We start from the raw sequence: 56,027 nt of genomic DNA, 5'->3' as shown, positions 1-56,027 counted from the left end.
GTCAGCCCGTGCTGCCTTCAAGACTCACGCCGAGCAGCTTTTGTGCTTCGACGGCGAACTCCATGGGCAGCTCCTTGAGGACCTCCCTGCAAAAGCCGTTGACGATCATCGACACCGCTTCTTCCTCCGAAAGGCCTCGCTGTCGGCAGTAGAAGAGCTGGTCCTCGTCGATGCGCGACGTCGATGCCTCGTGCTCGACCTTCGCGGTGGGGTTTTTCACCTCGATATACGGAACCGTGAGTGCACTGCATCGATCGCCGAGCAGCAGCGAATCGCACTGCGTGTAGTTACGCGCGTCCTCCGCCGAGCGGGCAATTTTCACTAGCCCACGATAGGCGTTCCTGCCGTGGCCGGCGGAAATGCCCTTCGACAGGATCGTGCTGCGCGTATTGCGACCCAGATGCGTCATCTTCGTGCCGGTGTCAGCCTGCTGATAATTGTTGGTGAGCGCCACCGAATAGAATTCGCCGACTGAGTTGTCGCCTTGCAGGATCACGCTCGGGTATTTCCACGTGATGGCGGAGCCTGTTTCGACCTGCGTCCACGAAATCTTCGAGTCTGCTTCACGGCAATCGCCACGCTTGGTCACGAAGTTATAGATGCCGCCGCGGCCGTGCGCATCGCCCGGATACCAGTTCTGCACCGTCGAGTAGCGGATTTGCGCACCCTCCAGCGCGACCAGTTCCACCACGGCAGCATGCAACTGGTTCTCGTCGCGCATCGGCGCGGTACAACCCTCCAGGTAACTGACGTAGGCTCCCTTGTCCGCGATGATCAGCGTTCGCTCGAACTGTCCCGTGTTTTGCGCGTTGATGCGGAAGTACGTGGAAAGTTCGATCGGGCAACGCACGCCCGGCGGGATATAGCAGAACGAGCCGTCGCTAAAGACCGCGGAGTTCAGCGCAGCGAAAAAGTTGTCGGTATGCGGCACCACTGAGCCGAGGTATTGCCGCACCAGTTCAGGATGAGTCTGCACCGCTTCCGAAAACGGACAGAACACGATGCCTAGCGCGCCAAGCTTTTCGCGAAACGTCGTCGCGACCGACACGCTATCGAACACCGCATCCACCGCGACGCCCGCGAGCATCTCGCGCTCTTCGAGCGGAACGCCGAGTTTCTCGTACGTGCGCAGCAGTTCCGGATCGACATCCTGCAGACTCTTCGGGCGATCCTTCGGACCAATCGGCGCCGAATAATACGCAATGTCCTGATAGTCGATAGGTGGGTGCTCAACCGATGCCCAATGAGGCTCGTTCATGGTCAGCCAGTGCCGGTATGCCGAGAGGCGCCAGGCGAGCATGAAGTCGGGTTCACTCTTCTTTGCTGAAATCAGGCGGATGACATCTTCAGACACGCCGCGCGGCAACGTGTCCGACTTTACATCGGTCACGAATCCGTGGCGGTATTCGCTCCGGATCAGCTCGTCGATTCTCGATACACTTGAACTCATGCAGACCTCCGCTTTCAGCGTTGCGGCGGCCGGATCGCGCGCTTGGGGCGATCCCGGAAGTGTGCTTAGCGGCTTGCCGGCTGTCCTGATCGCTGCAATCGCGTCAAACAGCGTGATCCGTCTGGCGACTGCCGTAGCCAATAGTGGATACGAGTGCTTCGGCGAGTCGGCCAGTACTCTGCACGGTGTCCGGATCGCGTGCCAGGGTGATCGCGGTCACCGTGACATGGTCGGCAAGCTTGCTCATGCGCAACATGATTGAGCCTCCGCGAACCGTACCTGTTTGGTCTGGTTTCATATCCAACCCTAGCACCCCGTCGCCGCTGATAAAAGAAAGACATCACTGCGGGTGTACGTTCTCGCTGCTGTCGCCAATTCGGCCTTGTCGCAGCTTGCGCCGAGGTATGAGGATTGCTGAGCTTGAACTCTCGCGAAGGTGTCATAGACTCAACGAGCTGTCCATCGGCTCGACCGCAGGCGGTGTGACACATCTGCGCCCAGCTGGAGGAGCAAACCACCCTTTCAAGGTCCACTTACAGGAGACGCAACCATGGCCCAGCTCGTCGCGCTTTACAAGAAACCAATCGATACCAAGGCGTTCGATGACTATTACGCGTCGACCCACGCGCCACTGGCGAAGACCTTGCCGGGCCTGAAAAGTTACGAGATCAGTGCGGGGCCGGTGGTGTTGGCGCAAGGCGACTCGCCTTACCATCTCGTCGCCATGCTTCGTTTCGACTCGGTCGACGCCATCAAGTCGGCCTTTGACTCGCCCGCAGGACAGGCGACTGCGGCAGATCTCGGCAACTTCGCGCAGGCAGGTGTAGATCTTCTGATCTTTGACACCAGAGAAGCGTAGTGCGCGCGACCCTGGCGTAGTCGAATGCCGGTGCCGGACCGGATCACGCGTCGAGGCGAATTACCGTGAACAACGTTCCAAAGCAGCTACTGCTCTCTGGGTCGCTTCGACGATTTCCACGCACTCTGCGTGATAACGGGTGTGCTCGATCGTCGAACACTCACCGGCGCGGTTCACTTGCGCAAGATCGGCGCGAGCTTTTTCCAGCGCTGCCGACGGTGACCCATTGTCCGCAATCAGCTTCGCCAGATCGAAGACGGTGCCGGAAGACAGTTCCACGTATGCCGGGCAAGCCGCGCTGGCGGCGCCGCTGTACATCGAGAACCCGGCAATAGCGGATACGACGAGTCGTGCGACGCTTTTAGCCAAATTACTCATGGCAACATCCTGTTTGCCCCCTACCCGGGCCCAAGCCGATTCGTGTGTTGTTTGTATAACTCCAGCGTCCACGAAACGGCCCGCAAAAATAGCCCTGTCAGTGCCGAATTTCCCCGCAAGCTTGCGCCTCACTTCCATCCTGGCGCTGCGTGCCTGCCGCATCCTGCATTCCCGCTCCAAGTCTATGAGATGGAAGACAGGGCGCGAACGCATCGCAAACCCCCTATCAACGGACTAAAGCTTACTCGGACACAGGGTCGTGCAGGGGAATCGGGTCGCTGGAATGTTGCGATGACGCCCGACGTTCACGGCGTCTTCGGCTGCTTCGTCCCAGATGGCGACGGGAAAGCAGTCGAAACTTGCGTCGCGATGCTGGTAGGCGGTCGCGGACCCGGCAACGCGGGCAATCGCTCCCCGCAGCTGTAACGCCAGCGGCGATGACAGCGAAGGCGGACGCGACCGGCCAGTTCACTTTTTCGCTAGCAGCCAATTCCGCGCCTCCGAACCCTGGGGAATCTACCGAATACTTCGCGCTTGCGTTGTCAGGGTGCCTGATATCAAATACGGAACTATCACGACGGACGGAAGGGCGCGTCTTTCAGGACGCGCTTAATTTTGACCATAGTATCAGCCTACCTGATATTGGTTGCCGCGTTCATGCCGCTGCGCCGGCCCGAGCGAAAGACTGAGTCGTACCCAAGATCCACAACCGCAGTTCAACACAAAAAACAAACAACAGGTCCGGAGATATCACCATGCAATTGAAGTCGACTCACGTCCTCATGTTCGGTGCGCTCTGCGCGATGAGCGCAGGAGCCCTGGCGCAATCGAGCGTCACGTTGTACGGCATCGTTGACACAGGGATCGAGTATGTCTCGCACGCCAACGCGAACGGCGACAGTGTCGTTCGCATGCCGTCCGTTACCGGAGAGTTCCCGTCGCGCTGGGGGCTGCGTGGCAACGAAGATCTAGGCGGCGGCTACAGCGCTGTCTTCACACTCGAAAGCGGCTTCAACATGCGCGATGGCAGTTCTGGACAGGGCGGCCGTCTGTTTGGACGCCAGGCGTTCATCGGCGTGAAGAGCCCGTATGGGACGCTCGCGTTCGGCCGTCAGTACACGATGACCTATCTCGCGATTCAGGGCGCCGACATCATCGGTCCGGACATTTACGGCATGGGCTCGCTGGATGCCTATGTGCCCAACGCGCGCACCGACAACTCGATCACCTATCTCGGCTCGTACAAAGGCTTTACGTTGGGCGTGGGTTATTCATTCGGACGGGACGCGGCGGGTACCGGCAACTCGCCAGGACAAGGAACCTGTACCGGCTCCGTTCCAGGCCACGCCACGGAATGCCGCGACTGGTCCGCAATGCTCAAGTACGACTCGCAATATTTCGGCGCTGCCGCGTCGTACGAGGAGCAACGCGGCGGCGCGACCGCAGCCGCCAACTTCTTCGACGGTGTCCCGCCGACACCTCTGATCAACGCCGCGGACAAGGACGCCCGTACGCAACTGAGCGCCTATGCGCAATACGCAGGCGCGAAGATCGGCGCAGGCTGGATTGGACGCCGCGTAGTGACCCAGTCGCCGGCCGTACCCAATATCCGTTCGGACCTGTTCTTCCTCGGCGCTTCGTACATGGTCACGCCTGCATTCCTGCTCGATGGCGAAGTGTTTCGCATCATCAATAGCGACCACGATACTCGCGCCACGATGGGAACGTTACGCACCACCTATCTGCTGAGCAAGCGTTCGTCGGTCTACGCGCAGGCTGCGTATCTGGCGAATAGTGCGAAGGCGCGCTATTCGGTCAGTGGCGGCGGTAGCGGGACCACGCCGGGCGCGGGCATGGGTCAAACGGGCGTGATGGTCGGCATCAAACACATGTTCTGATACGGGTCGAAAATGAAACGAACTTCAATTGCTGTGTGCGTATCGGCCGTGTCCGCGATGCTGACGGCTTGCGGCGGCGGTTCCGACTCTCTATCCACCAGTGCGACGCAATTGCCTCGGCTCTCCGCCGCACAACCCGCGACGCTGTCGGGAGACTGCGCCGCGCTCGCCGCCAGGTTGACGTTTGCCAACGCGACCTTCACCTCCGTCGCCGACGTGCCGGCCGGAACGCTCGCGGTGGCGGGAAAGTCCGTCCCCGAACATTGCGTGATCGAAGGGAAAATGAATCAACGCACGAGCGCCGTTGACGGCCAGACTTATGCGATAGGTTTTGAAATGCGGCTGCCAATCGCGTGGAATGGACGCTTTTTCTATCAGGCCAACGGTGGTCTCGACGGCAATGTGACACCGGCGACGGGGGTGCTCAGTGGCGGGGGCCCGCTGAACAACGCGCTGAACATGGGCTTCGCCGTGATCAGTTCGGATGCAGGTCATTCCGGGTCGCAAAACCCGTTGTTCGGTCTCGATCCCCAGGCGCGTCTCGACTATGGCTATAACGCCGTCGCTACGCTCACGCCGATGGCCAAGCAGGTAATCAGGTTGGCCTATGGCAAGGGCCCCGACCGCAGCTACTTCGAAGGCTGCTCGAACGGCGGCCGACATGCGATGGTGGCCGCAGCCAGGTCTTTCGCGGATTACGACGGCATCATTGCCGGTGACCCCGGCTTTCATTTGCCCAAGGCGGCGATCGGAGAGTTGTGGAGCGCGCAACAGCTCGCTACCGTCGCGACCGCGACGACCTCGTCGGGCATTGCCGATATCACCACCGGCTTGACGACCACTGAAAGGCAACTGATCGCATCGAAGATCATCGCGAAGTGTGATGCGCTCGATGGCGTGGCGGACGGAATGGTCCAGGACATCAAAGCGTGCCAGGCGAATTTCAATCTGCTCACTGACGTACCGACGTGTTCGGGCAATGCGCGCGACGGCACCTGTCTTACGGCGGCTCAAAAGCAGGCCGTTGGAAATATTTTCTCTGGGGCGAAAAACAGCGCCGGGACGGCGCTCTATGCGAGCTTTCCGTACGACGTAGGTATCAACGGATCAGGCTGGGCCGCGTGGAAGCAAGGCAATTCCATCAGCCTCGATCCGGCCGCGGCAGCCTTCGTGTTTACGTCGCCGCCGCAAAGCGCTTCGGTCCTGGGTTCGATGGGCACCTACGGTCTGAACTTCAGCATGGACAGTGATGCGCCGAAGATCTTCGCCACGAGCGGGGTCTATTCCGAGTCTTCGTGGTCATTCATGACCCCGCCGAACGAGACCGATCTGAGCGGTCTGCGTAGCCGGGGCGCGAAATTGATCGTCTATCATGGAACGAGCGATCCGGTGTTCTCGTCGAACGATACGACCGACTGGTATCAGCGCCTCTCGACGGCTAGTGGCGGAGACGCAAGCAATTTCGCGCGGCTCTTTACGGTAGCAGGGATGAACCACTGCAGCGGCGGTCCGACGGCCGATCAGTTCGACATGCTGACGCCCATGGTGGCATGGGTCGAGCAAGGGCAAGCCCCGAACCGGGTCATCGCGACGGCTCGCGACACCAGCAACGCGATTCCGAATGCCGAAGTGCCAGCTAGCTGGGGTGCCGGGCGCACGCGTCCGCTCTGCGCGTATCCGAAGGTGGCCCGATACACCAGCGGCGACGTGAACTCGGCAAGCAGTTTCACTTGCAGCTAGGGCACTGACCGTGCGAGGGGAACCGGCGCACTCGGCTCCGGCCGATGCGTCGTCCCGTCCGTGCGGAACGCGCCATGCTGCTCCTCGCACATACCTCTGTCCGCGATCATCGGGCGTGCGTTTGCGCGCCCGCACCGGAGCGCTGCCATGAAAACGCGCGAGTACAAGATCGGTTCGCCGTGGTATCAGGCCATCGGCGCGACGCTACGCCGGGCCGTCCCATCGGGGCTGCTGTCCGGCTGTCTGTCGGCGGCGACGGCCTCGGCGGCATCCACGGACGCATCGGGCAGCCCGCTCGCACCGATCAATGCGGTCACCCACTGCATGTGGCCGCAACGCGCGCTGCGCGAACGCGGCTTCAGCATCCGCCATACGGTGACCGGCTTCGCGATCCATCAGGCGGCCGCCATCTTCTGGGCAATGCTGTTCGAGCAACTCGTTGACCGGATGGCCGGCCCTGTGCCGTCACGACGGCCGGGCGCCGCCGCGCTAGCCGCCGCCGCCACCGTGGCAAGCGCGTATGTGGTCGACTACAAGGTGGTGCCCAACCGGCTCACGCCTGGATTCGAGGCGCACCTGTCGCGTCGCTCGCTCGGCAACGTCTACCTGGTGCTCGGCGCCGGCCTGCTCGCGGCCGCGCTGCTGCGGCGACCGGATCGATGAAGACTGCGCGCGCAAAAAAAGCGACCAGCCTTTGACCGGCATGGTCGCTGCAAGCGCATTTGAGAACGCTGTCCCCACGAGTCCAAGCGGAGGACAAATCCAGTATAGGAAACACGTCCGACCCGCAGGCTGTCCGTAAGCCCTGCGCCGCGGACAGTCGTCTCCGCGAGACGCGTCTCGCACTATCGTCACGCCATCTGCTCCGCCGGCACCGCCACCGAACGGCCCGCGAGCCGCTCGAATTCGTCGACGTCGTGGCTGCAAAAAATCTTCAACGCGGGACTCGCGCGCTTCGCCAGATCGCGCAGTCGGCGCTGGTTGTACAGCCGTGCCGCGCGGTCCTTTTCGAGCATCCACTGATAGAAGCGTAAGCCGGGCGCGCAATGCGGACGCACCGGGTCGAGCTCGGCGTTGTCGAAATAGGCGTCGCCCGCGAGCAGCAACCAGCCGCCGTCGCCGTTCACCGCGACGCCCGCGTGACCATAGGTATGGCCTCGCAACGGCACGAGTGCGATCTCGCTCGCGAGCTCCTCGATCGGATGCACCTTCGCGAAGCCTTCCCAGCGCTCCGTGTACTGCGGCGAATGCACGCGCCACATGTTCTGATACGACCACTGCTGCGGCCTGAAGCGCTGCCGGTCGAGCCAGGTCTTTTGCTGCGCCGCGTACTGACGCTCGCTCGCGAGCATGTGCACCGTTGCGTGCGGAAAGTCGTCGAGACCGCCTGCGTGGTCGAAATCGAGGTGCGTCATCACGATGTGCCGCACGTCGGCCGGGTCGAAACCGAGCCGCTCGATCTGCCTGATCGCCGTCATTTCATTCCGGAACTCGGGCTTCAGCAGCCTCAGAAAGAATTTGCCGAGGCGCGAATACGGATCGGCGACATCGCGCAGACCGAAACCGGTATCGACGAGCACGAGCCCCGCCGGACTTTCGACGAGCAGACAATGGCAGGCCAGATGCCCGCGGCGGATCAACGATTCGGGTTGCCCGTTGAACAGCATGCCGCACAACGGGCAGGTCGAAATGCAGTTCAGATGGTGCACTTTCATGCCGCACTCCCCGTCTCGGTGACTGCATTCCTGCTTGTCGTTTCCGTGGCAGCCGTCGCGCGGCACTTTCGGTATGCGTCATTCAGCGAACAGATCTGGTCCGAATACCTCGTAGTGAATTTTCGACTCGTGAATGTCCAGGTTTTTCAATGCGTCGTGCTGCAGCCGCATGAAAGGAACCGGACCGCAGATGTAGTAGTCGGCGTCGGGCAACAGGATCTCGTCGCGCAGCTTGCTCAGGTCGATGAAACCGGCGTTGTCGTAGTCGCGGCCCTGCACGTCGGTATCGAGCGGCGCGTCGTAGAACACGATCGCGCGGAAGTTCGGCTGGGTGGCGGCGGTCTGCTGCAGACGGTCGCGCATCGCGTGCACCGCGCCGTTGCGTGCACCATGAATGAACACCACGCGCCGCTGCGGGTCCTGAATCGCGCGCTTCAACATGCTGACCATCGGCGTCAGACCGACGCCGCCGCTGATCAGTACGATCGGCGTCTTCGCATGGACATCGATGTAGAACGTACCGTACGGCGCCGCCAGCTTCACCTCGTCGCCGACGTTCACGTGATCGTGCAGCAGCGACGACACATAGCCCGCCGGCCGCCCGGCCTCGCCGCTCTCGCGCTTGACCGAGATCCGATAGCTATGGCCGTTCGGCACGTCGGACAGGCTGTATTGCCGGATCTGCTGCAGGCCGAGCGCGGGCACGTCGACCGCGATACCGATGTACTGTCCCGGCTCGAAGTTGGCGACCGGCTGTCCATCCTTCGGTTCGAGGATGAACGACGTGATCACGCTGCTCTCGGGCCGCTTCTCCTTGACGACGAAGGTGCGCCATCCGGTCCAGCCGCCTAGCTGCGCCGCGCGGGTTTCGCGTAATTCGGACTCCATGCCCATCAGCACGTCCGCGAGATTGCCGTATGCCTGCGCCCACGCGGAGATGATGTCGTCGGTCGCGGCGTCGCCGAGCACGTCCTTGATCGCGCCGAGCAGATGTTCGCCGACGATCGGATAGTGCTGCGCTTTCACGTCGAGGCTCGCGTGCTTGTTGGCGATATTGCGCAGCACCGCGGCGAGACTGCTGGGGTCCTCGATGTTCTCGGCATACGCGTACACCGCGCGCGCAAGCGCTTCCTGCTGCTGCCCCTTCTCCTGATGCGCCATGTTGAAAACGTTTTTCAGTTCGGGATGCGCTTCGAAGAGCCGTCTATAGAAACGTTGAATGATCGTATAGCCGTGCGCGGCCAGAACCGGGGCCGTCGCTTTTACGATGTCCCTGGTTTTCTGCGTCAGCATTTCTTTCCTCCTGCAGTAGGACGACTGGTTACCTCGCTCCTGCGCGCAGCTCGAAAAAGTGTCGATGCCGCAGCGCGCGTATAGGAGTCGAGTGCCTCGCTCACATGCAAGTTCCAGGGGCATTCGCCCGCTGCTTCAAGCCCATCCAGGCGACCATGCTGCTCCAACCGATGCCGGCTGTCCATATGCCGAAGGCCACGGACATGCCGATGACGATCAGCGCGCGGCATGAGATAGGCGCCATCGGCCACCGCGCACGCCATCGCGGGCCGGCCAACGACGCGCTGCGAGCCGGCCAGGAATGCGGCATGCGAGGCGATCCACGCGCCGCTCGCGACGAACGGCGCTCCGCATGCGTGGCACGGCGGATGGAAGACCCAAGTACCAACTCCAATGGAGGTCACGATGTTCATGCACAACAAACGCCTGCAATACACGGTTCGCGTCGGCACGACCAATCCCGGGCTCGCGAATCTGATGCTGGAGCAGTTCGGCGGTCCGCAAGGCGAACTGGCCGCCGCGATGCGCTACTTCACCCAGGCCGTTGCGGAAGAAGACCCCGGGCGCAAGGACATGCTGTTCGATATCGCCACCGAAGAGCTGAGCCATCTCGAGATCATCGGCTCGATCGTCGCGATGTTGAATCGCGGCGCGAAAGGGGAACTCGCCGAAGCGGTCGAGCAGCAAGCCGAGCTTTATCGCAAGCTCAACGGCGCGGGCAACGACAGTCACCTGACCCAGGTGCTATACGGCGGCGGACCGCCGCTGACGAACTCCGGCGGCGTCCCGTGGAGTGCCGCGTACATCGACACGATCGGCGAGCCGACCGCGGACCTGCGCTCGAACATCGCGGCCGAAGCGCGCGCGAAGATCATCTATGAACGGCTGATCAACGTCACCGACGATGCCGGCGTGCGCGAGGCGCTCGGCTTTCTGATGACCCGCGAAGTCGCGCATCAGAAGTCGTTCGAGAAGGCGCTGTATGCGATCACGCCGAGTTTCCCGCCGGGCAAGCTGCCGCCGAGACAGGAATTCGCGAGCGTCTACTACAAGATGTCGCACGACGGAGCGGTGATCAACACACCGTGGAACAGCGGCACCGGTCTCACGATACAGACCGGTGAACCCGCGGTGGATGGCGGCGACGGCAGTGCGTCGGTGGGCCTCGAAGCGCAACAGGAAACCGCGGTTACCGCGATGGCCAAGCGTCTGCGCTCCGACCCGTCGAGCGATCCGACGACCGGTGCCGAAATAGGCAGCGAAGTCCCGCGCAACCAATGAGGTCGTCTGATCGCTGGAAGGCGCTGCCGCGTGTTTCGTCGATGCGCGCGGCGCCGCGTCGCGGTTGGGATCGCGCCTCGCGGAGTTTTCCCGCGGCCGCGCATCGACGGCGCGAGGGCAGGCTCGTCGGACGTCAGGCATTTCGAACCGTCATTCACATTGAATAACGCCACGCGGAGTCGGTCGCGAACGGGCGCATTCGAATTCGCGCGAAGGCGCTAGCGCACCTCGCGGCGCGGCTGTCCGCAACGTCAGCGTTTCGGACACGCGCCTCGATGCACTTTTTTACGGACGCCAGCGTATGCTGTTTCCGGCGTTTTCCGACACGTCGACAGACCGGTACGACTTACCGCCGACAACGTCAAAACCGTCCGTTCCGTGAAAAATTGACCGCTCCAGGAAGGATCATGCTGAGCCCTCATGAATTTGCGGTGTTGATGCTGGTGAAGGCATCGCCGGAGTGCACCGATATAGAGCGCGAAGAATTCAACGCGGTGCTCGGGCGCCAACTGGTCGCTGATGCGAAAACGTTGAGGCGGTACAGGCCCCTGGAGCGAACGACGCGGTATGGTCGAAACGCTGACTCACGACAACGACTAACAACAAATCGGAGAGAACCTGTGCATGCCGCGCGCAACTATAACGACGCTGCCAACGAACTGAAGCACATCAGCACGATGGTGCAGCGCCTTGAACAACTCGTTCAACGCGACCGCGTCGACTGGCAGGGCACGGTAGTTGCGACGCCCGCTTACTGGCGCGCGCGCATCGAGGCCAATGCCGAACTGCCGCCGGCGCTGCAACCGCAAGCGCGCCTGCTGCTCGCGCGGCTCGCTACCCTCGAAGCACGCAGCGAGCGCCGTGGCCGTCGCGCATGATCGTCGCGCACCGGCGCGATCACACACTTACGCGACGAAGGACATGATGATGATGCGGACCTACGAATACCACGGGTTCACGATCGAGGTGACCGTCGAGGCGGATTTCACGTTGCGCCCCGCCGGGCGCGCGGCGGTACGCACGCGCTATGCGGCGGTGGTTCACATCTATCAGGCGGGTGCCGCGGTTGCCACGTTCTCGCCGCTGCGCTTCGACATTGCCGGCGGACGGCCGTTCGACACCGAAGCCGATGCGTTGATGGGCGGATATAGCGCGGCGCGCCGAATCGTCGACGACCTGTTCGCCCGTGCGGCGGATGCCGCGGACTCCGCGTTGAGCGCGCTCTCGAACAGCAAAGAACTCCGCTAGCGAGGCGCCGGCATCCGATTGACCGATTGTCGGGCATCGGGAATGGCGCATGCGGTATCCGCGAGCACCCTTTCAGTGGAGAAACGCCATGTCCAATGACGCCTCATCGTTGTCGCCGTCGATTACGTCGATGATCCGCCTCGACCATATGCACGTGCTCGCCGCTTCGCACCGATACCACGCGTCCACGCCATGGTGGCGAAAACGCGCGATCGTCAACGGCGTATGCGATGCGCTTGAAATCCACGCGCAACTGGAGGAAGAAATTTTCTACCCGGCGCTAGACCGCGCGATGGGCAACGACGAGACATTGACGAAAAGTCGTTCCGAGCACGACGAGATGCGCGCGACGATCGCGAAGCTGCGCGCAATGGGCCCCGAAAACGCCGCCTACGACGGGCTGTTTCTTCAACTGATCCGCGAAGTCGCCCATCACGTCGCCGACGAGGAAACCATCCTGCTGCCCGACGCCGAGCGCGTGCTGAAAAACGAACTGCAGTCGCTCGGCGCCGCGATGACGCGCCGCCGGATGCAGTTGCTCGGAGAGCGTCCGATGAACATTGCGATGAATGCGGCGGGCACGTTTCCGATCGCCACGCTGCTGCTGGGATCGACCTTATTGCTCGCGTTGCGGCGCAGCCTGCCGAGGTCGCGTCGCGCGGCACGGACGCAGCGTCAATATGACTAGCGGATGCGCGAACGACTGGCGCAAGCGGGCATCAACGATTCGCGCCGGGCGCCGCCGGCGTCCGCGCGCCCCGCTGTTTCGTCCTGTCGAGCGTGCCCGGCTCGACGAGCGTGGCGGCGACGCGGCGCGCATTCTCGGCCGCGATGTCCTGCGCGTCGCCCCATGACACGTGGCCACACGTGCCGCGTCGCTCGAAGACCGTGCCATGTCCGCCGCCGCGCTCGGTCACGAGCACGATCCATTGAAAGGCACCTTCAGAATCCCTGATGACGGTCCAGCTTACGAGGAAGTCGGCCATCTCTATCGCCTGCACACGCATGTTCGGCTCCTTCGGTCCGTTGCAACGGCCCGCTTTGACCGGAGATGCGCATAGCGCGTGCCTGGCGGGCAATGCGCGCGGGGCGCGTTGCAATCCCCGCCTCACTGCCGCTGCTGCGGATCGGCGTCGGATTGACGCGGGTCGGGCTCGTCGCGACTTTGCGGCGAGCCGGTCAACACCGCGGGCAGCGACGGATTCTCCGGTTGGGTATAGCGCGCGTGGATCGCCGCGCGGATGCGCGCGAGGCTTTGCGCCGCATCGAGTGCGCTGTCCTGCTCGATGCCGCGCGCTTCGTCGGCCAGGTCCGCGTCGCCGATCTGCTGTTCGAACCAGCGCGAATAGTCGCCACGCTGGCGATGAAACTGCCATGTCGCCGCATCGACACCCTCGGCAATCTCGACGAACAGCACGAGGTTGTGCGCGCGCAGGTTCAGCGCGTTGTGCTCGCCCCGAAAGTAAAAGCTGCGCTCGGGAATCAGCAGCCCCTCCGCGTACTTGCGACGATGCCGGCGCTTTTCCTTGCGACCGGGCTCGAGCCGCACGGGTTGCGGCGGCGCGGCGGCGCTGACGCGCCATAACAGCGCGTCGCCTCTGGCGAGTTGCGCCCCATCACCGCTCGACGCTGGCGGCTCGCGTCCACTTGCCGCGGCAAAGCGCTGCAAGGCCGCATGCGCGCCGTCGCCCATCGCGAGCACGGTGCCGACCTGCCGCAGCAACACCGGCGATAACTGCTCCGGCGACACGGTGACCGCGAGCGCCGTTTCGAGCGCATCCGGAATCGCCTGGTTCGCGCCGGCCCATTGCGCGGGAAACACGTGATGCGCCTCTTCGAACACGAGCCAGTGCGGCCGCCCGGTGCGCGTGCGCAGACGCTGCACCTGCAGCAGCAGATTCGCGCAGAACACCGGCCGATCCGACGGCGGCACCCGCAGCAGATTGAGCGCGATAGCCGGCCGCGCCGGACGGCGCAGCAACTGCATCGCCTCCTCGATCGACGGTGCATTGCTCGCATCGCCGAGCACGAGGGTCGCGTCGTCGTTGTCATAGTCGCCTTCAGGATCGACGATGCACATCTGGCAGCCGGCGTCCGCGAGCCGTTCGAGCAGGCCCGCCGTCGCGGTCGACTTGCCGCAGCCCGAGTCACCGACGAGCAGCACGACGCTGCCGTACGCGGACAACGACAGCGGCTCGCTGTCCGGCGCATCACAGCGCGGGCCGAGCACGATGCGATTGCGCGGCGACGCGTCGGCGGTGCTGCGCAAATCGTCGGCGACGAGTGCGTCGATCAGTTCCGCGACGCCCGCGCCCGCGACGCCGTCCGTCACGATATCGGCGTGCTTCTTCAACTCCGGCAACGCGTTCGCGACGGCCGCCGCGAGGCCGCACGCGTCGAGCAGCGCATGGTCGTTTTCCGCGTCGCCGATCCCGACCACGTTCAGCGGCGACAGTTCGAGATCGGCGAGCGCCGCGCTCAGACCGCTCGCCTTCGACACGCCCGGCGCCACGATCATCACCGCGTCGCCGTTGAAGATGATCCGCAACTCGAGCCCGAGGTCGCGAATCACATCGAGCGCGACATGCTCATGGGGCTTCATCGTCGCGACCAACGTTTGGCTGACGCTGAAAGCGTTGGGTGCGCGCCGCCGTAACTCCGCGACGAAATTCTCCGGCGGTGCGGGTGCGAGCAGACGGCGCGTGCCATCGGCCGGGCAATACAGCACGCCGCCGTTTTCCGCGACCACGCGCGAAAACAGCTCGATGCGCGGGCAGATCGCGAGCAGGTCGTCGAGTTCGCGTCCGCTGACGAGGATCGCGTGACGGCCCGACTCGCGCAGGCGTTCGAGTGCGGCCCACGTCGAATCGGCGACCCGGCCGTCGGTGGCGAGCGTGTTGTCGTAGTCGGTTGCGAGCGCGAAAAATCGCATGGTGCACGACTCCTTCGATCGATTCATGCGTGCGCTCAGCAAGCGCTATACCCCGGAACCCGCGCCCAACGGTATGGGGCTTGCTGCGGGTCGTGTCGAAGCGGCGGAGCGCCGCCGCTAGCCTGCCCCGAGGAACCCTGATGTCCATTCCCATCGATGCCGTGACCCTCGCGCGAATGCAATTCGGCTTCACGATTGCTTTCCACATCATCTTTCCGGCGCTGTCGATCGGTCTCGCGAGCTACCTCGCCGTGCTCGAAGGCGCGTTGCTCGTCACCCACAAGCCCGTGTATCTTGCCGTCTACCGCTACTGGCTGACGATCTTCGCGGTCGTGTTCGGCATCGGCGTCGTATCGGGGCTCGTGATGTCGTATCAGTTCGGCACCAACTGGGCGGGCTTCGCGTTTCGCGCGGGTCCGATCGTCGGGCCGCTGATGGGCTATGAAGTGTTGACCGCTTTCTTTCTCGAGTCGGGCTTTCTCGGCGTGATGCTGTTCGGCATGAAACGCGTCGGCCCGCGTCTGCACTTTCTCGCGACCGTGCTCGTCGCGACCGGCACGCTAATGAGCGCGTTCTGGATTCTCGCCGTCAATTCATGGATGCAGACGCCGCAGGGCTATGCGATCGTCGAAGGACGCTTCTTTCCGGCCGACTGGATGCGCATCATCTTCAATCCGTCATTTCCGTTCCGGCTCGTACACATGGTGCTGGCCGCGTATCTGAGCGTCGCGTTCGTCGTCGGCGCGGTCGGCGCCTGGCATCTGCTCGGCGATTCGCGCAACGTCTGCGCGCGCCTGATGGTGTCGATGGCGCTATGGATGGCCTGCATCGTCGCGCCGATCCAGATGGTGGTCGGCGACCAGCACGGTATCGACACACTCAAGCACCAGCCGGCGAAAATCGCCGCGCTCGAAGGCGACTGGCTCGCGCGTCCCGGTCAGCCGTTGATTCTGTTCGGGTTCCCGAACATGCGCACGGAGACGACCGACTATGCGCTCGAAATACCGCATCTCGGCGCGCTGATTCTGACGCACACCTGGGACGGCTCGATCGCAGGCCTCAAATCGTTCCCGCCGTCCGAGCGGCCGTTCTCGCCGGTCGTGTTCTGGGCGTTTCGCGTGATGGTCGGACTCGGCGTCCTGATGGCGCTGCTCGGACTGGGCAGTCTCGCGTTGCGCTACCGAAGGGCCCTGTACGAAGCGCGCTGGATGCATCGGATCATGGTCGCGATGGGGCCGGCTGGTCTGATCGCGTTGCTGTGCGGCTGGACCGTCACCGAAGTCGGCCGGCAGCCTTACACGGTGTACGGTCTGCTGCGTACCGCCGACAGCGTGTCACCGATCGCCGCGCCCGGCGTCGCGGTATCGCTCGCGAGCTTCGGCGTGGTGTACGCGATCGTATTCGGCGCGGCCGTGGTCTTTCTGTTCCGGCTGATGGCGGCGACGCCCACGCTCGACACGCCCGGCCCCGCAAAGGACAAGCCGCATCGCAGCGCCGGCATCACACCGGGCCCCGCGCAGGCACCGTCCGGCCCATCAACTCCGGGGAGTCACGCCGATGACGACAGGAACGTTTGATCTCGCTTTGGTATGGGCCGCGATCCTCGCGTTCGCGGTGCTCGCATACGTGCTGCTCGATGGCTTCGATCTCGGCGTCGGCATCCTGTTCGCGGTCGAGCACCAGCGCGACGACCGCGACGTAATGGTGAATTCGATCGCACCGGTGTGGGACGGCAACGAGACGTGGCTCGTGCTCGGCGGCGGCGGCTTGTTCGCGGTGTTTCCGCTTGCCTACGGGGTGATTCTGCCGGCGCTCTATCCGCCGATCATCGCGATGCTGCTCGCGCTGGTGTTCCGCGGCGTCGCTTTCGAATTCCGCTTTCGCGCGATAGGTCGCGGCCGCGCATGGTGGGACGCCGCGTTCTTCGGCGGCTCGGCGCTCGCGGCGCTGTGCCAGGGGCTCGTGCTCGGCGGCCTGCTGCAAGGTATCGAGGTCAAGGGGTTCTCGTATGTGGGCGGCTGGTGGGACTGGCTGACCGGCTTCACGATCCTGTGCGGTCTCGCGGTCATGGCCGGTTACACGCTGCTCGGCTCGTGCTGGCTGATCTGGCGCACCGAAGGTCCGTTGCACGAGCGTTGCCGGCGACACGCGCGCACGATGGCCGTCACCGTGCTCGCGCTGATCGTGGTGGTCACGCTATGGACGCCGATGCTGCCCAACTCGCTGACGGCGCGCTGGTTCCGCTGGCCGGACCTGCTGTTCACCGCCTGGGTACCGGTGCTGGTCGTTCTGCTGGCCTTCGGATTTTTCCGCAGCCTGTCTGCGCGCCGCCATCTGTTGCCGCTGCTGTTTGCGTACGGCATCTTCGTGCTGTGCTACGCGGGGCTCCTGATCAGTCTTTATCCGAACCTCGTGCCACCGTCGATTTCGTTCCGCGCGGCGGCAGCGCCGCATGCGAGCCTGCTGTTTCTGCTGGTCGGCGCCGCGATCACGGTGCCTATGATTCTCGGCTATACCGTGTATGCGTACTCGGTGTTCAAGGGCAAGATGCGCGCGGGCGAGGGGTACCACTGACATGTGGCGCCGCCTTGCGTGGTTCGCCGGCCTGTGGCTCGCCGGCGTCGTCGCGGTCGCGACGGTGGCGGGTGTGTTGAAGCTTTTGCTGCGCGCGGCCACGCATTGAGCGTGGCGCGCGCTTGCAGTGTGCGCCTGCAGTGTGATTACCGCGGCGCGACTACGGCAACGTATAGGCGACCACGGAGTCGCCCTGCTTCGTGCCTAGCGAGCCATGTCCGCCCGCGACCACCAGCACATACTGCTTGCCGTTGCTGTCGGCATAGGTCATCGGCGTGGCCTGGCCGCCGGCCGGCAGACGCGCTTGCCACAGCCGTGCGCCGGTGCGCACGTCATAGGCGCGCAGGTAGTAGTCGAGCGTGCCGGACAGGAACGCGACGCCGCCACCGGTGGTGATCATGCCGCCGAGGCTCGGCACGCCGAGCGGCATCGGAATCGGCAGCGGCGCGCTATCGCGGATCGTGCCGTTCTTGTGCTCCCAGACGATATGCCCCTGGCGCAGATCGACGGCGGCCACGTAGCCCCAGGGCGGCGATTGACACGGAATGCCGAGCGGCGAAAGGAACGCGTTCAGTTCGAAGCCGAATGGCGTGCCGAGCGCGAGCTTGATGCCACTCGTTTCGCTGCCCTTCTGTTCGCCGCTGTTCGAACCGATCTGTGCGCGCGGAACCAGCTTCGACGTGAACGCCATATAGCTCGGATTGACGATCAGCACCTGCCGCACCGGATCGACCGCCACACCGCCCCAGTCGAACACGCCGAAGTTGCCGGGGAACACGAGCGAGCCCTGCTCCGATGGCGGCGTGAACATGCCGTCGTAGCGCAACGACTTGAACTTGATGCGGCACCACAGCTGATCGAACGGATTGGTGCCCCACATATCGTGCTCGTGCACCATCGGCGGCGCGAAGTTCAGCGCCGAATAGGGCTGCGTCGGCGACGTGTGGTCACCCGGCGCCGCGCCGCCCGGCACCGGACGTTCGGTGATCGGAATGATCGGCTTGCCGGTCTGGCGGTTCAGCACGTAGATGCTGCCCTGCTTGGTCGATGCGATGATCGCCGGTTGCACGCCGCTCGCGGTTTGCAGATCGACGAGCGACGGCTGGCCGCCGACGTCCATGTCCCACAGGTCGTGGTGCGTGAACTGGTAGTTCCACACCATCCGGCCGGTCGCGAGATCGAGCGCGACGATGCCCGCCGCGACCTTCTCGGACGCCGGTGTGCGCAGGCCGCCCCACTGGTCCGGCGTCTGATTGCCGAGAGGCAGATAGACCATGCCGAGCTTCTCGTCGACCGAGAACACCGACCACATGTTCGGCGAGTTGCGCACGTAGATCTGGCCTGATGCTATCGGCTGCGTCTTGTCCGGATTGCCCGCGTCCCAGTTCCACACCAGGTGGCCATCGTGCACGTCGAACGCGCGCGTGACGCCGGACGGCTCGTTGGTCGATTCGTTGTCGGTCACGTGGCCGCTGATGATCACGAGGTCGCGCGTGACGGCCGGCGGCGACGTCGAGTAGTAGCCACCGGGCGTGAACGGCCCGATGTGCGTGCGCAGGTCCACTGCGCCGTTGTTGCCGAAGTGCGGGCACAGCGCGCCCGTGTCGGCGTTCAGCGCGATCAGGCGCGCATCCGCGGTCGGCAGGAAGATGCGGCGCGGGCACTCGCTCGCAGCTGCGGTCCGGTCTTGCGGCGTGTTCGGCACCGGCGTCGGCACCGTGCCCTGGCCCGCCGCCGCCGCGGCGCTCGCCGGACTCGCGGTGGCTGCGGCCGCGCTGTTGCGCGTGGCTTCGGCCGCGGCCGGCAGCGGCGGATAGAGCGCGTCGTCGTGATACGACACGCCGCGACAAGTCATATGCTCCCAGTGCTTGAAGCTGCCGACCGGGCTCTGGATGTGCGGGTCGTAACGCCACAGTTGGTGGCCGGTCGCGGGATCGAGCGCGATCACGATGCTGTGCGGCGTGCACACGTACACCTTGTTGTCGACCTTGATCGGCGTGTCTTCGTAGGTGGTTTCGGTCGGGTCGCCCGGACCGGCTTTGTCGCCGGTCTCGATGCGCCATGCCTCCTTCAGCTTGCCCGCGTTCTCCGGTGTGATCTGCGCAAGCGGCGAGTAGCGCTGGCCGAGCGGCGAGCCGCCGTAGTCGCTCCAGTCCGCCGGCTTGCGATTCGAGTCGCCGGCAAGCGGCGCGTCGGCAGGCGCGGCCGACGTCACTTCGAGCTGGCCGGGGTGATCGTACGGATGATTGAACGCGGTGACGACGCCGAGCAGCACCGCGAGCACGACCGCTCCCGCGAGCGGCAGCACGCCTTCGCGCGATACGGCGGGCGGCCCGAGCGCAAGCCGCTTGCTCACCGGTGGCAGTAGCAGCCAGATCGCGAGCACGACCCACACCCAAAGACGCGGCAGCAATTGCCAGAAATCGAAGCGCGCCTCGACCACCGCCCAGATCGTCGATGCGAACAGCACGATCGCGAACACGAACAGCGCGGCACGCCGGCGCAGCCACAGCAGTACGCCGGTCGCCGCGATCGCGATGCCGGCGAGCAGGTAGTACCACGAGCCGCCGAGCATCGCGAGCCGGATACCGCCGATCGCGAGCAGCACGCCAATGACGAAGAAGACGACGCCCGGCACCGCGAGCGCGGCCGAAAGCCGCGTTCCACGCGGGGACCGGGCCGCCGGTGAGCCCTGACCTGGCGGCGGCGGCGATGGAGTTTGCGGGCTATTCATTGCCGACGCCCTTCGAGACTTCGGCGGGGCTCTGATACTGCTGGTCGGGCAGATCCTGGAGCCGTTGCAGCACCTCGTCGTCGGCGCCATTGGCTTTCGCGGTTTCGATGAGGCTGTCCTTGTCGGCGGGATAGGAAGCGCCCTTCAGCGCTTTCTGCACGTCGATGAACGGGTTCAGCGGGCGCTCGCCCGTGGTCGAACGGGAGTCGGTCATTTCGTTCCCCTGATGGGTTGCGTGGAAGGGTCAAGTGCTGGCCGGGGTGGCGCGTCGCGGCGCCGCCGAGCCCGGTGCTTGCACGTCCGGCGTGTCGCGTACCGGCTACTGCTCCGGCTGTACGTCCGTGCCGGGCATCGCTTCGGGCACGCGCGGATGCTCGTGCCTTCGCATCCGGCGTGCCTGTAGGGCGCCGGGCGGCGCCTGCGAGGCGCGCTGACGGTCTTCCCGACTCGTGCTCGCCGATCGCGATGCGCTCGGCCCGCTGCGCGCGTGCGCCCGGCGGCCGCATGACGCGTGGTCCGCTCGCATGCACCGTGGCCGTCAGTGCCGATGGCGTTGGTCAAGAATGGCGTGCCGTGTTAGAAAAACTCCACACTCGCGCAGGCGCCGTTGCTTCAACGCTTCAACGCTTCGATGCCAACAGCTTCCGGTAAACCTCGAGGTACTCGTCGGCCATGCGTGCCGCGGTGAAGCGCCGCTCGAATGCTGCGCGACAGCGCGCGCGGTCCAGTTCGCCGATACGGTTCACCGCATCGACGGCCTCGTCGACACTATCGACGATGAAGCCGGTCACGCCGTCGTCGATGATTTCGCGGACCGAGCCGCGGTCGAACGCGATCACCGGTGTGCCCGCCGCCAGCGCCTCGACCAGCACGAGCCCGAACGGCTCGGGCCAGTCGATCGGAAACAGCAGCGCTCGCGCGGCGCCGATGAAGCGATCCTTGTCACGACCACCGAGCTCGCCGCGATAGCACACATGCGGTTGCCGCATCAGCGAGGCGACCTCGTGCTCGTAGTAGACGCGATCGCCGTCGTCGATCTTGGCCGCGATTTCGAGCCGCGCGTTCGCACGGCGCGCGATCTCGATCGCGAGATCGGGTCGCTTGGTCGGCGCGATCCGGCCGACGAATGCCAGGTAGTCGGACGGCGTGCGGCTGAAGGTGTGAAGGTCGCGCGGCAGGCCGTGATGGACGGTGCGCTGCCACGCGAGTCGCGGCAGCGGCGCGCGCTGCGCGTCGGAGATCGATATCAGCGGTACGTCGCAAAACTCGCGGTACAGCGCATCCAGACCGGGGATGTCGAGCCGCCAGTGCAGCGTCGTCACGTGCGCGCAGCCCAGCCGCCGGCCGAACGGGAAGCTCGTGTAGTCGGTGTGGAAGTGCACGATGTCGAAGTCGGCCGAACGTTGCACGACCTGTTCGAGCATCGCGACATGAAACGCCTGCGGGTCGGCCGTGTTCTCGAGCTCACGCAGCGGCCGCGGATAGACCGACACGAGATGCGCGCGCGTCAACGAGTCGCCGCTCGCGAATAGCGTGACCTCATGGCCGAGTTCGACCAGCGCCTCGGTCAGCCACGACACGACGCGCTCGGTGCCGCCATAGGCGACGGGCGGCACGCGCTCGTAGAGCGTCGACACTTGCGCGATGCGCATGCGAGCCTCCGTCGTTCTTCCGCCGTGCAGACCTCCGTCGTCGAGCATCCATCATTCCAGACGCGCGGTGGACGATGGTATGGCGCTTGCGGGTTGTCGATCGAAGCGAGTCATCCGTCCCGCTTCGCTTCATCCCGTTCCACTTCGTAGAGGAGAAAAACATGAAGCGCGTTACCGCCATTGCCGCGATGTGCTGTGGGCTTGCCGCTATCCCTCAGATCGCCGGCGCGCAAACCGAGGCCGCCTCGACCACGAGCGCCAATCCGCTGCCCCAGGCCGACAAGGACTTCGTGCAGGCGGCGAGCATGTCGTCGTCGACCGAAATCGACGCGGCCAAGCTCGCGACGAAGAACTCCAGCGACAAGGATGTGAAGTCGTTCGCGCATCACATGATGCTCGATCACACGAAGCTCACGATGCAACTGAAGATGGCTGCGCCACACGGCGTCGCGGTGCCGAAGGACAATTCCGACACCACGGTGCTGGACTCGCTGAAGAGCCTGCATGGCAACGCATTCGATCAGGCCTATATCCAGAAGATCGGCTTGCAGGGACACGAGGACGCGCTGAGCGCATTCAAGAAAGAAATTTCGGATGGCCAGAACGCTGATCTGAAGAAGGCCGCGCAAAAAGCGCTGCCCACCATCGAGGAACACTACAAGATGGCGCAGGATCTCGCGACGAAGAAGGGGGTGACGAAGTAGCGTCGACGGCAGGTATCCGCGCCATTCGTGCGGTCCGGTAAGCAGGCCGCGCTAGAAACTCATCGCGAATCCGAACGACACGCCGTGCACGTTGCGACCGAACACGTAGCGCACCATCGCGCGCGTGCGGGTGACGATGATGGGATACCTGCTGCTATCGAGTTCGAGGCCGACTCCCAGCGACGTGAGGTCGTTGAAACCCAGCACCCCGGCGCTGTCGCCGAAATAGTGCGAGTAAGCGGCTTCGAGCACATAGCGGACTGGTCGGTCCAGCGCGTGCCAGCCGGTGGGCGCGCGCCAGCGTGTCCATAGGCTCACTTGCTGGGCCGTGGCCGAGCCCTGAACGGCCTGCGATGAACCGCCGAAACTGCGCAGGTAGATATCGGTCGCCCGCAATTCGGCGTCGATTTCGTAGTTTTCGCGGTAGTGCTCGTAGTCGAGCATCAGGGAGCCGCCATAGCCGTAGGCATTGAGCGAGCCGTTCTCGAGGAACTGCAGGTTGCTGTCGGTGACGTGATTGAACAGCGTCTGCCCCACCTTCAGGTCGCTCGACACGCGCCCGATCGTACCGTTCAGGATCGGGCGGAATGCCAACTCGTCGGTGATGCGGAAATCCCAGCCCAGGCCGACCGTGCCGCTGAAGGTGTTCCACTTGGTGGGCACCGCACGCTGCTGGGCGCCATCCGTGGCGATGAAAATCGGATCGTAGCGGCTGTAGGCGAGCGTGCCCTCCATGTACAACGGAAACGACCTGCTGAGCGTGAAGCCGCCGCCGAATTGCGTCTGCCCGAAGCCGGGATTACCGGTCAGGCCGTTATTGACCGACAGATTGCTGGTCGTGACGTCCGGGACCGTCGTGTAGCTCATGATCGCGAGCACAGCGTCCGCGTGCTGCTTTACATTGCCGCCGATCACGGTGTTGCTCGACAATTGCCCCGGCACGACCTGCGCGTGCGACGGGCCGGACAGCAAGCTCAAAGGCAGAGCGGCACCCGCGCCCAATGCGCGAAGTGACCAACGCTTCCGAAGTGCCGGCATAGTCAAACAACCTCGCCATTGGTCGACGACGAGATTGCAGGCTGACTTGCAGGCTCATTTGCACACTCACGCGCGGCGTATCCAACGAGCATCACGCACTCCTGTCAGTCGGCTAATTGTGTTCCTCTTCCGCGAAGTCGCGATTCCGCTGCACTGAAGCACGTGCACGCAGTCGATGCAACTCCGGCGGGCGTTGCGCCGCTCACAGCACCTGGAAGGTCTGCGCTAGTATGTATAGAAATACCCGAAGTGAAGTAGTACGGCAATACGGGCATATCTTCAGTCGCTTGCCTTGGCGCTCGGCTCGGGCACGGACACCACCCACTTCGCCACGGAGCATCGTTATGTCCACCCATTCGGTCCCGAACGACAAACCCGTCAAGATCCCCGGCCCGGACCACCCGATCACGATCGAGCAGCACCGCGCACGCGTGATCGTGATGGCTGGCGGCCAGGTGATCGCCGATACACACGACGCGTTGACGCTGCGCGAGGCCCGCTATCCGGCCGTGCTGTACATCCCGCGCAAGGACGTCGACATGACCCGGCTCGAACGCACGGCGCACGCGACCTATTGTCCATACAAAGGCGAATGCGCGTACTTCTCGATTCCATCGGCCGGCGAGCGCGGCACCAACGCGGTGTGGACTTACGAGCACCCGTACGACGCCGTCGCGTCGATCCGCGAACACCTCGCGTTCTACCCCGACCGCGTGGACTCCATCACGCAGGAGCCGGCCGCTCATTAGGCGGACTCCCTCGCGTTATTTGCCCGGCAACCCGCGCGGCGTGGCGGTCCTTTCCGCCCCGCCCTCGAGGTATTTGACCACCGACCGACGAAACGGCACGGACTGCGATAACCCGTGCCGTTTTTTTATGCTTGACGACTCGCACGGATCACGCGTGGAATCGAAGCCGATTCACAGCGCCTGCGCGTCGAACGGATCACGCCGACCTTAACAAGGCCTTAAGACTTCAGTATCGCCAAATAAAAAACCCAAGTCACGCAGATGACTTTTTTTACGGTTCAAATTCGTCCCGCTTTACCCGAATTCGTTGTCAAACAAAAGGACGAGACATGAAACCGATCACGAAATGGAAGCGTAAGCAAACCGCAATGTGCGCCGCCGTCGCACTGCTCGCCGGGCTGTACTCGGCGGTCGCGACCGCCGGCGATGATCACGATCACGGCCGCGATCACGAGCGCGATCGCGCGTCGGTCAAGCATGTGTTGCTGATCAGCTTCGATGGTCTGCATGAGCAGGACGTCGCGCGTTGCATCGGCGCAAACACCTGCCCCAACCTGGCGCTGCTCGCGAAGTCAGGCACCACGTATACGAACGCGCATACACCGGGACTGTCGGATTCGTTTCCGGGCCTCGCCGCGCTCGTGACCGGCGGCTCGCCGAAGTCCGCGGGCCTGTTCTACGACGTCTCCTACGACCGCACGCTCTATGCGCCGTCCGATATCAATTGCACGGGCCCGACCGGCTGGAATGTGGTGTTCGATGAAACGACCGGCATCGACGGCGAGAACGGCGGCGCGCTGATCCATCTCGACGGCGGCGGCGCGTTCAACCCGCAGGCGATTCCGCATGCGCTCGTCAACGGCGTCTGCACGCCCGTTTATCCGCACAACTACCTGAAGACCAACACGGTCTTCGAAGTGATCAAGGGCAATGTGAACGGCGCGCGCACCGCGTGGGCCGATAAACACGCGTGGGGCTACGACTGGCTCAACGGGCCGTCCGGCACGGGCGTCGACGATCTTTCACGTACCGAAATAAATTCGATCGATCCGGACACCAATACCTACTACCTCGACACGTACACGCACACGGAGAAGTTCGACAACTACCATGTGCAATCGCTGATCCATGAAATCGATGGCAAGGATTCGACCGGTCAAAAGAACGTCGCGATTCCGACTGTGTTCGGCGCCAACTTCCAGACCTTGAGCGTCGCGCAGAAGGCCACGGTCGCGTCGGGCGGCGGCTATCTGGATGCGAGCTTCACGCCGGGTCCGCAAGTGGCCGGCGCGATCGCGTATCTCGACGACGCGTTGGGACGCATCGTATCCGAACTGAAGCAGCGCAATCTCTATTCGTCGACGGCGATCATCGTGACCGCGAAGCATGGCCAGTCGCCGACCGATCATTCGAAGCTGGTGAAGAACGGCGATACGCTGACCAAGCTGCTCGAAGCGAACAACTATCTGGATTCGGGCGGCGCTTTTGGGCAGAACGCTACGACGAGCGGCAACCTGAACGATGGCACCGGACTCGTCGGTACCGGCATGGTGCAGACCGACGACGTCGGCCTGATCTGGCTGCGCGACCAAAGCCAGGTGGCCTCGGTCGTGAAGACGCTGAAAGACAATTTGAGCTGCAATGCGCCGGGCATTTGCGCGGACGGTCCGCAGGCATACATCCTGTCCGGCCCGCAACTGGCGAACCGGTTCGGCGATCCGTCGCGCGGCCGCACGCCCGACATCATCGTTCAGCCGAACCCGGGCGTCATCTATACGTCGAGCACGTCGAAGGACGAGGAGCATGGCGGCAACGCGCCCGACGACAGCCATCTCGGTCTCGTGATGTACGTGCCTCATATGCATCACGCCGGGCACGTCAACGACGAGCGGGTGCTGACCACGCAGGTCGCGCCGACGATCTTGCGTCTGCTCGATCTGAAGCCCGGGCTGCTGCATTCGGTCGCGATTGAAGGAACGCGGCCGCTGCCGGAGTTCGATCGCGAAGACTGATGGTTTGCTGTAGTCGACGTATTCGAGTAGTGAGCTGCGCCGCGATCGGTGTTGGAACGATCGCGGCGCGGTCGTTTTTGCGGGGTCGTGACGCGGGGATCGCGCGTGCCGGCGCGTGCGAGAGCTTGCGTTCAGTGTTTCGTGCTACGCCACCGCCATAGCTTCATGATCGCCACATACGCCAGCACCGCCACGATCAGTTCGATAGTCACCCACACTACGTAATACAGGTCATCAGGGTCACGCACACCGAGCCAATCGGAAGCCGCCCAATACGCATTCGACTCGGTTTCCGTCCACTCGTAGGGATACGGGCGGACGTAAAGAACTGATAGAACAAACAGTCCCAGAAACAACGCGAACTTGAACAGTCTACGGGCAAGTGCTGCCATATGTGATGACCTCAATTGTTCCATAGGCGCGCAGACCCGAAGTGCCCGCGGGGATTTTCGCGGTGTGCAGCAACGCATTGCGGATTCTCATGAAATCACTATGGCCCGGCAGGGTAATGCAACCAAGCGATGCGCCGTGCCCGCCTGCTGGATGCAACCGGAACTGGCCACGCTTGACTCCATTGACCCACGTAAAGTCGTCAATGCTGCCGTCATCCCGATACAGGGCGAACCAGTCACCGTGATTCGACGGATGAGCGAAAACTGCATTCAATACGTCTTTTCCCAATGCATAAGCCCTTGAACGGATACCGCCAGTAGGCCGGTCAACGATCCAGTACGTACCCGCGGGAATCGGCCCCTTGCCAGGCACTGCCGTGCAGCCGCCCCGATTGCGGTATTGCCGGTCACCCGAATAAGCGTCGAAGGTACCGATGCCAAAAAATGGTGAGCGGTGATAGGGGCTCGTTATTCACGAGAAATTTGCCGTTATAGGCCAATGTGTCACGCCTCCTGCTTGCGCTGGCTGTAGGTCAGTCGCCACTCGCAGGAAGGAAGTCATGGCGAGTAGCGAGGGAGCTATGCTAGGTGTGTGCTTCGTATGCAAGCATCAGACGACTCCGAAAAGCCTTACGATCGAGCAGCCCTCCCGACTTCCATTCAGTCAGGCTCAGGATACGCAGTCGCTCTCCGCAGCTTCACTGTCTCCTGCGACGACCCCCCCAAAAAAAAGCCCCACGGTCACCCATGAGGCTTCAGAAAAGACCCACAGCCTGACACCGCGGGTCCAGGTCTTTCAAGCAACCACGCTTACTTCACATTCGGGAAAACCGGCCAGGACGAAGCCTGATCGCACAGCTGCAGCTTCGCATTCTGCGAGACGATCGTGCCCGCCGGGTCCGTGTCACCCGCGGCGCCAGCGTCGTCGCTGCCATTGACGGTCAGGTTCAACGTATTCGTCGGGGCCGCGTACTTGCCCGCGCCGCTCGACGTGTTCGTCAGAATGCCGCCGGAGCCATGAGCCATCGACGAGCCAATCAGACTGACGTTCGCGCCGAGGTTCAGCGTGGCGTTGGCCGCCTTCGATTGCGTCGAGCCATCGAGTGAGCCGATGTTCACGACAGGCTTGCTCAGGTTCGCAATCGACAACGCGACGTCCTTGTCCGCAACCACGTTGTCCAGGTTCAGCTGGATCACGCTCTGCGTATTGGCGTAAGCCGTATCGGCATGCAGACCACGGAACGTCAGACCGCCGCCGCCGTTCTTGCCCGCAGCCTTGTTGGCCGGGATGTTCATCATGCGGATGTTGCTCAGGTTGATGTCGTGGAAGCTCGGCACCAGCCAGCCCAACCCCGTGTACGTGATCGGATCGGCGCTCGGGCCCGTGTAGTACATGTCGAACACGAGGAAGTCCTTCACACCGCGCATACATGCGCCGTCGTAGTAGATGTTGCTGACGTCGCCGCCGCGTGCCTGACCGCTCTTGATACGCAGGCCCACGATGCCATTGTCCGTAGACGAGTTGGTGCCATCGTAGACATTGTCGAAGTAGTTGTCGTAGAAGTGAATGTTGCGCACACCTGCGTTCGTGGGGCTGCCGATCGACAGACCATGGCCGTTGTAGTTGTGGTTGTGCGCCACCGTGATGCCGTACGTGCGGTTCGACGAAACGTCGCGGTTGCCGTCGATGGCCCACAGCATGTTGGCCGGCGTCGTCGCGCCCTGTGCCGACGCCGGACGCGGGTCCTGCAGACCGCCCTTGAACGCGACGTTGTCGTCCGACGGGCTCAGGAAGTTGTACACGATCGCGACGTTCTTCACGTAGCCGTCGAAGTACACCTGGCCTGCGGACGTGGTCTTGCTGCCCGTGCCGAGCGCCGCGTGTTCCGGACCTGCGGCAACGCTCGGGTCGACACCGTCGGTGTTCTTCACGCCCGTCGAGCTGGCGTCGATCGTCGCGCCCGTATAGAGGTGCGAGTACGAACCGCTGACGCCGTCGAAGGCATCGTTGTTCATGCCGACGCTCGCCTGGTTCGCCGCATCCGGCAGCAACGGCGTGATGATCTTGATGCCCCACACGGTGAAGCCGTCCACGCCGTCGGCTTCGACTGTAAAGAACGTGCTGTTCCGGAACGTGATCTGATACAGCGACAGGTTCTTCGACTGCTGCATCCACAGCATGCCGGGGTTGCCCTGGAAGCTGTACGGACCGCCGCCGATGTCCTTGTTGCCGTGGTACGAAATATCCCACCAGCTTGCCGGCACCCAGCGTGCGCAACCGGCCGTGCCGGCGGTACAGCCGCCGCCGTTGACCGTGTAGCCGCTCGGAATGCTGGTTGCCTGGCGGTTCACCACATAGGTGACGGCAGGTGTGGTCAGCGTCGTCTTGCCCATCGCGGTGACCACGTCGCAAGCAGTGCCTTCCGGTGCGAGCGTGCCCGCGCGGTAAGCGGCGATCGTGTTCGTGCAGCTGAACTTCGGCGTCGTCACACCGGAGATGTTGTTGCCCGAATACGTGAACGCCTCGGTGACGCCGGTTGCCCAGCGGATCATCGGATATTGCGGCGACGAACTGATCAGCGGCATGTAGCCACGCGCATCGATCGAGCCCGTGCCCATGATCGACGCGTTGACCGTATGCGTGCCGCGAATCAGCGGATAGCAGTTCTGCATGCCGCTCGTGCCCGCGATGGTCGCCGCGCCCGCGTTGGCGGTGCCGGCCGGCGCGGGAAGCCCCGCCGGGTTGTTGATCGCGGCGCCGCAGGTGATCGCGTTGGGCCGATCCTGCGCGGTTTTGTCGTACACGACCACGTCGCGGCTTGCGAACAGCGTGACGCCGTCGTCGACCCACAGCGTGACGCCCGACGGCAGAACCAGCGGGCCGCTGAGGAACGCATTGCCGGCGCCGCTGCTGTTCTTGACGAGACGCACCGCGAACCTGGTGGCCTTGTAGGTCGGGTTCGACAGCGTTTCGCTCGATGCACCCGCGATGTTGACGTTCGGATTATTGGCCGCCTGTTGCGTAGCGGCTGCCTGCTGGTCGGCCTGCGTGATCTTCGCGCCGACTTCCGCGTCGACGGAGGCGCCGCACGCGTCGAGCGCGGCCTGGATGCGCGCCTGATCTGGGTTGTTCAGCGCCGTGGTCGCGCCGCCGTAGGCGGCCGGTGTCGGGTCGGCGCTGACCGGCAGCGAGCCGTCTGCGTTCTTCACCAGGTTGTTGCTTGCCTGAAGCGTCGAGCAAACCTGCGTGTCCGCCGGCAAGGACGGCGAATCCGGCAGGTTCGTATCGCCGGCGTAGCGGCCGGGCGTCCAGACCGGGGATGTCGGCGAGGTCGGGTTGGTGGGTGGCGTGGTCGAACTCGAACCTGAGATGTTGTTACCCTCACCGCAACCGGCGACGGTCAAAACAAACAGGCCGAGTACCGCAAGCTCTCGGACCGAGCGCATCTTCATAAGTCATCTCCTTGGGGTGGATCCAGTGCGTGTTCCTGACAGGCCGCCCCTTCTTTCGCAGAGGCGGCGGGAAAGCGTCAGCGCGCACGGAACATCAATTTGTTATAAGACATCGTACAAGACACAACATAAAAACCCGCAGTTTTCCACACGACGCGCGACGGCCGAAAGCCAGATATCGCGCAGCTTATGTCGAGACAACCACCTGGCTTGCGGACGGATCTCAAGAGCGCAGACCGACAGGAGAGCTTTGCCCAGCGCTGGACCGCGCCACGAAGGTTATTTTCCGGTTACGACCGGCCACGCCCTAGGCGCACAGCCAACCGACTCCGCGAGCTCGCGAATCGGCTTGTCGGGCAATAGTAATATTCGTCATACAACGTACGACAAATCATGCTGTAGGAGCGGACGCTCCTTCAATTACAGTAAACCCGACCTTCCAATATCAGGGACACGGTTAGCGGGCCGGAAGCGCGGAAGCCGCGCCGGTATGATGAAAACGTCGCGCGATCGCTCGAACCCACACCCAACCCACCACGGGAGATTCCTCTTGCAATCCGTCAACATCCTGCTTGCGCTTGCGGGCGTCCTGTTGCTCAGCGTCGCGAGCCCGGGGCCCAACTTTCTGATTGTCACGTCGACGGCCGTTGCGTCGCGCAGCGCCGGCATGATGACCGGACTCGGGCTCGCCGCCGCGTCCGGCACGTGGGCCTTGCTCGCGATCGCGGGGTTGAGCCTGATCCTCTCGCACGTCACGTGGCTCGGCGCCGTGCTGCGGACCGCAGGCGCGCTCTACCTGATCTGGCTCGGCATCAAGATGATCGTGACCGCGCGGCGGCCGTTGTCCGCGGGCGTCGGCAGCGCCGCGTCCGGCTGGGCCGCGACGAAGAAAGGCTATTTCGTCAGCATGACTAACCCGAAATCCATCGCGTTCTACGGCAGCATCTTCGCGTTGATGGTGCCCGCGCATGCGCCGTTGTGGCTCGATATCGCGGTCGTGGCGCTGTCGATCGGCATCTCGTGCGCGTGGTACTGCGCGATGGCGTTGCTTGCATCGCATCCGGCGGTTCGGCGCACGCTGGTTCGCCGCAAAGCCGTGCTCGATACCGCAGCGGGTGCGTTGTTGGTCGGGGTCGGCGGGCGGATGTTGGTGGGGCGTTGAGCGGCTATCGGCGCGCGAAGGGTTGCCGCGTTCGCACGATCAGGCGGAATCGGCTCGCGGCGCACCGCCGCCGCCGCGAATCACGAGTTCCATAAACCCTGTCTGCGGATCAGGCTCCCGCGCGAACGAATAGCCCGGAACCGACACGAGCAACAACTCGACGGTGGTGCGCACCGTGCACCCGCGCGCCACATGACCGCCGAACACCTGCCCGCGCGCATCCGCGATCGAGATGTGCAGGTGAGCGCCATCGGGCGAGACGGAGCCTGCGAGGGTCAATATTTCGAGGTCGCCGCGAATTTCCGTCGGCGCTTGCGCGCCAGCGAACCTCAATACCGCAGCGTGGAGACTGCCGATGCCCTGGACGACGAAGGCAGCTTGCAGTTCGCGTTGACGAAGCGCGTCTTCGATGGCGACGCGTAGGTCGTCGCCGGGCGAGAGCCGGAGGGGATGTGCTTGCATGCCTGGGCCGTTTGAAACGCGGTGGACGCAGCGACTATGCGTGGACGGGGAAGTATCTCATAGGCATTTGTTGCTGCTGAGTCCGTGCGGAGCAAGTGCAGCTATCGGCGCGAGAACAGGCCAGGCTCGCAGCCGCGGTGGGACTGCTGTGTGCGCGGCCGTTCGGTCTTTTGCATAGCGGCGACCTTCCGAAACGTATGCGAGCGGGCCGCCGCAATCAAAGGCCTGCAGCCTGTTCTTCGCGCCAACTCGTCATCGGGCGCCGGCTCACGCTTTTGCTTGTCCCTTTCAACACTTCGAATTCTGTGCTTCCATCGGTTCGCGTGAACCGGATATCGAATATCTGCGCGCCTACCTTCAGGTTTCGCAAAGTCAGCGTGTCGATCCAGGGAGGCAGCACCGGGTCGACGTACAGTTGACTGCGCGGCGCGTCGGGCTGAAGACCCAGGATCGCATACACGAGCGAAAAGATCGAACCCGCGGCCCATGCCTGCGGCACATTTGCGCCTATGTACTGCACCGGAAAGCTCGCCTCCGTGCGCTGCAGGCCTGCAAATAGCTCAGGCAACTGGTTCAGCGCGAAATAGCCGCCTGCATCGCAGATGTTTTTCGCGATCCGTCCTGCCTCGTCGGCAAAACCGTAACGCTTGAACCCTTCGGCGATGAGTCCGTTGTCATGCGGCCATACGGCGCCCTTCTGATAAGAATGCGGATTGAAGGCCGGATGCTTCGACGACAGTGTGCGCACGCCCCATCCGCTATACATGTCCGGCTTCATGAGTCTTTGCACCACGCGGCGCGCGCGCTCGGGCGGAACGATTCCCGACCATAGACAGTGGCCCGGATTGGAGGCGATGCTCATCACGCGTTGCTTGTCGCCATCCAGGCAGAGCGCATAGAAGCCGCTGCGTTCGTCCCAGAACGCGTCATTGAATCGCTCGTACATGTCGGCGGCTTTCGCGCGCAGCCTGCATGCACGGCGCTTCTCGCCGAGCACATCGTAGATCGCGGCCATACGAAGCCATGCGTCATACACGTAGCCTTGCAGCTCGCAGAGCGCCTTCGGTCCTTCGACGAGCGTGCCGTCCGGATACACCACGGCATCTCCGGCATCTTTCCAGCTCTGGTTTTTCAGGCCGTCCGTCGATCGCGTCTCGTACTCCTGAAACCCGTCGCCGTCACGATCGCCATAGTGGTCGATCCATTTCAGGCACCGCTCGGCGTTGGGCAAATGACGGATCAGCAATTCACGGTCGCCGGTGCAACACCATGCGGTATGGAGCACGATCAGGAATAGAGCCGTCGCGTCCGCGGTTCCGTAGTACGGCGTATGAGGAACGAGCCCGAGCTTTGCCAGTTCGCCCCGCCGCAGCTCGTGCATGATTTTGCCCGGCTCGGCGTCACGAAAGTCGTCACGCTTCGTGGCTTGCCGTGCGCCGAGCGCCGCAAGCGTGCCGCGCGCGAACCCCGAATAAATCAGCGCCGTCTGCAGCGAGGTAATCAGACTGTCACGTCCGAACAGCGCGACGAACCACGGCAAGCCCGCTGCGGGAATCATTAGACGCCTGCCATTCACGTGCTCCGGCACGCGCAGCGCCGCGACATCATCGGTCGCCTGACGAAACAGACGGTTGAATGTTTCGTCGCTGCACTCGAGCGACGGAATCGCGCGTTTCCATTGTGCGAGCCGCTTTCCTTCGGGCGACGGTTCGCCGGCCGCGCCACAGCGCTGCGGCGCGCGTACGGCGCGGCCGTCATCGTCTATGTCGTACTTCAGGCAACAATGCCAACGCGCGCCGGGTCGCAAGCTCACACCAAATGTGATGCGGCCGTTTGCATAAGCCCCTCGCGTGTGGCTATCGTGCACGCTCAGACTAATGCCGCGGCCAAAGTGCCCATTCTGGTAACTGGTCTTCAGATGTTGCGTGTGCTCATTCCAGGTGGTCACGACACGACCGCGACGAACCACATGTCCGGCCTTGACTTCGAAGATGTCCGCGAAATCGCTACGCACCGCGATCTCTAGATTGAACGACACCGTATGCAGGCCGTGATTGGTCATGTCGATGTCCTCGTGGACTCCACCACCTACATGACGGGTCAGTATCAGGCTGACCGTATGTTCCTCGATTCGGCCGTCCTCGCTGTCGAGCGGACGATTCGCGAGACATGCGCGCATCAAAAAGGACTGCAGCGCTCCCGAGCTGAGCAGATCCCAGGGCTCGCCATTGGCGAAGATCGTCCAGTTGCTGATAAGACGCGTGTCCTGGAAATACAGACCTTTGCGCGACCCGCTGATGATCTGCCCGTCCGGCTGCGTGAGCAGGACCGTATGTCCCTGATGGAAGGCAATCTGCGGCGGGCCGATCCTTACCTCGAGCGACATGTCAGTGCCCCTCTAAACGACCAGGCGAAATAGCGCATTGCGCTCGGGTTTCCGTATGGATGTTTCGGAACCCTCCTGTGATGAGAGTCAGCAACACTCGCGCCGCCGTCGCTCAGGAAAGGTACGGGGTGCAACCGCGCCTGTTCGGGACCGCGTTATGCTACCGGCCTCGATTCAAGTCGGAGCGCTGTGGTTGCCTTGCTCACGCCAGCCCGCGACCCGGTATCCGTGCGAGACTCAAGGCGACGAGAACGCCGAACGGCAATACGATCGCCGCAACGCCGAAGCGCTGAACACCCGCCGCGCCCGCCAATGCCCCGAAGACAAAGAGCAGCAGTTGAAGTGACAACTGCCCGAACACGCGATCGGTCGGCTCATGCTTTCGAAACAGCAGCCGTTCGACCAGTGCCACGATCCAGCCGGTGTAGTTGCTCCGTCTTCGACGATCTGCAGTGGCTCGACGAATCATCGGCGGCGCTGCTGCACTTCGTGCTGCGGCGGCTGGACCGCGAACTGCCAGTTGTCTTTGTCGCCGCTGCCCGTCCCGCCGAAACGGACGAAACCGGTTTGCAAGGACATTGCTGCAATCATTGGGGCGCGACAGCAAGGTGACGCGCATTGAGCTACCGCCACTTTCTGCTGACCAGGTCGCCGTGCTTATCGACGCATCGGGAAGCGATGTCCGAGTCGAACAGGCGATCAAAAGCAGCGGCGGCAATCCGCTCTTCGTGCTCGAATTAACGCGCGCGAAGCTAGCTCATTCGGCGCCTCGACGCCCTCTGTCGAAGCATTGATCACGGATCGGCTCGCAGCGCTCGATGCGCGCACACGGGATCTGCTTTCGTTCGCTGCTTCTATCGGGCGCGGGTTTGCTCCCGAGCAGCTCGCGCAACTGCTCGATTGTCCGCTTCCTGAAGTACTTTCGGGTCTTTCCGAACTACAACGTCGGGAAGCTTTGCAGCCACGCAAACCGAGATGGATTTCGCCCACGACCTGGTACGTCAGACGGTCTATCGAATGCTCCCGCAGCCACACAGGCGCGCAATCCGCCATCAGATCGCGCGACAGCTGCTGGCTGCGAGCGCAAACGACCCGCGCCTGCACGGCAAAGTGGTTCATCACGCGACGTTGGCGGGAGACTCGCGCATGACGGCGATGGCATGCGTCAAAGCCAGCAATCACTGTCTGGCAGTCTTTGCGGGATCCGAGGCTCGCGCTGTGGCAGATCGCGGTCTGACTCATGCACGTTCACTACCGCAGGGAAGCGAGCGAGTCCGGCTTGAAATCCGACTGCTCACCGCGCGGCTCGTGGCTCTGGCGAGTTCGGGCGACGCGTGTCCGCCATCGATGGAACAGGAACTCGAGCAAGCCATTCAGGGCGGTCCTGGTTGAGGCGGCGCTCATCGCCGGCGAGATGAAACGCGCCATGTCCGTTCTATCTTCATTGCGTGAGTTGCTGGCACACAAGCCGATTACGCCCAGGGGCCAGGCCGCACTACAAAGGCTTGATGAGCGCCATCCCGTGACTAGAACGATCGTTCAAACGCAGACATAAATTGCGGCGAGTACAGGCGCTGCCGCAAAGGGACATCAGACATGTCGTACGTCGTCGTTGAAAGGAGTTTTCCGACGCCACAGTCGGATGCGGATTTGTCCGTAGTGGAAGACCGCCTTGCAGCGTGCAGCGATTTACACGGCATCGTCTGGAAACGCAGCGTGGTTTCAATCGATCGCATGCACATGATCTGCGAATATGAAGCGCCGGACGCTGAAACCGTCCGCAAGGTGCAGCGGGAAGGCAGCTCCGTCTTCGATCATATCTGGTCGGGCGACGTCATCGAAAGCTGACGCCACATGCGCTTTTGCATGGACCAGGGCAAGAACAGAGGAACGCGACGAAACTTGTGCTGCGGGTCGACGGCGACGACCGAGGTCCTTCGTCAGCCGTTCCGTCAGTGGAGCTCGGCGTTGTATCCGACGTTCAGGCCCATCCGGTACGCCTGCTCGAGCGCGCTGGCGATGTCCCGGACCCGGACCATACGGAGGTCGGCCGCGGTACGTCCGCGTTCTTCCAGAGAGTCGAGCGCCATCGTTTCCGCGGCGATCGCCTGAAGCGCCAGCCAGTGAGGATCATTCCGGGAGGTCGCACTCATGTTCGCCTCCTTGCGGTTCCTTACTCGCGCAGGTACGCAGCCACTCGGTGGCGGCAGCCCGCACGCCATCCAGCCCGTCACGACAGACCAGTTTGGACGGCAAGGCCTGTCCCTGCTCCATGCGACTCACCCGGTGGCCCATCAACAGGCCCAGGTCGTAAGCCCGCTCGAGCGCCTGCGCGAGGCTGGCGATTCGCACCAGATGGACGTCATTCGTGATCTTTCCCGACTGCACCAGCGAGGGTACGCCTAGTTCTTCACGGGCAATCGCCGCAAGCGGCTCCCAGTGTTCTTCGTTTCTTTCTTTCAGTTCCATGCCGAGGACCTCCTTCGCTGTCCAATCTTACTGACTGTAAGTTTATGATCTTGGAAGCAAGTGCCCGGATGGCATTCAGCCGCACCTGGAGTAGGCAGTCGCTTAACTCGCCGTCGCCTTCGCGATCAAGCGGCGGGCTTCGGTCGGCGGCGCACCGCGCGGAATGCGCGATCAGAAGCAGAGCAGCGTCGAGCGCTGGCTTCTAGCTCCGCGATGCATCAGGCGATGCGCGCGAGTGTGCAAGAAAGGAAGGCTTTGAAACCGGAGGTCACATAAGCTGGGTGCCCTTTATGGAGGCCACGAAGCCTCACTTCTCGGAAAAAAATCCATATCATCCGGAGCGCGACGATGGTCATTGTCTGGCTCCAGCGACGTCCACGCATATTGTCGGCACCCGACCATGCTATGGTCGCAAGGCGATCAGGTTGCCGTTGCAACAAGCATTGGACGCCCCCCTGCATGATCCACAATGATCCGTTCGAGCCATTCCCGCAAAAGCGGCGTCGCGCGTGGCCGCCGATTCTGCTGTGCGTCGTAGTCATCGCTTTGGCCGCGTTGGTGGTGGCAGCCGGGTTGACTCTGCGGGCGAGCCTGCCGCAACTCGACGGCACGCTCTACGCGCCGGTATCCGCAACGGTGACGATCGCGCGCGACGCGCTCGGCGTGCCGACGGTACAAGGCAGCACGCGTGACGACGTCGCGTATGCGACCGGTTTCGTTCACGCACAGGACCGCTTCTTCCAGATGGATTTGCTGCGCCGGGTCGCCGCCGGCGAGATGGCCGCGCTCATCGGTCCGGCTGCGCTGACACTGGACCGGCGCGACCGGCCCATGCGTTTTCGCGAACACGCGCGGGCGGCACTCGCCGCGTTGCCCGCAGACCAGCGGCAACTGATCGAACGCTATGCGGCGGGCGTCAACGACGGCCTGCGCTCGCTACGCGCCCGGCCGTTCGAATACTGGCTGCTGCGCACCGAACCGGTCCCGTGGCGCGCTGAGGATACGTTGCTCGCCGTCTATGCCATGTACATCGACCTGCAATACGGCCAGATCGCACACGTGCTGTCACGTGCGGCAGTGAGCGAGCGAGTGCCTGCCGACCTGCTTGCGTTTCTGCTGCCCGCAACGAGCCGCTGGGATGCTCCACTCGACGTGATGCGCGCATTCACGCCGTCGCCTACCACCCTGCCCGCTACACCACCGCCGTGGCTGCCCGCAACACGGTCCGCCGCGGACTTCGACACGGAGGCCATCGCGCTATTGAGCGGCGTGCCCGGATTCATCGACGATGTAGCCCCCGTCAGTTCGATGGTCGGCAGCAATGGATTCGCGGTCGACGGTGCGCACGGCGTGGACGGCCGCGCGCTGCTCGCGAGCGACATGCACCTCGGCTTGTCGCTGCCGAACATCTGGTACCGGTTGTCGCTGATCTATCCCGCGCCAGATGGCGGGGCGCGGCGCATTACGGGGGTGAGCCTGCCAGGTACGCCACTCGTCGTGGCCGGCAGCAACGGCCATATTGCCTGGGGATTCACGAACAGCTACGGGCGGTTCATCGATCTCGTCGAACTGCTGCGTGCCCCGGACGATCCGCTTCGCTATCGCGTACCCGACGGCGGCTGGCAGACGGCGCAGGTGATCCATGAGCGCCTCGACGTGAAAGGCGGCGCGAGCGTCGATCTTCCGGTCGTGCAAACCCGCTGGGGGCCCCAGATCGTTGTTGGACCTCATGCTTATGCCTTGCATTGGGTTGCGCAGGATCCGCAGGCGATCAACGTGAACCTCGTGCAGCTCGAAAGCGTGTCGAACGTCGCCGACGCGTTGCACGCTGCGCAGACCCTCGGCCTGCCAACGCAGAACTTCATGGCGGCCGATGCACAGGGCCGTATCGGCTGGACGCTTGCCGGTCCCCTACCGCGCTTTGCCGATGCGGATGTGGATGCCACCGCGCTCGCGAGCTTCCCGTTCCGCTCCGACACCTATAGCGGTTGGCAAGGGTATCTGCCGCCCGATGAGTACCCGTTGCGCATCGATCCGCCGGCGGGCCGCATCTGGACTGCGAACAACCGGACGTTGCCGCCGGACGAGGCAGCACGTATCGGCGATGCGGGCGCCGATCTCGGCGCACGTGCGACGCAGATTCGCAATGATCTGCTCGCGTTGCCGCATGCGACCGAGCGCGACATGCTGGCGGTGCAGACCGACGACCGGGCTTTCTGGATCGAACACTGGCGACGCACTGCGCTCGACGCGCTCGACGCGACCTCTCTCAACGGCCATCCCGAACGCGCGGCATTCCGCCGGCTCGTCGAAACCTGTGATGGCCGCGCGGATGTGACTGCGGTCGGCTACCGGCTGGTGCGCGCGTTCTACTACTCGCTGTACGACGCCTGGTTCGGTGCGCTCGACAAGCAAATGACCGCGATCGCACCCGAACTCAGCTATCGCGCTGCGAACTCGCGTTACGAGGCAACAATGGAGACGCTCGCCGGCCAGCACGCGTGGATACCCGAGGGTTTCGCGGACTGGCGCGCGTTCGTGCTGGATCGGATCGACCGCTCGATCGCGCAATTGCCGAAGGGCACGAGGCTTGAAGATGCACGCTGGGGCGAGCGCAACCGCTCGGCGATCGCGCATCCGTTCGCCCGGATCGTGCCGTCGTGGCTGCCGTGGGTGCGCAGCTGGCTCGGCACGCCGGCCGATCCGCTGCCGGGCGACATCAATATGCCGCGCGTGCAGTCACCCGTGTTCGGCGCATCCGAGCGTTTTGTGGTGTCGCCAGGGCATGAGCAGGACGGCATCTTCGAGATGCCCGGTGGACAGTCGGGCAATCCGCTGTCGCCGTATTTTCTCGCCGGACATGAAACGTGGGTGCACGGCGATGCGGCGCCGTTCCTGCCTGGCACAGCCGTGCATACGCTCAAGCTCAACGTGGCTGACACGCATCACGCCTCCGTTATGGGCGGGCCTTTGATCATTCAGAACCCTCGCTGACTCAAGGCACCTCGAAGACGCTGCAGACCCAGGCGCCCGGGAAGCCGTGGAACTTGCCGACGGCGATGACGCAAACATGCCGGCTGTGACAACCCTCGAGGCGGCAGGCATCCGGATGCGGGAGGATGTATTCTGCCGGGTGCAATTCCGCGAACATTGCTCGTGCGGCACCGAGTCGATCTGGACATGGATCAATGCCGTCGGTCGTTCGGTCAACGATGAGCCGTCAACTGGATGCGCACGGCGCGCGATATCGGCTCCAGGCAGTGGCTCTATTCCCTCGGCCGCAAAATCGAGCGATTCCTGCAGGTCGCGACTCGTGCCCACTGACTGTTGCACCGGTATCATCCAGCGACTCGAGTTTCCCCAGTACCGGACCGTCCCAAGTGCAGGAGAACAAGGCCGCCAAAATCGCTCGAATCGCCGACGGACAGCGGAAACCGAATGGAAAGCGCCCAATGACCGCAACGGCCGACAATCAACACTTCCAAACGGCGAATTGAATGGCCGGTTCCTGAGCGGAACCGACGCTTGAATGTCGGAGCGGCGGTGCAAACGAATGACGCTTGATGGCCGCTCGCAGTCTTATCCTCGCCGCATCGATCGTGCTGCCGCCCATGGCGCGATAGGTCCCCGGCTGAGGCTCCGGCACCGGTTACGCAACTCCCGGTGCCGGGTGCGAAACAGGGGCGGTATAACGATTGCCCGGAGTACCAACCGTCAATCTTCGCTGACTTCGCCGTCTTGTTCGACGGCCGGTTCTACCGGATCGGCCGCCGGGTTCTCATCAGCGGGTGCGCCGGCATCCTCTGTCGAACTTTCAGCTACCTGCGCATCAACGGCGTCGCCTGACTCAACTTCCGCCAAACTTGCAACGTCGCTTGACTCGGCTTGCGGAATATCTGCAACGTCGCCAGACGGAGCTTCCACCAGATCCCCAATGTCGCCCGACTCAGTTACCGCCGCATCCGCAATGTCGGCTGACTCATCTACCGCCGCGTCCGCAACGTCGGCTGACTCATCTACCGCCGCATCCGCAACGTCGGCTGACTCATCTACCGCCGCATCCGCAACGTCGGCTGACTCATCTACCGCCGCATCCGCAACGTCGGCTGACTCATCTACCACCGCATCCGCAACGTCGGCTGACTCAGCTACAGCCAGATCCGCATCCTCCTCTGACGCATTGGGCTCCTGGATTGACTCATCGGTCGGCGTCGCAACGATCTCATCCGGCACGCCAGCCGTGCCGTCCACATTCAGTGTCATCGAAATCCTCATAAGGTCGAGTTATTGGTAAAAACCCCCAAAAGGATTCCCAATGAAATGCGCGTCGCCAACGGGCGACTTTTTTATCGCAGGCCGCTTGGCCAGCGTGGGAGAGCACATAGTCTCACATGGCCAGCCCGACAATGAATCACAGCATGGACGCATTCGATATTGATGTGTTCGCAAGCGAACACATCGCAGAACGCGCATAAAAGCCTAAGTGTTCCGCCGTATGTCCGCACGCGAGCCCTCTTGCAAAGGTCGGCCCGACAACTCCAAGATGTTGCGGGAAAACGAACACAACGGCCAGCGAGGAAACGTCTGCGCCGGGATGTGCTGCGACGGTCCATCGGAACGTCGCGCACTCCCTCGAAGCCTCGGCGGTCAGCGCGTTTCCAGCCGAAACTTGTCCTTTGCCCACGATGCGTAAGTACGCTCCGATGTCTCGCGCCGCATCCGGGCAGACTCTTTCGCATCCTCGACTACGACGTAACGCAACGGTTCGGTATCAGCCCTAGTCGCCTCTACAACTGCTTGCGCTGCGTCCTGTTCCGTTGCGAGCGTACTTTAGGAGCCTGCATATACAGTTACATCGTTCGATCCACGCGATGCCGAAGCCGAGGGAACCGGTATTTGCGCGGCCTGTACAGCGGTCCTATGTACAACCTGTTCGAGACCAATGTGTTTGGCGCGATGTTGGCGATGCAAGTCGTCATCCCCTGCTTCAGAGCAATCGGCGGCGGCAGGGTTATCAATATCAGCTCCGACTCACCACCTTGACGGAAGCGCGTGACTGCCGTTGGAGCCGCGACAATACTCGGAACAGGACCGGCCGGCTACCTTCCGCCCGGACGCCCGGTCATCAACTCAATGCTGCTCGATGGCCTATACGCAATTTTCGGCCATCGCAGACGTTCAGGGATTCCCACCGCAAGTCGGCTACTGACCGGCGATTCATACTTCGCCAGCCGCGAATGTCTGATTAGCTGCGAGCGGATGTGAAGCGGTCAGTCGGCGATTCCGCACTCCGGCCTTTGCGGCGCATGCAGCGAAATCTCATTGGCTACGGCTTGGCCGAGTTCTGACCAGTTCATCGGCAACCGCACAAACACGTTGTTATTGTTGTCCGACGAGATACAAAGCTTGATACGACTGACGTGATCGTTGGCACCGTATTGAACATGAAGGATTCGCGTGGTCGCCGATGGGTGCCATACCACCTTTCCGAGAAAGTACGAGCGGGCACTGCCCCGTTCGGAGGGATCAATGACCAGGTCGAAATAGGCGGTCAGGAACGTGTGAAGCGCTTCTTTAGTCATGTCAGAAGGTAATGGCTGCGTCCTTGAGTTCGATATGGACTGCCATGCTAGCAAAGAACCGATTTTCAGCGACCCAGCAGCCAAATGCCTGGCGGCCGACCGTCCGAGACGGGCCGAACTCGATATCAGCCCGAAGCGGGCGTCCTCCTGCATGCTGACGATCATTCCCTTGCAGGAGACGAATATTCCCGCAGGAGCATATCGTCTATGACCCGCTGACCCGCGCTACAGCCCGTCATGAGTGCAGTCGCTTCCGTTCCGAACGGCTTCTGGGTATCTTTCATCAGGCGGATCGGAGATCCCAGCGAAGCCGGCAACCCCTTCCCTTCGATAGACACGATTGCGACAAAGCCGGTCGGAGGCGACAGCACGGCGCTGCCTGACGACTCCCACACGAGCTCAAGGTCAACGGTTATTTCGAAGCCTTTGTAGGGGTAGGTCCTTTGCATATCGTGTGGTAGATCGTTCTTTGGCGCGCTGGCGTTCGGTGCGCGAAAATAACCGACCCGACTCCGATGGGAAACCCTTGATCGCGCGCTTCGCGATTTCGCTGAATCGACGGATTAACGGACGCTTGCCGAAGCGGAAGCGCGTGGTGTTGCCGGGAGAGCTGTCTTATCCGCCTATTCCTACGACTGCGCGCAAGATGACTGGCTGTCCACCCCGCAGCGAAACAGCACCAAGAACGGAACGAGAATGAACGCCGGCGGCCCCCAAAACTTCCACCAGGAGGTCGGATGCACCATCGAGAACCTGGGCGTGCCCTTTGAAGTCATCCGATGCATTGATGAATCCTTGGAGCTCGATGAATTGCCCTATACGGTTCAGCGAGCCTAGCTCTTCGCGCAAGACAAGAAGCAACTCCAGCGCAACCTCTCGGGCGATGCGTTTTCCCTCGTCCAAGGCGATGTCGACACCCAGCTTGCCGTCCACAACTCTCCGAGAAGATTTCCCAGATAGGAACAGCAAGTCGCCCCATCGAGTCACATTCCTATAGTTTGCTGCTGGGGCGCTAACACCGTCATAGCCTTCAGTCAACGCGTCAAGCTTCTCGTCAGCGCTCATTCGATTCAATCCCTTGGTCGGTTTGAGTCGCTCGATTGTCGCCCAATGTTGCGAGAATACTTATGGCAAATTTTCCTTTGCTAATGATCTAAACGTTGATGTTAAACGCTGCACCGACGAAAACGCGGCACTGCACCGAACGTCTCGTTCCTTCCGAGAGCACCGGTTTGGCGAGCTTACTCCCGAGCTGACGCAGAACTCTTCAATGGCCGCTTTCGGACGAAGGAGCCGAGTACGGACTTCCGGCCAATTTTCAGTCGTTCGCTCGCGCCCGCCGATGGTCACTCAAATGTCGGCTCGAGAGGCAGCAGCGGTCCCTCACATATCTAGCTGATACGAATCTGTTGATAGATCGGAATCTCGAGGCCGCGCAACGGAGGTTCTAGCGACTGAACGGTGTAGACACGGCGAAGTGTCGATGCGTCCGTCAGAAGACTGAGCCTCCTGATGCATTGCGACAACAACATGATTCGCGAGACCAGTAATCATTCGAGGAAGGGCTAATGACCCCCCTGTCACTATCGGAGGCATGATTCGCACCGGATTCCGAGCTCGCCCGCAAAGCGGCGGTCCTCGCCTGGCAGGGTCATTCGGGGCCGCTGCTCAATCATGTCCACAGCACATGGTGATTCGCGGAGTTCATCCGCAAGAAGCGGCAAATGAAGTACGATCGCGAACTGGTTTATATCGCATCGCTGCTTCACGGCCTGGGTCTGCCGGAGGATCATGCTGCGGACAAGCGCTCCGAAGTCGATGACGCCGACGCCGCGAGCAGGTTTCTGCATGCCCACGACTATCCGGAGACGACAATCGGCATCGTTTGGGACGCCATCGCCCTTCACTCAGCCGCTGATATAGCCCATCGCAGGGAGCCGGAAGTCGCGCTCGTCCACTTCGGCGCTCATGTCGACGTCATGGGGCTCAGGATGGACGAGATTTCTCCCCAACTCATCGACGATAAGCTCGCGCTCTATCCGCGACTCGGCTTTGGGTTCCGCTGTCGCTCGGTCGAGTTGACCACGCAAGGCTTTGCGATAGACTGCCTTGATCCTGGAGGGGTTTGTCGTGGCTGATCTTAAAACTATGCTGGTCCGTACCAACGCCGCTTGCGCCCTGGTTTGCATGTCGCTGCTGGCGCACGCCGGGACGTCGGCAGACTCTGCCGCTGTTCCCAATGCGACTGAGCCTGAAATTTCTGCCTCTGCAGATGTCCTGTCGACTCGCCCTTTCGTCGGCGACGACCCGGTTGCTATCAGGGACGCTTTGGCGGGCCAGAGCTTCAATACCAACTCGCCTTCGTTGAGCGATCGCATCAGGAACCTGATCCACGTCCCTGTCCATAAGGCGCCAGGCGGACTCGACTCGCCGAAAGCCAGTCTCGAGCGCGACCTGGCTTTCGTCGTACCGGCGCCCTACGGAATACGATATCAGTCAAAGACGCACCTGTTGACGGTGGACATAGATCTATCCGATGACAACAATCCGGGAGCGATCCTACTCAAGAAAACCGTCACTGGACAACGCGGTCGAGGGCTTGTGGTGGCGCCAGAGGCGAAGGCCAAGGGGTACATCCAACATATCGATGTGATTGAGCTCAAGTCGGGCGAACGGAGCAAAACCAGGGTTCACGGACGCGTGACACTGTCGCAGACGGCGTTCCACGAAGCGAATGGAGACTTCGCGATTGTGCTGATGTGTAGCATGACGCCACCGTACCTGACCGACCGACGCGAACATAGCGATCCCAGCAACGACGAGCCCACAGACATCACAAAAAGAACCTCGACCCTTTACACCAACATTCACGCCATCTGGCTGGTGAGCCCGCAGCGGGGTATCGTGCTATCGAAGAAGCTGCATCTGTCGAAGTGAAGAAGTAAAGAACTACGGATTGCTTTTCTACACAACCTCTCTCAAGGGTCGGGCCGGCCGCATGTCCGAAAGCGTGTGGCATTCATTGCCGTTCTCCCGCTACTTTTTGGGCGTGATCGCTTCGCTTGCTGAATTCCTCGCCGACGACACGCATGCTTTCCTCGACTGCGGGATATCCGCGATAGGGAAGGACGTTTAGCAGCGTTTCGACGATTTCCGCCTGCGTCGCGCCCGCCGTCAGCGCCGCATTCGCATGGACCCGCAGCGGCGTCTCCATCGCTTTGCTTCCCACCGCGGCGAGCGCCGAGCATGCGGCAAGCTCGCGCGTCTTCGCGTCGAGCCCGGCACGGCTAAAGATGTCGCCGTAGGAGTGCTCGACGATCGCGCGGCCGATATCCGGTGCCAGGTCGTTGAAGCTGTTGACCACGGCCTCGCCCGCCTGGGCAGAAGTGCTGGCGAGCGTCGCCAGTCCGCGTTCGCTGCGAGCCTTGCGAGTTTCGGAGACGATTGCATTCGCGCTTACCCGGCCGCCTGCCCCTTCCGTCTCTTTCTGCGCCGGCTTGGTGAAGACGGCGTCCGCAACCCCAAAGGCATTGAGAGCGCTCGGGAACCCGGCATACACGGCCAGTTGCATCAGGGCTTCGGTGATCTCGGTGCGCGACAGGCCCGACTCGAGCCCGGCTTCGATATGAAGGCGGAGCAGATCGCTGCGATTGCCGGCTGCTGCGAGCATCGAGATGCTCGCGATCTGTCTTGCCTTCGGATCGAGTCCTTCTCGAACGAAGATCTCACCGAACACGAACTCGACGGACCAGCGGGCGAGTTCGGGTGAAGTGCTTTCCAGCTTTTCCACGTACTCCTCCGGATTGGCCATCAAGCCGTCGAGTACCTCGAGACCCCGCTGATATCGCGCAGTGCCATCGTCGGACGCCGGGGCGATCGGATCGAAAGCCAGACCGCGCTGCCGAAAGATCTCGCGAACGATACCTACTGCGTTGATCGAGACCGGAAACCCTAGGATGGCAATCGCCAGGAACAGCATTTCGACCAGTTCCGCGGGCTCGCCGCCCGCATTGAGGAAGCCGGTCATGTGATATTTCAGTTGCGGTTGCACGCTGCCATGGGCCATCAGCGCGGCAACGGTGGCGATCTGGCGAAGGCACAAGTCCAGCCCCGGCCGCGACAGGATGTCTCCATAGGCAAATTCAACCGTGAATCGTGCCAAATCCGGGGCAACCTCCGCCAGACGGTTAACAGGGATATCGTAGCCCGCGCCACCGATCCTCTTCAGCACCTCGATACCCCGGGTAAAACGTTCTGCGCTGGTTTCGCCAGCGGACGCGCCCTGGAGGGCCGTCATGCCTGTCTGAGCCGTAGATCCATTCATCTGTGTTTTGCCATCGGCATCGGTGATTTGTCGCCCCGCTTTAATCGGCGCGAAAGCGGCTGCTGCCAGCTTTCTGGCTGCTGTGATCCTCTGCAGAGTGCCTCTGCGCTTGCACGTATCCATGTCTGATTTGCTCCTTCTCGAAGTCAGCGGAATGAAGCATACGGGCAGGAAGATGCAACAGGCCAAGACCAAATTCGTGATACCTTTTCTGCATGAGACTACGAATCGATCTACGCCAGCTGGAGTGCTTCGTCTCCGTGGCCGAGGAAGGCACGTTTCGCGCCGCGGCCGAACGACTCCACATGTCACAGCCGCCTCTAAGCCGCCAGATCAAACAGCTCGAGAGCGAACTTGGGGTGACGCTGCTCAATCGCGGTTCGGCGGGCGCGGAACTCACCACGGCGGGCCGCGCATTCCTGAAGGGGGCCAGGAAGACGCTCCTTCAAGCCTCAGAGGCGATCGAAACCGCACGACGGCATTCAAAGGAAGGGCCCCGGCAGCTCAGGGTCGGTTATACCAAGATCTTCGACCCGGAGGTCTTTCCTTCCCTCGAGCCCGCCTTCAGGAAAGCGGTTCCTGGCGGGTCGCTGGTCTTCGTTGCGGCCACTTCCGTCGAACTCATCCGGCGCCTGCGGCGTGGCGCGCTCGATGTCGCCTTGATCGGACTGCCCAGCGCAACAGGGGAACTGGTGGTGGAACCGCTGCACAAAGAGCCGCTGGTCGCGGTAATCCCTGCACGGCATCCGCTCGCGCGGCACAAAGTCCTGTCGATCGCGCAGTTGAATGACCAACCGGTGTTCTGGCCGCAGCGGCGAACAAATCCCGGATTTTTCGACTACTACGAAGAAGTGTTCGCGAAGCTCGGACATGCGCCGAGCCGAAGACTGACGGAACCCGCGGATCACCATCTTCTGCTGGCCGAAGTGGCAAACGGACAGGGCATCGGCTTCATACCTAAGTCGATGACGACGATGCGGCGCGCCGGTGCGACTTTCAGGCCACTCAAGGAAAGGGAATTCTGGATCGGATTTGGCCTCGCCTACAGGGATGCGCAACACGCATCAGAGTTGGATGCGTTGTTACGCATCGCGCGGCGCAAGACGGCGTTGGTGCCTCCGGGCATGCAGTCCTGCAGCAGCCCCTCAGGGCCGCCTAGCCCACCCCGCCCCGCCCGAGAAACCCTGCCACGCTTCCAAGTCAAATTGAAGTAAGCGCGCTCCCACCTTGGTCCTGACGCCAGGATCTGGCGCGCGCGGTGCAGACACAATGTCCGACGCGATGCGTATCACAGGCCATACTTGTCCGTACCGCCGCTTCGGATAGCAGGAGGGGATCATGGCACCCAAGCTCGTGAACTTTCTCGTCGTAGCGATGATGTTGGGCGGGGTGCTCGACACACTGACCGGCTGCGGGGGGAACGCGGTCGCGCCTGCGCCCTCCGCGAGCATGCCTCCGCCCGGGATGCCTGCCGGCGCGGCTTCCCCGGGATTCTTCAAGATCTGCAAGGGACAGACGTATGCACTCTGCGCGACCGCGAGTTGCACGGTGGTGAACCAGGTGGCCTATTGCCAATGCGACGTCAAAAAAGGCGACAGCATCAGCTTGCCCCTTCGGGTCGATGGCGAGGACGTCTGCTCGATAAACGCCAATGGCGCCGACAATGGGTACATGGTGAGCACGTTCAGCGTGCCGGAGTCTGTTGTCGCGCCGCAGGGCGATCAGGCGCTCTATAACTGTCCAGCGGGGTCCGACGGCGGCTACGCGCAATGCGACGGCGGCATGTGCTTCACCAGCAGCAAGGGCACCTCGTTCCCCGGGTTCAACGAGCCGCTCGACCGCGCGGACATCATCTGCGCATGTCCGATCAGTGTGACCCCGGGCTCCCCCGTCGGCTTCCAGATCGCCGGCCCATATCCTTGCGACAATTCGTACTTCCGCTTCTGCAAGAGCCAGGTCGCTAACAACAGAACCGGTTCGACGGTCAAGGTCGGCGCCCCGACCGGAACGGCCAGATTCCTTGCTCTGCGCCTCAACGGAAGTGCGCCGCCGTTGCACGAGTGTCTTCCTCCGTCCCAGTAGGCACGCAACCGAACACCACTCTCGCAGGTGGCGCATTAGTCAACGGATCATGTGGCGATATAAACATGAGGGATGTCAACGATCTTCATGTAGATGTTGAATGACGTTTCATGGCTGAACCTTACCATTGACCAAAGTTCGCGAGCGGTTTGTAGGCCGATCTGAGAGGTCGATTTTCCTGCGAGAGAATTGAAAAAGCCACGCAGCGACTTTTTCAACACAATCGGCCACGAACCGCCGTTCACCTGCGTTTTCGATCGGACATTCGTGCGTCGGCTCCGCCCCGTAACCGGCCTTCCGATCGATCAACACAACCGCTGGTTCGTCGCACGAAGTGACTGCTCCGTTTGTGCCTTCTTCGCATGATGATGGGTGACAACAGGAGGGCAGACACACCGAGCACCCGCAACACGCCTTCAACACCGCGAATAAGCCCCTTCGCTCAACCGACAAGGAGCGCCAGACCGATTGCCAGTTCGACGGCAATGATCGCAAGATTGGTTGGCAGGCGCGTTCGGGAAAGGAGCATGGCAACCGGCGCCTCCGTTGCGCGCCCTCCTTGCACCGGATACAGCAGCGCGGCGCGCTGGACGCTCACTGACGACGAGGATGCTCGAGAAAAAATCGCACCATCTCCGCACTGGCGTCGGGGCCGGATGGATCGGTATAGCTCCCGCTTGAAGAGCCTCCGGCCCACGCATGAGGCGCGCCGTGGATGATCCATAGTTCCGCATGTACCCCGGCTCGTGACTTCATGTGCCGGACCGTATGCTTGCGCGCCTGCCCATTAGCGCCCGACGGGCGAGCGGCTATCGGATCACTTGAGGAGAATCCGTGTACCAATCCGTCGGCGTTGGCAGGATGCACGGTCGCATCCGCGTCGCCGTGAAAAACGATGAGCGGGCATTGAGACGCCTGCGTGTCGTGAATGTCCACTCCGCCAGGTTTCCGCGCTTTGGACCGGGCTTTGCCGCCGCGCATCGCCGCGAGCGCGGACGGCAAGTCGTGCGCGCATCCGACGGGTAGGCCCGAATGAACGCCCGCAGCTGCGTACAGATCGGGATAGGCTTGCGCGACGATCGCCGCCATCGCGCCGCCGGCCGAAAGACCAGCAACGAAGACGCGTTTCGGATCGACGTCGTAATTCGCCATGACTTCGCGCGTGATGCCCGCGATCAGCGACGGCTCGCCGTGGTCGCGCAGCTGATCGGCAGGCCTAAACCAGTTCCAGCATTTCGAGGTATTTGCGCGTTGCGGCTGGGTCGGATAAGCGACGATAAAACCGTGCGTTTCGGCAAGGGCGTTCATCCGCGTGCCGGCTGCGAAATCGTCAGCGTCCTGCGTGCAACCGTGCAGCATGACGATGAGGGGCAGGGGATCACTGCCGTATTGACTGGGGACGTAGATCTTGTAATTACGCTGGCCCGCGGCGTTGACGTAGAGCCGCATGCTGAAGTGCCCGCAATCCTGCACGTCCGGTTCGGTTTGCGTCGTATGGGCGCGATGCCGGGGTTGCAGGCGGTCGGCGAAGCGCGTTGTCGTCGGTTTGTCATGCGGGTCAGCATGCACGGTTGCCACGTCCGTCGGCTCGCCGCGCATGGCGCGCTTGACAATCTCCGCGGCCGCAGCAGGGTCGTTGCTGCGAAAGAGTGCGAACGCCTCTTTCATCGAGTCCAGAAAGCCTTCGTTAAGTTTCATGTTTGTTCCGATAGCGGGGAGGAGTCAGGGATGTCAGCGGATCCGATCCGCTAGCGCGGCCTTGACCGCCGGTGAGGCATGGAGCGCGCCTCGAACCAGAATCGATTCGATCGCTGCCAGCGCAAGGTCGGGTGAGACGTCCGTGGCAATGCTCGCCAGTCCCAGCACCTGAATTCTGAGTCGCTGACTGGCCGCGCACGCTGCCTCGAGGTCTTGTTTCGAGAAATGCTGGAGACCCAGTACAAGCTCACGGCGCGTTACGGTTTCCTTGACGGCAGGAGCATGAATCGACAGCTGATTGCGGATGGCCGTACGGATCAGATCCGTGCGGTTCGAGTAAAAGCCCTCTTCGACGAGCAAATCGATTTGCCCCAGATCGACTGGACCAAGATTGATCGTAATTTTTTCGGTCTCGCTACCTCGTGAGCGATCCGGCACTTCTTTTGCCATATGCAGAAACCCTCCATTCATCATCCATGTGGATGGTTATAGGATGATTTCAAGAGGGCGTCAACGGCTAATCGCTGCGATTGGCCCGTGTGCGGTCTATCGGCCGAAAGACGCGGGCAGGGAGGTAACAGGCGATGTCGGTGTGCGTCGAGGCGACGCGAGGACGAGATGGATTGCGAGTCGTGTACTTCGTGTTCCAGTGCCACGGTCCCAGGGCCTTACGCCGATAATCAGCCAGCGCGGTGCCAGCAACCGGATTTCGGGCACACGGCGGCTGGTGCGCCGTTCATCCAGACTTGCTCCTCCTCTAATCGCTGCGACGACGGGCGGTCGATGTCGAAGATCACCTTGAGTGCTTGCCCGACATTGGCGTCTTCGATCGGAAGCTCCCACGTTAAGAAAATCTGTGTGAAGTCCTGGTCCGGCGCGAAGTCGGCCGCAGAGAAACTCTCGGCGCCACGCTGAATCACGCCATGGGGCTGGCCCGTATCGAAAATGACGGCTGTTCCGCGCTTGAGGGGAATGCATTGACCCGTAGAGGGAAACCGCAAGTCCAGGCCCTTGTCTTCACTCAGGAACAGATTGCAAAACGCGGCACTGCCATATTGCTCACCATCATGGTGATATCTCGCGCCACGACAGGCCATCAGCGCCATGTCACTATCGGCGAGCAGCGCGGGCAGTCCCAGGGCGCACGTCCAATCGGACATGGCTTGCACGCAGCGCTTGTAGGCCGGCCAGCGCACTTGCGTGCGCGCCAAAGGCATTGCCTCGACATCCCCAGGTTCCAGAGCGAGTCGCGTCGATATCTCTCTTTGCCAATCTGCCACGACGGGCGCAGGGGGTGACGGTACATCGAGCGTGGTCCATAAAACGATGTCACTTACGCGTCGACTGCGGATGGCGTCGCCGCTCCAGAAAAAGGAAGTCAGCATATTTCTCATTTCATGCTGTCGAAGGGAGTTCGTCGAGGCATTGTAGTGATTCAGCCTGGTCATCCCGGTAAAAATCGGCGATGAAGCGTTCATCACCTGGTCACATAGCCAAGTCATTCCAGCGTCGGCTGCCCCTTTGGAAACAGCCAGATGTCGCATCGCTTCGTCAGCAGCACGGCCCGCCTGCTGAAATGGTTACAAGATAAGTGTTGACTCTGACCCGCCTGGCGGGTACTGTGCCGTTCGAAGTTCAAGAAGTTCGATTGCTGTTCATCAATTGCTCGCTCCTCAGCGGTATTCGTTGTCCTCTCCCTCCTTGAAGCTTCAAGCGCTCTTTGACAGAGCAAGTATTCATTTTTTCTCAAGGATTCTTCATGGAAACCGGTACCGTTAAATGGTTTAACGACAGCAAAGGCTTTGGCTTCATTACCCCGGACAAGGGCGGCGACGACCTGTTCGCTCATTTCTCCGAGATCCGGGCCGACGGCTTCAAGACGCTGGCTGAAAATCAGAAGGTGAGCTTCGAAACGAAGCAAGGCCCCAAGGGTCCGCAAGCGGCTAACATCAAGCCGTTGTAAAGTTTGAAGGACCCGGCATTCGACGAACGCCGGGTTGCAGCGACACCCTCGCGGAGTTTTGTCTCCCAAAGTTAGCGCGATCGCCGTTAGCTGCATCTGCTGATTCGGCAGCTTAGCGAGCGCCATACGTCTTGTTGCGCCTCATTCTCTCCTCAGGCCTCAACGCCATCTTTCGCCTTTCGACTGCTTGATGAATCGGCTCGAGTGGCTTTGGGTCAACGCACCCGTGTCCTTTCGCACGGTACGCGCGCACTCCAATATCATTAAAATTAAAATGCAAAACAAACAAGTTCAACAATACAACGGCTATGCCGTCCAATCCTCGGCGCATCGTTTGCCCGACGGTAACTTCTCATCCAACCTGTTGCTCGAACGCCTCGATAACGTCCGAGCCGAATGCCGCTACTGGTTCTATTCACTCGACTACTTCACGAGTGAAGAGCAGGCGTTGCAGTACTCCAGCCAATGGGCGCGCAATTGGGTCGACACCCGCGGTTAAGGGCGACTCCACAGTTCGAAACATCCAGCGCATTCGAAGCGCCAGGGCGGTGCAACCAAAGGCGCTCGAACATCGCGCAGGTTTTAGAGCGGCACGTCGTCGGCACGCGCGGCTATCGGCCCACCGTCCTTCTGGGCCGCCGATAGTGGCCTGGAAGATGGCGGGGCTCGGCCCGTGAAGAAACCTACCACCGAACGCAAGCGCAAAAAGGCTGCGGCAGTGGCACGACTGCGCAAGTAGAGCAAACGGTCGTTGCCGCCAAAAAAGCGGTATTGCCTGGAATTTTCCGGGCAGGCATGCTAAGGCGCCGGGCATCCCGCTAACCTCCGTATGGGGCTTCCTTCTGATCCTGGCCGATTGGCCGGTTGGGTTCGCATACCGGCCACGCGATTTTCTGCGATCGATAGAGGGCTTCGGGTCGGTTTGGTGCATTCGCCGTCGGCCCGGATTCGGCCAGGAAGGGCGTGTGTAGTTGATCGCCAGCGAGCGTGGTGATGCGCGGCTCTCGTGGTTTTAGGCCACCCAGACTTTCACTAGTGAAATCGGTCCAGCTGACGGTGGACTGAAATAAACCGAAATCCGCTCCGTTGATAGTGTTGTCGGCGGCCATCGGCGCCCGGGTCGGGCCGTACCAGGACGACCCTACGGTCGGCCCGTCACGCGTTGCACCATCCCGTAGAGCACGGACATCTGCAAGCCGCTCTTGAGCGCGTAGTTCGGGTCGTATTGATTGGAGTAGCCCCACCAGTCGAAGCATGCGTTCGGGTTGGTCGGCCCCGGCGCAGACGACGCGAACGTGTCGGGATACACGACCACAAGCTTGTTCGTGTCGGCCCATTCGTTGATGCCGGCCTCGGTGACCCAGCGGTTGCCGATCAGTGATGCCTCCTGCAGACAGCCGTGCAGAGCGAGCACGAATCCACACGTTTCACCCTTCGCGCAGGCTTGCGGAACAAAAACGCTGCCTGTCGAACTCATCGAAACGTTTTCGGACGCCCCGAACTCCGTTTGATCGAATGAAGACAGCCTACCCTTCAGCGCTCCGTTTTCGCGCGGTTTCAATGGGCCGAGGAACATCGTCAACCACGTCTTGACTGAATCGTAGACTTCGCCATTGGCCGAACAGCGCACCATGTAGGGACTCCCGAGAGTGCCGCACGCAAGTTCGCCGTCAGGCGATTCCCAGCCGTGCTCGGCGGGAAATGTATTGTCAAAATGAACATTCGCTCCGTAATGTGCGTATTCCGAGTCCAGGTCGGCCATCTCACGTGGATTGACGACCTCGTCCAGCGTGCCGGACCACAGATAGACCGGCTGTCCACGCAGATTCGTCGCCGGGTCGATGGTCCCGAGGGACGATTGCGCGTCAAGGTACGCTTCGGATGGCACCAGCGTGCTGTTATACGACGCCTGATTCGTCGGAAGAGTCTCGCCGCCACAGTTTGCCAAAGCTGTAGCGGCTCCTCCGGCGCCTGCACACCAATACACCCCGCCAGCGTACACAGCGGCTCCTTTGAAAGTAGACGAGTGGGCAACGTGCATCTGCACTGCCGCGAAACCGCCTGAGGAGATACCTGCAACGAAGACTTTCGCCGGATCAATATTGTAGCGCTGCAGCTTGACGATTGCGGAAGGGGCCGACGCACTGTCCGAGGTTAGAGCCGCGGAGCCGGCTACCGCCTTCTCCTGTGCCGATGTTCCGGCCGAATCGCCACTGCCGCCACACCCGGCAAGGCCGATCGCTAGTGCAAACGCCGGCGCTAACCGCCGGCCTAAAGCCTTCGTTGTCATTGTCGTCTCCTCGGCGGGGCAACTTACACAAGTGCATCACTCCGACTGTCGAACTGGGCGCGGTTTCGCCTTCCGCCAAAAGCTCGCTAACACTAGTGATCGACAAAGCACGCATGTTTGCCGCGTACGATGCGCCCGACGAGATCCAGCGCAGCAAAAAACGCTCCCGCAGCACGTCAATCTTGGAACGTCGGTTCTAACCGCACGCTCCATTAACGCAACCGGTTTCATTTGTCGAGGTGGGATTCAAGCTGCCACGCCGAGGACAGCGAAACGCCCGGGCGTTGATGGACATCTTCGGCGAGCATGCCATTCGACTTTAGTCGCGCGGGTGGCGGTCACTGCCATCGCATGGGGCCGCAGTCGGCCCAATTTCGGACGTTCGACGTTGATTCCGAGATTGCTGATAATCCCGGACGGTCCGACTCAAGCTCTGCACTAGCGTGCCGTTATCAACCTAAACCAATCAGCCTCCAAGATTCTCGGGGGCGGCTCTCTCTTCTGTTGTGACTCAACCGGCGCCGCCCGCGGTACCATCCTCAATCGCGGATACGAGTCACGATAAAAGGCAGCAGTGAAACGGAAAAATCAAAAATGTTTAAACGAGCTTGGAGGGGAGAAGAACCCTTGTGGAAAGTGTGGTGGCTGATCGGCGTGCCACTTAACCTGCTGCTGATCCCCCTGCTAGCTGTGCTTCTGACACCAAATGTTCCGACTCCGCTGTATTTCGGGGCACTCATCTTTTATCTGCTGGCGTTCTTTGCGTGGATACGAGCGGCCTGGTTGTGCGCACCGAACGTCGAGCGTCGTATCTGGATGGTTCTTGCACGAGCGGTGCTCGTACTACGCGTCTGCTCGCTGGCGAAACTCCTGTTGGTAACGAACTGATCCAACCATGCGTAAGAGCGGCCAGGAACGGGCGGTCGACGCGGGAGCCTGCATCGCCGACAATTGCGTGACAAGGCGAAATCAAAATAAGGGGAAACTAAATGCTGTGTCCGGCTTGCAACTCTCAAAACCTCGCTACTAGCGTAAAGTGTTTCCAATGTGGGACGACACTTATCTACGAAGCTACAGGCCACTCGGCTGCGTACATAAAAGGGGCTAGGAGGGTTGATTCATATATTTATGGGCTCGCGGGCGCCATTTCCGCCTTGGTACTCGCAGTAGTTTTGCTAAAAACGCTATTTTCTGACTGGGATCTAAACGCACCTCTCATTTGTTTCATTAGCTTTTCTTTCGGTGGATTGGCAGGCCGATTCATTGCATGGCTGAAGTGGCGTGATCTTTTGCGACTATCGAAATAGACCGGGAGCGATGAACAAACTCCAAATCCAATGTCCGCTATCGGACGCATTGGCCGACCGCTCTGGGTCGGTTGGACTAAACCGCTCGCGCGGTAAGGGGCTGCGGCCGGCGGTAGTAGCAATGGAGAGGAAACCGACTCTGTTCTCATGTTGATGGGCGAGGTAATTCGCCTCGCCGTTCAACGGGAGCAGAGTCATGA

The 56,027-nt window shown here is 62.2% G+C and carries 52 protein-coding genes and 2 pseudogenes; 26 read left to right on the top strand and 28 right to left on the bottom strand.

Going from position 1 to position 56,027, the window contains the following annotated elements:
* Position 1: 1 nt before the first annotated feature.
* Positions 2–1,450, bottom strand: a complete 1,449-nt coding sequence (gene sufB, locus VSR82_RS31910; protein WP_368585747.1) for a Fe-S cluster assembly protein SufB — start codon at positions 1,448–1,450, stop codon at positions 2–4.
* Positions 1,451–1,553: 103 nt separating this feature from the next.
* Positions 1,554–1,706 carry a hypothetical protein gene (locus tag VSR82_RS31905; protein ID WP_368585748.1) on the bottom strand — a complete coding sequence of 51 codons (153 nt, stop codon included), beginning with the start codon at positions 1,704–1,706 and terminating at the stop codon, positions 1,554–1,556.
* Between the two features lie 294 nt (positions 1,707–2,000).
* Here VSR82_RS31905 and VSR82_RS31900 point away from each other — a divergent pair, with 294 nt between their 5' ends.
* Positions 2,001–2,309, top strand: a complete 309-nt coding sequence (locus VSR82_RS31900; RefSeq protein ID WP_368585749.1) for an EthD family reductase — start codon at positions 2,001–2,003, stop codon at positions 2,307–2,309.
* Positions 2,310–2,369: 60 nt separating this feature from the next.
* Here the strand turns inward: VSR82_RS31900 and VSR82_RS31895 are convergent, their stop codons facing one another.
* Positions 2,370–2,687, bottom strand: a complete 318-nt coding sequence (locus tag VSR82_RS31895) for a hypothetical protein (protein WP_429462825.1) — start codon at positions 2,685–2,687, stop codon at positions 2,370–2,372.
* 755 nt (positions 2,688–3,442) lie between these two features.
* Between VSR82_RS31895 and VSR82_RS31890 the strand changes: the two genes are divergently transcribed.
* The 3 genes from VSR82_RS31890 (at position 3,443) to VSR82_RS31880 (ending at position 6,988) form a co-directional block, all read left to right on the top strand.
* Positions 3,443–4,585: a porin gene (locus tag VSR82_RS31890; protein ID WP_429462826.1), complete on the top strand. Its 1,143-nt coding sequence runs from the start codon at positions 3,443–3,445 to the stop codon at positions 4,583–4,585.
* 12 nt (positions 4,586–4,597) lie between these two features.
* Positions 4,598–6,325, top strand: coding sequence for a tannase/feruloyl esterase family alpha/beta hydrolase (locus VSR82_RS31885; RefSeq protein ID WP_429462827.1), 1,728 nt, complete (start codon positions 4,598–4,600; stop codon positions 6,323–6,325).
* A gap of 147 nt (positions 6,326–6,472) precedes the next feature.
* Positions 6,473–6,988, top strand: coding sequence for a hypothetical protein (locus tag VSR82_RS31880; protein ID WP_368585753.1), 516 nt, complete (start codon positions 6,473–6,475; stop codon positions 6,986–6,988).
* A gap of 188 nt (positions 6,989–7,176) precedes the next feature.
* On the opposite strand, the gene VSR82_RS31875 is transcribed toward VSR82_RS31880, so the two are convergent.
* The 3 genes from VSR82_RS31875 to VSR82_RS31865 all read right to left on the bottom strand — a co-directional run bounded on the left by VSR82_RS31875 (position 7,177) and on the right by VSR82_RS31865 (position 9,746).
* Positions 7,177–8,040 carry an MBL fold metallo-hydrolase gene (locus VSR82_RS31875; protein ID WP_498858373.1) on the bottom strand — a complete coding sequence of 288 codons (864 nt, stop codon included), beginning with the start codon at positions 8,038–8,040 and terminating at the stop codon, positions 7,177–7,179.
* 78 nt (positions 8,041–8,118) lie between these two features.
* Positions 8,119–9,333, bottom strand: a complete 1,215-nt coding sequence (hmpA, locus tag VSR82_RS31870; RefSeq protein WP_429462828.1) for an NO-inducible flavohemoprotein — start codon at positions 9,331–9,333, stop codon at positions 8,119–8,121.
* Positions 9,327–9,746 carry a hypothetical protein gene (locus tag VSR82_RS31865; RefSeq protein ID WP_429462829.1) on the bottom strand — a complete coding sequence of 140 codons (420 nt, stop codon included), beginning with the start codon at positions 9,744–9,746 and terminating at the stop codon, positions 9,327–9,329. Before VSR82_RS31865 ends, hmpA begins: the two co-directional genes overlap by 7 nt.
* On the opposite strand from VSR82_RS31865, the gene VSR82_RS31860 reads away from it, so the two are divergent.
* The 4 genes from VSR82_RS31860 to VSR82_RS31845 all read left to right on the top strand — a co-directional run bounded on the left by VSR82_RS31860 (position 9,739) and on the right by VSR82_RS31845 (position 12,550).
* Entirely contained in the window at positions 9,739–10,614 is an 876-nt protein-coding gene (locus VSR82_RS31860; RefSeq protein ID WP_429462830.1) for a manganese catalase family protein, read from the top strand. The two genes, VSR82_RS31865 and VSR82_RS31860, sit on opposite strands and share 8 nt — an antisense overlap.
* A 620-nt stretch (positions 10,615–11,234) precedes the next feature.
* Entirely contained in the window at positions 11,235–11,492 is a 258-nt protein-coding gene (locus VSR82_RS31855) for a hypothetical protein (RefSeq protein ID WP_410851559.1), read from the top strand.
* Between the two features lie 49 nt (positions 11,493–11,541).
* Positions 11,542–11,862, top strand: coding sequence for a hypothetical protein (locus tag VSR82_RS31850; RefSeq protein ID WP_410851560.1), 321 nt, complete (start codon positions 11,542–11,544; stop codon positions 11,860–11,862).
* An 88-nt stretch (positions 11,863–11,950) separates the two neighbouring features.
* Positions 11,951–12,550 (top strand): hemerythrin domain-containing protein, encoded by a 600-nt coding sequence (locus VSR82_RS31845; protein WP_368585759.1) that lies wholly within the window; start codon positions 11,951–11,953, stop codon positions 12,548–12,550.
* A gap of 31 nt (positions 12,551–12,581) precedes the next feature.
* On the opposite strand, the gene VSR82_RS31840 is transcribed toward VSR82_RS31845, so the two are convergent.
* Positions 12,582–12,869 carry a hypothetical protein gene (locus VSR82_RS31840; protein WP_368585760.1) on the bottom strand — a complete coding sequence of 96 codons (288 nt, stop codon included), beginning with the start codon at positions 12,867–12,869 and terminating at the stop codon, positions 12,582–12,584.
* 101 nt (positions 12,870–12,970) lie between these two features.
* On the bottom strand, positions 12,971–14,794 hold the full coding sequence (locus VSR82_RS31835) for an HAD hydrolase family protein (RefSeq protein ID WP_429462832.1): 1,824 nt from the start codon (positions 14,792–14,794) through the stop codon (positions 12,971–12,973).
* A gap of 140 nt (positions 14,795–14,934) precedes the next feature.
* Between VSR82_RS31835 and VSR82_RS31830 the strand changes: the two genes are divergently transcribed.
* The 3 genes from VSR82_RS31830 to VSR82_RS31820 are packed head-to-tail and all read left to right on the top strand — an operon-like array spanning position 14,935 to position 17,477.
* Positions 14,935–16,371 carry a cytochrome ubiquinol oxidase subunit I gene (locus VSR82_RS31830; protein ID WP_498858372.1) on the top strand — a complete coding sequence of 479 codons (1,437 nt, stop codon included), beginning with the start codon at positions 14,935–14,937 and terminating at the stop codon, positions 16,369–16,371.
* The gene (gene cydB / locus VSR82_RS31825; RefSeq protein ID WP_429462833.1) at positions 16,352–17,368 is read left to right on the top strand and encodes a cytochrome d ubiquinol oxidase subunit II; all 1,017 of its coding nucleotides are present in this window, start codon (positions 16,352–16,354) and stop codon (positions 17,366–17,368) included. The genes VSR82_RS31830 and cydB overlap by 20 nt, the downstream gene beginning before the upstream one ends.
* Position 17,369: 1 nt before the next feature.
* Positions 17,370–17,477: a DUF2474 family protein gene (locus VSR82_RS31820; RefSeq protein ID WP_176122794.1), complete on the top strand. Its 108-nt coding sequence runs from the start codon at positions 17,370–17,372 to the stop codon at positions 17,475–17,477.
* A gap of 51 nt (positions 17,478–17,528) precedes the next feature.
* Here VSR82_RS31820 and VSR82_RS31815 read toward each other — a convergent pair whose 3' ends face one another.
* The 3 genes from VSR82_RS31815 to VSR82_RS31805 form a co-directional block, all read right to left on the bottom strand.
* Positions 17,529–20,102 (bottom strand): glucose/quinate/shikimate family membrane-bound PQQ-dependent dehydrogenase, encoded by a 2,574-nt coding sequence (locus VSR82_RS31815; RefSeq protein WP_429462834.1) that lies wholly within the window; start codon positions 20,100–20,102, stop codon positions 17,529–17,531.
* A complete protein-coding gene (locus VSR82_RS31810) occupies positions 20,095–20,316 on the bottom strand; it encodes a DUF2795 domain-containing protein (protein WP_368585766.1) in 222 nt (73 codons plus the stop codon). The genes VSR82_RS31815 and VSR82_RS31810 overlap by 8 nt, the downstream gene beginning before the upstream one ends.
* Positions 20,317–20,722: 406 nt before the next feature.
* Positions 20,723–21,754 (bottom strand): glycosyltransferase family 4 protein, encoded by a 1,032-nt coding sequence (locus tag VSR82_RS31805; RefSeq protein ID WP_429462835.1) that lies wholly within the window; start codon positions 21,752–21,754, stop codon positions 20,723–20,725.
* A 161-nt stretch (positions 21,755–21,915) separates the two neighbouring features.
* Between VSR82_RS31805 and VSR82_RS31800 the strand changes: the two genes are divergently transcribed.
* Positions 21,916–22,458: a DUF4142 domain-containing protein gene (locus VSR82_RS31800; protein WP_410851568.1), complete on the top strand. Its 543-nt coding sequence runs from the start codon at positions 21,916–21,918 to the stop codon at positions 22,456–22,458.
* A 51-nt stretch (positions 22,459–22,509) separates the two neighbouring features.
* Here the strand turns inward: VSR82_RS31800 and VSR82_RS31795 are convergent, their stop codons facing one another.
* Positions 22,510–23,496 (bottom strand): hypothetical protein, encoded by a 987-nt coding sequence (locus VSR82_RS31795; RefSeq protein WP_429462836.1) that lies wholly within the window; start codon positions 23,494–23,496, stop codon positions 22,510–22,512.
* 344 nt (positions 23,497–23,840) lie between these two features.
* Here VSR82_RS31795 and VSR82_RS31790 point away from each other — a divergent pair, with 344 nt between their 5' ends.
* Positions 23,841–24,245 (top strand): DUF427 domain-containing protein, encoded by a 405-nt coding sequence (locus tag VSR82_RS31790; RefSeq protein WP_429462837.1) that lies wholly within the window; start codon positions 23,841–23,843, stop codon positions 24,243–24,245.
* Positions 24,246–24,574: 329 nt separating this feature from the next.
* Positions 24,575–26,257: an alkaline phosphatase family protein gene (locus tag VSR82_RS31785; protein ID WP_429462838.1), complete on the top strand. Its 1,683-nt coding sequence runs from the start codon at positions 24,575–24,577 to the stop codon at positions 26,255–26,257.
* 131 nt (positions 26,258–26,388) lie between these two features.
* Here VSR82_RS31785 and VSR82_RS31780 read toward each other — a convergent pair whose 3' ends face one another.
* The 3 genes and pseudogenes from VSR82_RS31780 to VSR82_RS31770 all read right to left on the bottom strand — a co-directional run bounded on the left by VSR82_RS31780 (position 26,389) and on the right by VSR82_RS31770 (position 30,102).
* Positions 26,389–26,649, bottom strand: coding sequence for a hypothetical protein (locus VSR82_RS31780; RefSeq protein WP_368585771.1), 261 nt, complete (start codon positions 26,647–26,649; stop codon positions 26,389–26,391).
* Positions 26,630–27,149: pseudogene (locus tag VSR82_RS31775) on the bottom strand (DUF2778 domain-containing protein). Before VSR82_RS31775 ends, VSR82_RS31780 begins: the two are co-directional and overlap by 20 nt.
* Positions 27,150–27,459: 310 nt before the next feature.
* Positions 27,460–30,102, bottom strand: coding sequence for a glycosyl hydrolase family 28 protein (locus VSR82_RS31770; protein WP_429462839.1), 2,643 nt, complete (start codon positions 30,100–30,102; stop codon positions 27,460–27,462).
* Between the two features lie 550 nt (positions 30,103–30,652).
* Between VSR82_RS31770 and VSR82_RS31765 the strand changes: the two genes are divergently transcribed.
* Complete coding sequence (locus VSR82_RS31765) at positions 30,653–31,264, top strand: LysE family translocator (protein ID WP_429462840.1); 612 nt, start codon at positions 30,653–30,655, stop codon at positions 31,262–31,264.
* A 39-nt stretch (positions 31,265–31,303) separates the two neighbouring features.
* On the opposite strand, the gene VSR82_RS31760 is transcribed toward VSR82_RS31765, so the two are convergent.
* The 3 genes from VSR82_RS31760 to VSR82_RS31750 form a co-directional block, all read right to left on the bottom strand.
* Positions 31,304–31,726 (bottom strand): PPC domain-containing DNA-binding protein, encoded by a 423-nt coding sequence (locus tag VSR82_RS31760; protein ID WP_429462841.1) that lies wholly within the window; start codon positions 31,724–31,726, stop codon positions 31,304–31,306.
* Between the two features lie 217 nt (positions 31,727–31,943).
* Entirely contained in the window at positions 31,944–34,112 is a 2,169-nt protein-coding gene (locus VSR82_RS31755) for an amylo-alpha-1,6-glucosidase (RefSeq protein ID WP_498858371.1), read from the bottom strand.
* Between the two features lie 202 nt (positions 34,113–34,314).
* A complete protein-coding gene (locus VSR82_RS31750) occupies positions 34,315–34,524 on the bottom strand; it encodes a hypothetical protein (protein WP_429462843.1) in 210 nt (69 codons plus the stop codon).
* Positions 34,525–35,087: 563 nt separating this feature from the next.
* Here VSR82_RS31750 and VSR82_RS31745 point away from each other — a divergent pair.
* Together VSR82_RS31745 and VSR82_RS31740 are read left to right on the top strand one after the other, a co-directional pair.
* Positions 35,088–35,504, top strand: coding sequence for a hypothetical protein (locus VSR82_RS31745; RefSeq protein ID WP_429462845.1), 417 nt, complete (start codon positions 35,088–35,090; stop codon positions 35,502–35,504).
* 204 nt (positions 35,505–35,708) lie between these two features.
* Positions 35,709–35,960 carry a nickel-binding protein gene (locus VSR82_RS31740; RefSeq protein ID WP_368585000.1) on the top strand — a complete coding sequence of 84 codons (252 nt, stop codon included), beginning with the start codon at positions 35,709–35,711 and terminating at the stop codon, positions 35,958–35,960.
* A 104-nt stretch (positions 35,961–36,064) separates the two neighbouring features.
* Here the strand turns inward: VSR82_RS31740 and VSR82_RS31735 are convergent, their stop codons facing one another.
* Both VSR82_RS31735 and VSR82_RS31730 read right to left on the bottom strand, forming a co-directional pair.
* The gene (locus VSR82_RS31735; protein WP_129962952.1) at positions 36,065–36,265 is read right to left on the bottom strand and encodes a DUF6900 domain-containing protein; all 201 of its coding nucleotides are present in this window, start codon (positions 36,263–36,265) and stop codon (positions 36,065–36,067) included.
* Complete coding sequence (locus VSR82_RS31730) at positions 36,243–36,581, bottom strand: DUF6900 domain-containing protein (protein ID WP_429462846.1); 339 nt, start codon at positions 36,579–36,581, stop codon at positions 36,243–36,245. The genes VSR82_RS31735 and VSR82_RS31730 overlap by 23 nt, the downstream gene beginning before the upstream one ends.
* A gap of 459 nt (positions 36,582–37,040) precedes the next feature.
* Between VSR82_RS31730 and VSR82_RS31725 the strand changes: the two genes are divergently transcribed.
* Positions 37,041–39,575, top strand: coding sequence for a penicillin acylase family protein (locus tag VSR82_RS31725; protein WP_429462847.1), 2,535 nt, complete (start codon positions 37,041–37,043; stop codon positions 39,573–39,575).
* A gap of 720 nt (positions 39,576–40,295) precedes the next feature.
* On the opposite strand, the gene VSR82_RS31720 is transcribed toward VSR82_RS31725, so the two are convergent.
* From VSR82_RS31720 to VSR82_RS31710, 3 genes are all read right to left on the bottom strand, one after another.
* Entirely contained in the window at positions 40,296–40,844 is a 549-nt protein-coding gene (locus VSR82_RS31720) for a mucin-associated surface protein (RefSeq protein ID WP_498858370.1), read from the bottom strand.
* Positions 40,845–41,851: 1,007 nt separating this feature from the next.
* Entirely contained in the window at positions 41,852–42,328 is a 477-nt protein-coding gene (locus VSR82_RS31715; protein WP_498858369.1) for a hypothetical protein, read from the bottom strand.
* Positions 42,329–42,778: 450 nt separating this feature from the next.
* The gene (locus VSR82_RS31710; protein ID WP_429462851.1) at positions 42,779–43,228 is read right to left on the bottom strand and encodes a RidA family protein; all 450 of its coding nucleotides are present in this window, start codon (positions 43,226–43,228) and stop codon (positions 42,779–42,781) included.
* A gap of 659 nt (positions 43,229–43,887) precedes the next feature.
* On the opposite strand from VSR82_RS31710, the gene VSR82_RS31705 reads away from it, so the two are divergent.
* Positions 43,888–44,301, top strand: a complete 414-nt coding sequence (locus tag VSR82_RS31705; RefSeq protein ID WP_429462852.1) for an HD domain-containing protein — start codon at positions 43,888–43,890, stop codon at positions 44,299–44,301.
* Entirely contained in the window at positions 44,294–45,100 is an 807-nt protein-coding gene (locus VSR82_RS31700) for a hypothetical protein (RefSeq protein WP_429462853.1), read from the top strand. Before VSR82_RS31705 ends, VSR82_RS31700 begins: the two co-directional genes overlap by 8 nt.
* Positions 45,101–45,182: 82 nt before the next feature.
* Here VSR82_RS31700 and VSR82_RS31695 read toward each other — a convergent pair whose 3' ends face one another.
* Positions 45,183–46,610 carry a carboxymuconolactone decarboxylase family protein gene (locus VSR82_RS31695; RefSeq protein WP_498858368.1) on the bottom strand — a complete coding sequence of 476 codons (1,428 nt, stop codon included), beginning with the start codon at positions 46,608–46,610 and terminating at the stop codon, positions 45,183–45,185.
* Between the two features lie 92 nt (positions 46,611–46,702).
* Between VSR82_RS31695 and VSR82_RS31690 the strand changes: the two genes are divergently transcribed.
* Together VSR82_RS31690 and VSR82_RS31685 are read left to right on the top strand one after the other, a co-directional pair.
* Positions 46,703–47,701: a LysR family transcriptional regulator gene (locus VSR82_RS31690; protein WP_498858367.1), complete on the top strand. Its 999-nt coding sequence runs from the start codon at positions 46,703–46,705 to the stop codon at positions 47,699–47,701.
* 124 nt (positions 47,702–47,825) lie between these two features.
* Positions 47,826–48,569 carry a hypothetical protein gene (locus tag VSR82_RS31685; protein ID WP_368585012.1) on the top strand — a complete coding sequence of 248 codons (744 nt, stop codon included), beginning with the start codon at positions 47,826–47,828 and terminating at the stop codon, positions 48,567–48,569.
* A gap of 594 nt (positions 48,570–49,163) precedes the next feature.
* Here the strand turns inward: VSR82_RS31685 and VSR82_RS31680 are convergent.
* The 3 genes from VSR82_RS31680 to VSR82_RS31670 form a co-directional block, all read right to left on the bottom strand.
* Entirely contained in the window at positions 49,164–50,267 is a 1,104-nt protein-coding gene (locus VSR82_RS31680) for an extracellular catalytic domain type 1 short-chain-length polyhydroxyalkanoate depolymerase (RefSeq protein ID WP_498858366.1), read from the bottom strand.
* Positions 50,268–50,300: 33 nt separating this feature from the next.
* Complete coding sequence (locus tag VSR82_RS31675; protein ID WP_018435971.1) at positions 50,301–50,717, bottom strand: ribbon-helix-helix domain-containing protein; 417 nt, start codon at positions 50,715–50,717, stop codon at positions 50,301–50,303.
* Between the two features lie 230 nt (positions 50,718–50,947).
* Positions 50,948–51,652, bottom strand: coding sequence for a hypothetical protein (locus VSR82_RS31670; RefSeq protein ID WP_429463645.1), 705 nt, complete (start codon positions 51,650–51,652; stop codon positions 50,948–50,950).
* A gap of 374 nt (positions 51,653–52,026) precedes the next feature.
* Here VSR82_RS31670 and VSR82_RS31665 point away from each other — a divergent pair, with 374 nt between their 5' ends.
* From VSR82_RS31665 to VSR82_RS31655, 3 genes and pseudogenes are all read left to right on the top strand, one after another.
* The gene (locus tag VSR82_RS31665; RefSeq protein ID WP_176106399.1) at positions 52,027–52,230 is read left to right on the top strand and encodes a cold-shock protein; all 204 of its coding nucleotides are present in this window, start codon (positions 52,027–52,029) and stop codon (positions 52,228–52,230) included.
* Between the two features lie 274 nt (positions 52,231–52,504).
* Entirely contained in the window at positions 52,505–52,729 is a 225-nt protein-coding gene (locus tag VSR82_RS31660; protein ID WP_410852541.1) for a hypothetical protein, read from the top strand.
* A gap of 177 nt (positions 52,730–52,906) precedes the next feature.
* Positions 52,907–52,969, top strand: a pseudogene (locus VSR82_RS31655) (30S ribosomal protein S21); the annotation flags it as partial.
* 402 nt (positions 52,970–53,371) lie between these two features.
* Here VSR82_RS31655 and VSR82_RS31650 read toward each other — a convergent pair.
* A complete protein-coding gene (locus tag VSR82_RS31650; protein ID WP_498858365.1) occupies positions 53,372–54,520 on the bottom strand; it encodes an extracellular catalytic domain type 2 short-chain-length polyhydroxyalkanoate depolymerase in 1,149 nt (382 codons plus the stop codon).
* Positions 54,521–55,114: 594 nt separating this feature from the next.
* On the opposite strand from VSR82_RS31650, the gene VSR82_RS31645 reads away from it, so the two are divergent.
* Positions 55,115–55,408 carry a hypothetical protein gene (locus tag VSR82_RS31645; RefSeq protein WP_410852528.1) on the top strand — a complete coding sequence of 98 codons (294 nt, stop codon included), beginning with the start codon at positions 55,115–55,117 and terminating at the stop codon, positions 55,406–55,408.
* The last annotated feature ends 619 nt before the right edge of the window (positions 55,409–56,027 follow it).

Origin of the sequence: Burkholderia sp. JPY481 (assembly GCF_038900515.1) — a bacterium.
Lineage (GTDB): Bacteria > Pseudomonadota > Gammaproteobacteria > Burkholderiales > Burkholderiaceae > Paraburkholderia > Paraburkholderia youngii.
Note: the sequence above shows the minus strand (reverse complement) of the source record. Positions and strands in the feature narration are given on the sequence as shown.

Bases quoted from the DNA above. Each gene is read 5' to 3' on its own strand.
- VSR82_RS31730 (WP_429462846.1), bottom strand. From the start codon at position 36,581: ATGGAACTGAAAGAAAGAAACGAAGAACACTGGGAGCCGCTTGCGGCG.
- VSR82_RS31840 (WP_368585760.1), bottom strand. From the start codon at position 12,869: ATGCGTGTGCAGGCGATAGAGATGGCCGACTTCCTCGTAAGCTGGACC.
- VSR82_RS31685 (WP_368585012.1), top strand. From the start codon at position 47,826: ATGGCACCCAAGCTCGTGAACTTTCTCGTCGTAGCGATGATGTTGGGC.
- VSR82_RS31755 (WP_498858371.1), bottom strand. From the start codon at position 34,112: ATGTCGCTCGAGGTAAGGATCGGCCCGCCGCAGATTGCCTTCCATCAG.
- VSR82_RS31680 (WP_498858366.1), bottom strand. From the start codon at position 50,267: ATGAAACTTAACGAAGGCTTTCTGGACTCGATGAAAGAGGCGTTCGCA.
- VSR82_RS31705 (WP_429462852.1), top strand. From the start codon at position 43,888: ATGAAGTACGATCGCGAACTGGTTTATATCGCATCGCTGCTTCACGGC.
- VSR82_RS31650 (WP_498858365.1), bottom strand. From the start codon at position 54,520: ATGACAACGAAGGCTTTAGGCCGGCGGTTAGCGCCGGCGTTTGCACTA.
- VSR82_RS31850 (WP_410851560.1), top strand. From the start codon at position 11,542: ATGATGCGGACCTACGAATACCACGGGTTCACGATCGAGGTGACCGTC.
- VSR82_RS31835 (WP_429462832.1), bottom strand. From the start codon at position 14,794: ATGCGATTTTTCGCGCTCGCAACCGACTACGACAACACGCTCGCCACC.
- VSR82_RS31890 (WP_429462826.1), top strand. From the start codon at position 3,443: ATGCAATTGAAGTCGACTCACGTCCTCATGTTCGGTGCGCTCTGCGCG.
- VSR82_RS31845 (WP_368585759.1), top strand. From the start codon at position 11,951: ATGTCCAATGACGCCTCATCGTTGTCGCCGTCGATTACGTCGATGATC.
- VSR82_RS31785 (WP_429462838.1), top strand. From the start codon at position 24,575: ATGAAACCGATCACGAAATGGAAGCGTAAGCAAACCGCAATGTGCGCC.
- VSR82_RS31695 (WP_498858368.1), bottom strand. From the start codon at position 46,610: ATGGATACGTGCAAGCGCAGAGGCACTCTGCAGAGGATCACAGCAGCC.
- VSR82_RS31805 (WP_429462835.1), bottom strand. From the start codon at position 21,754: ATGCGCATCGCGCAAGTGTCGACGCTCTACGAGCGCGTGCCGCCCGTC.
- VSR82_RS31880 (WP_368585753.1), top strand. From the start codon at position 6,473: ATGAAAACGCGCGAGTACAAGATCGGTTCGCCGTGGTATCAGGCCATC.
- VSR82_RS31660 (WP_410852541.1), top strand. From the start codon at position 52,505: ATGCAAAACAAACAAGTTCAACAATACAACGGCTATGCCGTCCAATCC.
- VSR82_RS31665 (WP_176106399.1), top strand. From the start codon at position 52,027: ATGGAAACCGGTACCGTTAAATGGTTTAACGACAGCAAAGGCTTTGGC.
- VSR82_RS31810 (WP_368585766.1), bottom strand. From the start codon at position 20,316: ATGACCGACTCCCGTTCGACCACGGGCGAGCGCCCGCTGAACCCGTTC.
- VSR82_RS31860 (WP_429462830.1), top strand. From the start codon at position 9,739: ATGTTCATGCACAACAAACGCCTGCAATACACGGTTCGCGTCGGCACG.
- VSR82_RS31790 (WP_429462837.1), top strand. From the start codon at position 23,841: ATGTCCACCCATTCGGTCCCGAACGACAAACCCGTCAAGATCCCCGGC.
- VSR82_RS31645 (WP_410852528.1), top strand. From the start codon at position 55,115: ATGTTTAAACGAGCTTGGAGGGGAGAAGAACCCTTGTGGAAAGTGTGG.
- cydB (WP_429462833.1), top strand. From the start codon at position 16,352: ATGACGACAGGAACGTTTGATCTCGCTTTGGTATGGGCCGCGATCCTC.
- VSR82_RS31720 (WP_498858370.1), bottom strand. From the start codon at position 40,844: ATGACACTGAATGTGGACGGCACGGCTGGCGTGCCGGATGAGATCGTT.
- VSR82_RS31800 (WP_410851568.1), top strand. From the start codon at position 21,916: ATGAAGCGCGTTACCGCCATTGCCGCGATGTGCTGTGGGCTTGCCGCT.
- VSR82_RS31675 (WP_018435971.1), bottom strand. From the start codon at position 50,717: ATGGCAAAAGAAGTGCCGGATCGCTCACGAGGTAGCGAGACCGAAAAA.
- VSR82_RS31875 (WP_498858373.1), bottom strand. From the start codon at position 8,040: ATGAAAGTGCACCATCTGAACTGCATTTCGACCTGCCCGTTGTGCGGC.
- VSR82_RS31670 (WP_429463645.1), bottom strand. From the start codon at position 51,652: ATGCTGACTTCCTTTTTCTGGAGCGGCGACGCCATCCGCAGTCGACGC.
- VSR82_RS31745 (WP_429462845.1), top strand. From the start codon at position 35,088: ATGGATTTCGCCCACGACCTGGTACGTCAGACGGTCTATCGAATGCTC.
- VSR82_RS31770 (WP_429462839.1), bottom strand. From the start codon at position 30,102: ATGAAGATGCGCTCGGTCCGAGAGCTTGCGGTACTCGGCCTGTTTGTT.
- VSR82_RS31780 (WP_368585771.1), bottom strand. From the start codon at position 26,649: ATGGCAGCACTTGCCCGTAGACTGTTCAAGTTCGCGTTGTTTCTGGGA.
- VSR82_RS31725 (WP_429462847.1), top strand. From the start codon at position 37,041: ATGATCCACAATGATCCGTTCGAGCCATTCCCGCAAAAGCGGCGTCGC.
- VSR82_RS31905 (WP_368585748.1), bottom strand. From the start codon at position 1,706: ATGTTGCGCATGAGCAAGCTTGCCGACCATGTCACGGTGACCGCGATC.
- VSR82_RS31885 (WP_429462827.1), top strand. From the start codon at position 4,598: ATGAAACGAACTTCAATTGCTGTGTGCGTATCGGCCGTGTCCGCGATG.
- VSR82_RS31690 (WP_498858367.1), top strand. From the start codon at position 46,703: ATGAGACTACGAATCGATCTACGCCAGCTGGAGTGCTTCGTCTCCGTG.
- hmpA (WP_429462828.1), bottom strand. From the start codon at position 9,333: ATGCTGACGCAGAAAACCAGGGACATCGTAAAAGCGACGGCCCCGGTT.
- VSR82_RS31865 (WP_429462829.1), bottom strand. From the start codon at position 9,746: ATGAACATCGTGACCTCCATTGGAGTTGGTACTTGGGTCTTCCATCCG.
- VSR82_RS31830 (WP_498858372.1), top strand. From the start codon at position 14,935: ATGTCCATTCCCATCGATGCCGTGACCCTCGCGCGAATGCAATTCGGC.
- VSR82_RS31900 (WP_368585749.1), top strand. From the start codon at position 2,001: ATGGCCCAGCTCGTCGCGCTTTACAAGAAACCAATCGATACCAAGGCG.
- VSR82_RS31895 (WP_429462825.1), bottom strand. From the start codon at position 2,687: ATGAGTAATTTGGCTAAAAGCGTCGCACGACTCGTCGTATCCGCTATT.
- VSR82_RS31735 (WP_129962952.1), bottom strand. From the start codon at position 36,265: ATGAGTGCGACCTCCCGGAATGATCCTCACTGGCTGGCGCTTCAGGCG.
- VSR82_RS31710 (WP_429462851.1), bottom strand. From the start codon at position 43,228: ATGAGCGCTGACGAGAAGCTTGACGCGTTGACTGAAGGCTATGACGGT.
- VSR82_RS31760 (WP_429462841.1), bottom strand. From the start codon at position 31,726: ATGCAAGCACATCCCCTCCGGCTCTCGCCCGGCGACGACCTACGCGTC.
- sufB (WP_368585747.1), bottom strand. From the start codon at position 1,450: ATGAGTTCAAGTGTATCGAGAATCGACGAGCTGATCCGGAGCGAATAC.
- VSR82_RS31740 (WP_368585000.1), top strand. From the start codon at position 35,709: ATGTCGTACGTCGTCGTTGAAAGGAGTTTTCCGACGCCACAGTCGGAT.
- VSR82_RS31715 (WP_498858369.1), bottom strand. From the start codon at position 42,328: ATGATCGTCAGCATGCAGGAGGACGCCCGCTTCGGGCTGATATCGAGT.
- VSR82_RS31815 (WP_429462834.1), bottom strand. From the start codon at position 20,102: ATGAATAGCCCGCAAACTCCATCGCCGCCGCCGCCAGGTCAGGGCTCA.
- VSR82_RS31820 (WP_176122794.1), top strand. From the start codon at position 17,370: ATGTGGCGCCGCCTTGCGTGGTTCGCCGGCCTGTGGCTCGCCGGCGTC.
- VSR82_RS31795 (WP_429462836.1), bottom strand. From the start codon at position 23,496: ATGCCGGCACTTCGGAAGCGTTGGTCACTTCGCGCATTGGGCGCGGGT.